This window comes from Nonomuraea sp. NPDC050451 (assembly GCF_044458585.1).
The window spans coordinates 338,942-393,807 of the sequence record NZ_JBITHZ010000005.1; the positions used below are offsets into that span (position 1 = coordinate 338,942).

General features: G+C 69.7%; 61 protein-coding genes and 2 pseudogenes (2 of these 63 running past the window's edge). 21 read left to right on the top strand and 42 right to left on the bottom strand.

Annotated elements, in window-relative coordinates; genetic code table 11:
* From ACIBI9_RS20070 to ACIBI9_RS20095, 6 genes and pseudogenes are all read right to left on the bottom strand, one after another.
* Positions 1–82 (bottom strand): annotated as a pseudogene (locus ACIBI9_RS20070) (hypothetical protein); its annotated part reaches 365 nt to the left of the window's first position; the annotation flags it as partial.
* Between the two features lie 362 nt (positions 83–444).
* Positions 445–1,671 (bottom strand): glycoside hydrolase family 30 beta sandwich domain-containing protein, encoded by a 1,227-nt coding sequence (locus ACIBI9_RS20075; RefSeq protein WP_397223636.1) that lies wholly within the window; start codon positions 1,669–1,671, stop codon positions 445–447.
* 572 nt (positions 1,672–2,243) lie between these two features.
* Positions 2,244–2,948: a GNAT family N-acetyltransferase gene (locus ACIBI9_RS20080; RefSeq protein ID WP_397223637.1), complete on the bottom strand. Its 705-nt coding sequence runs from the start codon at positions 2,946–2,948 to the stop codon at positions 2,244–2,246.
* A 198-nt stretch (positions 2,949–3,146) separates the two neighbouring features.
* Positions 3,147–3,929 (bottom strand): SDR family NAD(P)-dependent oxidoreductase, encoded by a 783-nt coding sequence (locus ACIBI9_RS20085; RefSeq protein ID WP_397223638.1) that lies wholly within the window; start codon positions 3,927–3,929, stop codon positions 3,147–3,149.
* Between the two features lie 297 nt (positions 3,930–4,226).
* Complete coding sequence (locus tag ACIBI9_RS20090) at positions 4,227–4,508, bottom strand: hypothetical protein (protein WP_397223639.1); 282 nt, start codon at positions 4,506–4,508, stop codon at positions 4,227–4,229.
* Positions 4,509–4,622: 114 nt separating this feature from the next.
* Positions 4,623–5,531, bottom strand: a complete 909-nt coding sequence (locus ACIBI9_RS20095) for a LysR family transcriptional regulator (protein ID WP_397223640.1) — start codon at positions 5,529–5,531, stop codon at positions 4,623–4,625.
* A 195-nt stretch (positions 5,532–5,726) separates the two neighbouring features.
* Between ACIBI9_RS20095 and ACIBI9_RS20100 the strand changes: the two genes are divergently transcribed.
* From ACIBI9_RS20100 to ACIBI9_RS20110, 3 genes are all read left to right on the top strand, one after another.
* Positions 5,727–6,749 carry an alcohol dehydrogenase catalytic domain-containing protein gene (locus ACIBI9_RS20100; RefSeq protein ID WP_397223641.1) on the top strand — a complete coding sequence of 341 codons (1,023 nt, stop codon included), beginning with the start codon at positions 5,727–5,729 and terminating at the stop codon, positions 6,747–6,749.
* Positions 6,750–6,851: 102 nt separating this feature from the next.
* Positions 6,852–7,955 (top strand): flavin monoamine oxidase family protein, encoded by a 1,104-nt coding sequence (locus ACIBI9_RS20105; RefSeq protein ID WP_397223642.1) that lies wholly within the window; start codon positions 6,852–6,854, stop codon positions 7,953–7,955.
* A gap of 4 nt (positions 7,956–7,959) precedes the next feature.
* Positions 7,960–8,493 carry a DinB family protein gene (locus ACIBI9_RS20110; RefSeq protein WP_397223643.1) on the top strand — a complete coding sequence of 178 codons (534 nt, stop codon included), beginning with the start codon at positions 7,960–7,962 and terminating at the stop codon, positions 8,491–8,493.
* A gap of 123 nt (positions 8,494–8,616) precedes the next feature.
* Here the strand turns inward: ACIBI9_RS20110 and ACIBI9_RS20115 are convergent, their stop codons facing one another.
* Positions 8,617–9,153: an aldo/keto reductase gene (locus ACIBI9_RS20115; protein WP_397223644.1), complete on the bottom strand. Its 537-nt coding sequence runs from the start codon at positions 9,151–9,153 to the stop codon at positions 8,617–8,619.
* 36 nt (positions 9,154–9,189) lie between these two features.
* On the opposite strand from ACIBI9_RS20115, the gene ACIBI9_RS20120 reads away from it, so the two are divergent.
* Positions 9,190–9,744: a TetR/AcrR family transcriptional regulator gene (locus tag ACIBI9_RS20120; RefSeq protein ID WP_397223645.1), complete on the top strand. Its 555-nt coding sequence runs from the start codon at positions 9,190–9,192 to the stop codon at positions 9,742–9,744.
* Positions 9,745–9,988: 244 nt separating this feature from the next.
* On the opposite strand, the gene ACIBI9_RS20125 is transcribed toward ACIBI9_RS20120, so the two are convergent.
* Entirely contained in the window at positions 9,989–11,812 is a 1,824-nt protein-coding gene (locus tag ACIBI9_RS20125) for an amidohydrolase (RefSeq protein WP_397223646.1), read from the bottom strand.
* A 534-nt stretch (positions 11,813–12,346) separates the two neighbouring features.
* Here ACIBI9_RS20125 and ACIBI9_RS20130 point away from each other — a divergent pair.
* A complete protein-coding gene (locus ACIBI9_RS20130; RefSeq protein WP_397223647.1) occupies positions 12,347–12,934 on the top strand; it encodes a MarR family winged helix-turn-helix transcriptional regulator in 588 nt (195 codons plus the stop codon).
* Between the two features lie 3 nt (positions 12,935–12,937).
* On the opposite strand, the gene ACIBI9_RS20135 is transcribed toward ACIBI9_RS20130, so the two are convergent.
* From ACIBI9_RS20135 to ACIBI9_RS20175, 9 genes are all read right to left on the bottom strand, one after another.
* The gene (locus tag ACIBI9_RS20135) at positions 12,938–13,651 is read right to left on the bottom strand and encodes a gamma-glutamyl-gamma-aminobutyrate hydrolase family protein (protein WP_397223648.1); all 714 of its coding nucleotides are present in this window, start codon (positions 13,649–13,651) and stop codon (positions 12,938–12,940) included.
* Complete coding sequence (locus ACIBI9_RS20140; protein ID WP_397223649.1) at positions 13,648–15,120, bottom strand: aldehyde dehydrogenase; 1,473 nt, start codon at positions 15,118–15,120, stop codon at positions 13,648–13,650. The genes ACIBI9_RS20135 and ACIBI9_RS20140 overlap by 4 nt, the downstream gene beginning before the upstream one ends.
* Positions 15,117–16,553: an APC family permease gene (locus ACIBI9_RS20145; RefSeq protein WP_397223650.1), complete on the bottom strand. Its 1,437-nt coding sequence runs from the start codon at positions 16,551–16,553 to the stop codon at positions 15,117–15,119. Before ACIBI9_RS20145 ends, ACIBI9_RS20140 begins: the two co-directional genes overlap by 4 nt.
* Before the next feature lie 94 nt (positions 16,554–16,647).
* A complete protein-coding gene (locus ACIBI9_RS20150) occupies positions 16,648–17,493 on the bottom strand; it encodes a fumarylacetoacetate hydrolase family protein (RefSeq protein ID WP_397223651.1) in 846 nt (281 codons plus the stop codon).
* Positions 17,486–18,397 carry a 3,4-dihydroxyphenylacetate 2,3-dioxygenase gene (locus tag ACIBI9_RS20155; RefSeq protein ID WP_397223652.1) on the bottom strand — a complete coding sequence of 304 codons (912 nt, stop codon included), beginning with the start codon at positions 18,395–18,397 and terminating at the stop codon, positions 17,486–17,488. Before ACIBI9_RS20155 ends, ACIBI9_RS20150 begins: the two co-directional genes overlap by 8 nt.
* The gene (locus ACIBI9_RS20160; protein WP_397223653.1) at positions 18,390–19,853 is read right to left on the bottom strand and encodes an aldehyde dehydrogenase; all 1,464 of its coding nucleotides are present in this window, start codon (positions 19,851–19,853) and stop codon (positions 18,390–18,392) included. The genes ACIBI9_RS20155 and ACIBI9_RS20160 overlap by 8 nt, the downstream gene beginning before the upstream one ends.
* On the bottom strand, positions 19,850–20,638 hold the full coding sequence (locus ACIBI9_RS20165) for an acetoacetate decarboxylase family protein (RefSeq protein ID WP_397223654.1): 789 nt from the start codon (positions 20,636–20,638) through the stop codon (positions 19,850–19,852). Before ACIBI9_RS20165 ends, ACIBI9_RS20160 begins: the two co-directional genes overlap by 4 nt.
* Before the next feature lie 9 nt (positions 20,639–20,647).
* Positions 20,648–21,856: an NAD(P)/FAD-dependent oxidoreductase gene (locus ACIBI9_RS20170; protein ID WP_397223655.1), complete on the bottom strand. Its 1,209-nt coding sequence runs from the start codon at positions 21,854–21,856 to the stop codon at positions 20,648–20,650.
* A gap of 1 nt (position 21,857) precedes the next feature.
* The gene (locus ACIBI9_RS20175) at positions 21,858–22,046 is read right to left on the bottom strand and encodes a ferredoxin (RefSeq protein WP_397223656.1); all 189 of its coding nucleotides are present in this window, start codon (positions 22,044–22,046) and stop codon (positions 21,858–21,860) included.
* Between the two features lie 178 nt (positions 22,047–22,224).
* Here ACIBI9_RS20175 and ACIBI9_RS20180 point away from each other — a divergent pair, with 178 nt between their 5' ends.
* Together ACIBI9_RS20180 and ACIBI9_RS20185 are read left to right on the top strand one after the other, a co-directional pair.
* The gene (locus ACIBI9_RS20180) at positions 22,225–23,583 is read left to right on the top strand and encodes a glutamine synthetase family protein (protein ID WP_397223657.1); all 1,359 of its coding nucleotides are present in this window, start codon (positions 22,225–22,227) and stop codon (positions 23,581–23,583) included.
* The gene (locus tag ACIBI9_RS20185) at positions 23,580–24,854 is read left to right on the top strand and encodes a cytochrome P450 (RefSeq protein ID WP_397223658.1); all 1,275 of its coding nucleotides are present in this window, start codon (positions 23,580–23,582) and stop codon (positions 24,852–24,854) included. The genes ACIBI9_RS20180 and ACIBI9_RS20185 overlap by 4 nt, the downstream gene beginning before the upstream one ends.
* Positions 24,855–25,300: 446 nt before the next feature.
* Here ACIBI9_RS20185 and ACIBI9_RS20190 read toward each other — a convergent pair whose 3' ends face one another.
* From ACIBI9_RS20190 to ACIBI9_RS20200, 3 genes are all read right to left on the bottom strand, one after another.
* Positions 25,301–25,681, bottom strand: coding sequence for a hypothetical protein (locus ACIBI9_RS20190; RefSeq protein WP_397223659.1), 381 nt, complete (start codon positions 25,679–25,681; stop codon positions 25,301–25,303).
* Between the two features lie 175 nt (positions 25,682–25,856).
* Positions 25,857–26,057, bottom strand: coding sequence for a hypothetical protein (locus tag ACIBI9_RS20195; protein WP_397223660.1), 201 nt, complete (start codon positions 26,055–26,057; stop codon positions 25,857–25,859).
* 68 nt (positions 26,058–26,125) lie between these two features.
* On the bottom strand, positions 26,126–26,755 hold the full coding sequence (locus tag ACIBI9_RS20200; protein ID WP_397223661.1) for a TetR/AcrR family transcriptional regulator: 630 nt from the start codon (positions 26,753–26,755) through the stop codon (positions 26,126–26,128).
* A 100-nt stretch (positions 26,756–26,855) separates the two neighbouring features.
* Here ACIBI9_RS20200 and ACIBI9_RS20205 point away from each other — a divergent pair, with 100 nt between their 5' ends.
* Positions 26,856–27,053: a ferredoxin gene (locus ACIBI9_RS20205; RefSeq protein ID WP_397223662.1), complete on the top strand. Its 198-nt coding sequence runs from the start codon at positions 26,856–26,858 to the stop codon at positions 27,051–27,053.
* Positions 27,054–27,076: 23 nt separating this feature from the next.
* Here the strand turns inward: ACIBI9_RS20205 and ACIBI9_RS20210 are convergent, their stop codons facing one another.
* Positions 27,077–27,406, bottom strand: a complete 330-nt coding sequence (locus ACIBI9_RS20210; protein WP_397223663.1) for a hypothetical protein — start codon at positions 27,404–27,406, stop codon at positions 27,077–27,079.
* Positions 27,407–27,548: 142 nt separating this feature from the next.
* Between ACIBI9_RS20210 and ACIBI9_RS20215 the strand changes: the two genes are divergently transcribed.
* The gene (locus tag ACIBI9_RS20215; RefSeq protein WP_397223664.1) at positions 27,549–27,677 is read left to right on the top strand and encodes a hypothetical protein; all 129 of its coding nucleotides are present in this window, start codon (positions 27,549–27,551) and stop codon (positions 27,675–27,677) included.
* Positions 27,664–28,869: a cytochrome P450 gene (locus ACIBI9_RS20220; RefSeq protein ID WP_397223665.1), complete on the top strand. Its 1,206-nt coding sequence runs from the start codon at positions 27,664–27,666 to the stop codon at positions 28,867–28,869. Before ACIBI9_RS20215 ends, ACIBI9_RS20220 begins: the two co-directional genes overlap by 14 nt.
* Before the next feature lie 128 nt (positions 28,870–28,997).
* On the opposite strand, the gene ACIBI9_RS20225 is transcribed toward ACIBI9_RS20220, so the two are convergent.
* The 4 genes from ACIBI9_RS20225 to ACIBI9_RS20240 form a co-directional block, all read right to left on the bottom strand.
* The gene (locus ACIBI9_RS20225; protein ID WP_397223666.1) at positions 28,998–29,669 is read right to left on the bottom strand and encodes an MFS transporter; all 672 of its coding nucleotides are present in this window, start codon (positions 29,667–29,669) and stop codon (positions 28,998–29,000) included.
* A gap of 47 nt (positions 29,670–29,716) precedes the next feature.
* Complete coding sequence (locus ACIBI9_RS20230; protein WP_397223667.1) at positions 29,717–29,920, bottom strand: hypothetical protein; 204 nt, start codon at positions 29,918–29,920, stop codon at positions 29,717–29,719.
* Positions 29,878–30,351, bottom strand: coding sequence for an MFS transporter (locus ACIBI9_RS20235; protein ID WP_397223668.1), 474 nt, complete (start codon positions 30,349–30,351; stop codon positions 29,878–29,880). Before ACIBI9_RS20235 ends, ACIBI9_RS20230 begins: the two co-directional genes overlap by 43 nt.
* 246 nt (positions 30,352–30,597) lie before the next feature.
* A complete protein-coding gene (locus ACIBI9_RS20240) occupies positions 30,598–30,885 on the bottom strand; it encodes a hypothetical protein (RefSeq protein WP_397223669.1) in 288 nt (95 codons plus the stop codon).
* A gap of 3 nt (positions 30,886–30,888) precedes the next feature.
* Here ACIBI9_RS20240 and ACIBI9_RS20245 point away from each other — a divergent pair, with 3 nt between their 5' ends.
* The 9 genes and pseudogenes from ACIBI9_RS20245 to ACIBI9_RS20285 all read left to right on the top strand — a co-directional run bounded on the left by ACIBI9_RS20245 (position 30,889) and on the right by ACIBI9_RS20285 (position 36,673).
* On the top strand, positions 30,889–31,749 hold the full coding sequence (locus ACIBI9_RS20245) for a sensor histidine kinase (protein WP_397223670.1): 861 nt from the start codon (positions 30,889–30,891) through the stop codon (positions 31,747–31,749).
* 244 nt (positions 31,750–31,993) lie between these two features.
* On the top strand, positions 31,994–32,170 hold the full coding sequence (locus ACIBI9_RS20250) for a hypothetical protein (RefSeq protein WP_397223671.1): 177 nt from the start codon (positions 31,994–31,996) through the stop codon (positions 32,168–32,170).
* A gap of 694 nt (positions 32,171–32,864) precedes the next feature.
* Positions 32,865–33,596 (top strand): SDR family NAD(P)-dependent oxidoreductase, encoded by a 732-nt coding sequence (locus ACIBI9_RS20255; protein ID WP_397223672.1) that lies wholly within the window; start codon positions 32,865–32,867, stop codon positions 33,594–33,596.
* Positions 33,597–33,877: 281 nt separating this feature from the next.
* A complete protein-coding gene (locus ACIBI9_RS20260; protein WP_397223673.1) occupies positions 33,878–34,003 on the top strand; it encodes a hypothetical protein in 126 nt (41 codons plus the stop codon).
* Positions 34,004–34,144: 141 nt separating this feature from the next.
* Positions 34,145–34,776: pseudogene (locus tag ACIBI9_RS20265) on the top strand (DUF6192 family protein).
* Between the two features lie 30 nt (positions 34,777–34,806).
* Positions 34,807–35,058, top strand: coding sequence for a hypothetical protein (locus tag ACIBI9_RS20270; protein WP_397223674.1), 252 nt, complete (start codon positions 34,807–34,809; stop codon positions 35,056–35,058).
* A 4-nt stretch (positions 35,059–35,062) separates the two neighbouring features.
* The gene (locus tag ACIBI9_RS20275; protein WP_397223675.1) at positions 35,063–35,257 is read left to right on the top strand and encodes a transposase; all 195 of its coding nucleotides are present in this window, start codon (positions 35,063–35,065) and stop codon (positions 35,255–35,257) included.
* A gap of 183 nt (positions 35,258–35,440) precedes the next feature.
* Entirely contained in the window at positions 35,441–36,187 is a 747-nt protein-coding gene (locus ACIBI9_RS20280; protein ID WP_397223676.1) for a class I SAM-dependent methyltransferase, read from the top strand.
* A 153-nt stretch (positions 36,188–36,340) separates the two neighbouring features.
* Positions 36,341–36,673 (top strand): DUF4265 domain-containing protein, encoded by a 333-nt coding sequence (locus ACIBI9_RS20285; protein ID WP_397223677.1) that lies wholly within the window; start codon positions 36,341–36,343, stop codon positions 36,671–36,673.
* Here ACIBI9_RS20285 and ACIBI9_RS20290 read toward each other — a convergent pair.
* The 8 genes from ACIBI9_RS20290 to ACIBI9_RS20325 form a co-directional block, all read right to left on the bottom strand.
* A complete protein-coding gene (locus ACIBI9_RS20290) occupies positions 36,668–36,883 on the bottom strand; it encodes a hypothetical protein (protein ID WP_397223678.1) in 216 nt (71 codons plus the stop codon). The two genes, ACIBI9_RS20285 and ACIBI9_RS20290, sit on opposite strands and share 6 nt — an antisense overlap.
* A gap of 238 nt (positions 36,884–37,121) precedes the next feature.
* Positions 37,122–37,289 (bottom strand): hypothetical protein, encoded by a 168-nt coding sequence (locus tag ACIBI9_RS20295; RefSeq protein WP_397223679.1) that lies wholly within the window; start codon positions 37,287–37,289, stop codon positions 37,122–37,124.
* Positions 37,290–37,421: 132 nt separating this feature from the next.
* Positions 37,422–38,675: an ROK family protein gene (locus ACIBI9_RS20300; protein WP_397223680.1), complete on the bottom strand. Its 1,254-nt coding sequence runs from the start codon at positions 38,673–38,675 to the stop codon at positions 37,422–37,424.
* Positions 38,672–39,586 (bottom strand): PmoA family protein, encoded by a 915-nt coding sequence (locus tag ACIBI9_RS20305; protein ID WP_397223681.1) that lies wholly within the window; start codon positions 39,584–39,586, stop codon positions 38,672–38,674. Before ACIBI9_RS20305 ends, ACIBI9_RS20300 begins: the two co-directional genes overlap by 4 nt.
* Positions 39,587–39,657: 71 nt before the next feature.
* Entirely contained in the window at positions 39,658–41,055 is a 1,398-nt protein-coding gene (locus ACIBI9_RS20310; protein ID WP_397223682.1) for a Gfo/Idh/MocA family protein, read from the bottom strand.
* Positions 41,052–41,915 carry a carbohydrate ABC transporter permease gene (locus ACIBI9_RS20315; RefSeq protein WP_397223683.1) on the bottom strand — a complete coding sequence of 288 codons (864 nt, stop codon included), beginning with the start codon at positions 41,913–41,915 and terminating at the stop codon, positions 41,052–41,054. Before ACIBI9_RS20315 ends, ACIBI9_RS20310 begins: the two co-directional genes overlap by 4 nt.
* Positions 41,905–42,825, bottom strand: a complete 921-nt coding sequence (locus tag ACIBI9_RS20320) for a carbohydrate ABC transporter permease (protein WP_397223684.1) — start codon at positions 42,823–42,825, stop codon at positions 41,905–41,907. The genes ACIBI9_RS20315 and ACIBI9_RS20320 overlap by 11 nt, the downstream gene beginning before the upstream one ends.
* An 11-nt stretch (positions 42,826–42,836) precedes the next feature.
* Complete coding sequence (locus ACIBI9_RS20325) at positions 42,837–44,120, bottom strand: ABC transporter substrate-binding protein (protein ID WP_397223685.1); 1,284 nt, start codon at positions 44,118–44,120, stop codon at positions 42,837–42,839.
* A gap of 218 nt (positions 44,121–44,338) precedes the next feature.
* On the opposite strand from ACIBI9_RS20325, the gene ACIBI9_RS20330 reads away from it, so the two are divergent.
* Positions 44,339–45,565, top strand: coding sequence for a polysaccharide lyase family 1 protein (locus ACIBI9_RS20330; protein WP_397223686.1), 1,227 nt, complete (start codon positions 44,339–44,341; stop codon positions 45,563–45,565).
* Between the two features lie 52 nt (positions 45,566–45,617).
* On the top strand, positions 45,618–46,616 hold the full coding sequence (locus tag ACIBI9_RS20335; protein WP_397223687.1) for a pectinesterase family protein: 999 nt from the start codon (positions 45,618–45,620) through the stop codon (positions 46,614–46,616).
* Positions 46,617–46,702: 86 nt separating this feature from the next.
* On the opposite strand, the gene ACIBI9_RS20340 is transcribed toward ACIBI9_RS20335, so the two are convergent.
* From ACIBI9_RS20340 to ACIBI9_RS20380, 9 genes are all read right to left on the bottom strand, one after another.
* Positions 46,703–47,929, bottom strand: coding sequence for a serine/threonine-protein kinase (locus tag ACIBI9_RS20340; protein WP_397223688.1), 1,227 nt, complete (start codon positions 47,927–47,929; stop codon positions 46,703–46,705).
* 330 nt (positions 47,930–48,259) lie between these two features.
* The gene (locus ACIBI9_RS20345) at positions 48,260–48,394 is read right to left on the bottom strand and encodes a hypothetical protein (RefSeq protein ID WP_397223689.1); all 135 of its coding nucleotides are present in this window, start codon (positions 48,392–48,394) and stop codon (positions 48,260–48,262) included.
* On the bottom strand, positions 48,391–48,666 hold the full coding sequence (locus ACIBI9_RS20350; RefSeq protein WP_397223690.1) for a hypothetical protein: 276 nt from the start codon (positions 48,664–48,666) through the stop codon (positions 48,391–48,393). Before ACIBI9_RS20350 ends, ACIBI9_RS20345 begins: the two co-directional genes overlap by 4 nt.
* A gap of 116 nt (positions 48,667–48,782) precedes the next feature.
* Complete coding sequence (locus tag ACIBI9_RS20355) at positions 48,783–49,778, bottom strand: hydroxyacid dehydrogenase (protein ID WP_397223691.1); 996 nt, start codon at positions 49,776–49,778, stop codon at positions 48,783–48,785.
* Positions 49,779–49,813: 35 nt separating this feature from the next.
* Positions 49,814–50,725 carry a carbohydrate ABC transporter permease gene (locus ACIBI9_RS20360; RefSeq protein WP_397223692.1) on the bottom strand — a complete coding sequence of 304 codons (912 nt, stop codon included), beginning with the start codon at positions 50,723–50,725 and terminating at the stop codon, positions 49,814–49,816.
* Positions 50,722–51,636: a carbohydrate ABC transporter permease gene (locus tag ACIBI9_RS20365; RefSeq protein ID WP_397223693.1), complete on the bottom strand. Its 915-nt coding sequence runs from the start codon at positions 51,634–51,636 to the stop codon at positions 50,722–50,724. Before ACIBI9_RS20365 ends, ACIBI9_RS20360 begins: the two co-directional genes overlap by 4 nt.
* 5 nt (positions 51,637–51,641) lie before the next feature.
* Complete coding sequence (locus ACIBI9_RS20370) at positions 51,642–52,985, bottom strand: ABC transporter substrate-binding protein (protein WP_397223694.1); 1,344 nt, start codon at positions 52,983–52,985, stop codon at positions 51,642–51,644.
* Positions 52,986–53,165: 180 nt separating this feature from the next.
* Complete coding sequence (locus ACIBI9_RS20375) at positions 53,166–54,245, bottom strand: LacI family DNA-binding transcriptional regulator (RefSeq protein ID WP_397223695.1); 1,080 nt, start codon at positions 54,243–54,245, stop codon at positions 53,166–53,168.
* Between the two features lie 33 nt (positions 54,246–54,278).
* Positions 54,279–54,866, bottom strand: partial view of a LacI family DNA-binding transcriptional regulator gene (locus ACIBI9_RS20380; RefSeq protein WP_397223696.1) — the 3' portion only. Its footprint extends 450 nt past the window's final position; only the last 588 of its 1,038 coding nucleotides appear in the window; its start codon lies beyond the right edge, outside the window; it ends in the stop codon at positions 54,279–54,281.

Sequence of the window (54,866 nt, forward strand, 5' to 3'; positions counted from 1 at the left end):
GTTCGGTGTGAAGGCGCGCCCCGGTGCGGGTGTGCGTCGCCGCAATGCCGTTCACGACGACCTCGTGGCTGGCAGGCAGCCGGAGTCGGTGGTTGGTCGCGTTGGTGGTGGCCTATCGCCAACTGCTGATCGGGGGCGTTGTGGGTCCGCTGCGGTGGCGCTGCTGCCGTTGCCAGTGGCAGCGCCGGGGGGCAGGCAGGTGGTCCTCCTCGGCGCTGTCACGTGCGGCGGGCAGGCAGCGACTGTCAGCCGATCCGCAGGAGTTGCTATTGCTGGTCGGTGCTGTTGTGGTCGGTCCGCTGGACGATGGAGCCGCCGTTGGCGGTGGAGAAGTTGCAGACGTCCACGACCGATACGCGCCGTCGTTCGTCGCCTGGTTGCACACGTCGAGCGCCTTGCCGCTGTTGCGATTGACCGCGGTGTCGATCCTGCCGGGAGCCCGGGTCAGCCAGTCACGAAGGTCATCACGCTTCGAGCGGGAAGCGTGACGGTGAAGGAACCGTTCGACACGCTGGTCGTGCCCTGGGGTGCAACGTTCCGGCTCGCGTCGGTCAGCCAGGACGAGACACTGGACGCGGTGCCGTTCCTCAGGGTGAACTGCTGGCTCACCGCAGCGGTCCCCTTGTTGATGGCGACAATGACAACCGTGGAGTTACCACCCCGATACGCCGATACGTAGACGTTCGACGCCGGGTTCGCCGTCGCCTCGATCCGCACATATCCCGGGCGGACGAACCTGGCGAAGTGTGCCATGTTCGCGCCGCGCTTGCTGATCCGGCCGTCCTCACGCATGGGGCCGTAGCTGCGCCGGATATACCACCAGATGTACGCCTGGAACTCCGCGTCCACCATGGCGCGGTGGATGTGCTCCCCCACATCGAGCGCCTGGGGCCACAGGTCCGCCGAATCGGAGCTGTTGGGGTAGTAGACCTCGGTCATCCAGAGCTCTTTGCCCGCGCCCTTTTGCTTGAAGAGGGGATAGGGGAAGTTCGCGAACGATGTGCCGTAGAGGTGAGCCCCGATGATGTCCACGTTGGCGAGCGCCGCGGGGTCGTTGAGGATCGGGTCCGACATGTTCTTCAGGTACTGGAAGGACTCGGGCGCGATGACCCTGGTGCCGATCGAGCCGGCGTTCTCCCGCAGGAACCGCACCATTTCGGTGGGAGTCCACCACGTCCAGTCATGCGCGTAATCGGGCTCGTTCTGCACCGATATGCCGTACAGATTCACCCCGTTGTTCCGCAGGTAGGTGTTGAAGTCGTTCAGGTGCTGGGCATAGGCGCCGTACATGTCGTACCTGAGGCGTCTGGCGTTGGTCTGACTGCCACGGACGAAGGTCTCGACCATGCGGGCGGGAGGATTCCACGGCGACGCGATGACGGTCGCCCCGAGCTCGGTCGCGCGCCTCGCCGTCGCCAGATCACGGCTCCAGTCCGCCTGGTTCTCGGGGACGGGGATCCTCAGCACGGAGAACCCCAGTCGACCCTCGCCGGTGCCGAACGCCGTGTCCCGCTGGGCAGCTGTCAGGTCGCCGATCCAGGCCGTGTGGGTCATGCCGCCGAAGCCTCGTATCGTCTGCCGCTGCGCCGACGGATCAATGACCGCTGCGGCAGCAGCCCGCGAGGCCCCCATGGCCGGCGTCGTGGCCGTGAGGACCGGCAGGGCGCCCATCGTCGCCAGAACGGTTCTCCGGCTCAGCGATCTCCGGTCGCTGCTGACGGGCTCATTCCGACCTTGCGTCATGTCTCCTCCTCTTGGCTGTTGGTGCTGAGTCCGCTCCGCACGTCCAGCGCGCCGGCCAGGAAGGGGGACCAGTTCAGAAGGGCTTGCCGGGTGAGCCGGAGCTGGTGTTGGAGTGCACGCCCTCGGGCAGGTGCCGAACGACGGTCCAGCGGAGCGCTAATTGTTCGCGCTAACATCTCCTGCAGGAACGTAACGCCCCTACTGCGGGCCGTCAAAGCCGATCTCGGTCACGCCCGCGAAGCAGTCGTAGCCTTTGGACTATGAGCTCCGCCCTCTTCGTGGAGCGATTACCCTTGAGCCGAGCTGCTCAGCATGTTGCAGCCATGGCACTCACCTCGTACAGAGCGCACCAGCACGGGTACTCCGGAGGCAGCAAGTTAACTCGCTGCGCGTCGCAATTTTCCCTGTCGCCGACGGGCAATTCTGTGAAACTTTCACTCGTACGGGCCAACTTGACGGCAGCCGACAGAAAAGTGCCTGGAGGCGAGTGCCTGAGGCTGTCACGGAGTTCGGAACCCGCGAAATGTCACGTGCTTCCGGACCTCGAAACCGAGCCGCTCGTAAAGTGCGATCGCGCCGATGTTCGCCTCGGCCACGTGCAGAAAGGGACGTTCGTTCCGAGACGCGATGCGCGCGACGAGAGCGCTGACCAGGCGGGCGGCGTGGCCTCGCCCGCGTGCCTCGGGGGCGGTGCAGACGGCGCTGATCTCGGTCCATCCCGGAGGGCGGAGCCGTTCGCCCGCCATCGCCACCAACGTGCCGTTGTCACGGATGCCGAGATAAGTGCCGAGTTCGTGGGTGCGCGGCCAGAACGGGCCCGGTTGGGCCCGCGCGACGAGGTCGAGCATCTCGGGCACGCTGTCCGCACCCAGTTCGACCACGCCAGTGTCGGTCTCGGCCTGAGGGCGGTCGGGTCGGCCGTTGCCCGTCCAGATCATCTGGCGGCCTTCGAGGACGAAGACCGGTTCCCAGTCCGACGGCGGGGTCGTCGGGCAGCTGAACATGTCGGCGAGTTCGCCTCGACCGAGGAGCCGAGCGAGGTCGGCCCACTCGGCCGAATCCGGGTCGGCAGATACGGCGGCGAAGGTCGCGACTCCCGGCAGATAGGTGGCAGTGCGGCCGAGCCGGCGGGCGAGATGTGCGTGAAGACCGCGAAGCGACTCACCCACCGGGTCGTCGAGTGCGACGGCATCACGGTTCACCATCGTGCTGCATCTCCCGTCTTGTGCATGGAGGTCGGTCGACCGGGACGATCCCACTCGACGCCGGCGCGGCTTCGAGGCCCTCCACGCTGATCCCCGAAGTGGCTGTGAGTGATCAGAGTAATGGTCGGTACAGGCTGGTCAGCCCTCGGACGGTGCTGCGGCGATCATCGTGGTCGACGCCCAGTTGGTGAGGGTTGGTCAGTTGCGTCCGGCCATGACGCCGCCGTCGACGTCCCAGACGGCGCCGGTGACCCAGTCGGTCTGGTTCGAGAGCAGGAATGCCACCGTGGCGGCGACGTCGTCCGGCGTTCCCGTACGGCCGAGGGGGTGGAAGGTGTTGAACCCGTCGAGTGCGGAGTCGACGTCCGCCTTGGGGATGAACTCCTCGTAGATGGGCGTGCGCACGACGGCGGGGGCGACCGCGTTGACGCGGATGCCGTGCGGGGCGAGTTCCATGGCCAGGTGCTGGGTGAGCGAGTGCAGTGCGGCCTTGGCCATGGAGTACGCCGACGACGGCGTCGCGGCGATGGCCTGGTGGGCCCACATGGACCCGATGTTGACGATGGAGCCCTTGATGCCACGGGCGATCATGTTGCCGGCGACGGTCTGGGTGAGGAAGAAGAAGGCCCGGTTGAGGGCCTGGTAGCGGTCGTAGTCCTCGTACGTGTGGTCCACGAAGGGCTTCGGGGCGAATACGCCGGCCGCGTTGACGAGGAGGGCGGCGTCGGCGTGCTCCTTGGTCAGGTCGGCGCGCAGCCGTTCCACGGCATCGACGTCGGCGAGGTCGGCGGCCAGCGCGGTGACGTCGCCGGAGCCGGCCAGAGCGGCGGCGGCTCTCGCGGCATTGGGGTGGGTCCGGCCGGTGACGACGACGCTGCCGCCGGCGTCCAGAACGTGACGGGCGATGGCCAGGCCCATACCACTGGTGCCGCCGATGATGACGGCCTTCTTGCCGGTGAGGTCGAGGGTGCGGCGCGACATGCTGTGCTCCTGGTGAGGCGGTATCCGCAAGACAGTCACGGATGCGGGTGGCGTGGGTGAGGACGGCTGCGGCTTCGGACGGAGGTCCAGACGGATGCCTTGGGCAGGGCGGGGAATGTGCCGCCCCAGGGCCATTCCAGGCCGGCCACCGTCAAGGCCGAAGGGTGGCCTGGCTGCTACGGACCCGCAGGCCGGCGCGCCCCGGCCGTATGCGGGGCGGCCCCGCTCAAGACGACGGCACATGTGGGCGACGGGCAGGGCCCGGCAAGCTCCAGGCTGAGCTGTGGCAGGCCAGGGTCAGGCGGTCTCGTAGATCCTGACCTCGGGGTCGGCGGACAGCAGCGGGGCCAGGCCGCCGACGACATCCTCGGTGAACAGGTCGCTGTCGAGGTAGGCCCGGGCCTGGTCGGCGGTGACGAAACCGTGCAGGACCTGGACGTCCTCGTCACGCACGAGCAACTCCTTCGAGACGGCACCCGGGATCGTGTCGAGGAACGGCTGCTTGTACTGCTCGTAAATTCCGGCCGCCGCAGCACGCTGAGATTCCTGAACGGTGAGAGTGATTTCCAAGTAAGCCATCACATAGATCCTTTCTTTCGCCCGCGGAAAAAGCGGGCCTCATGCGTCCACCGTAGGTTTTCCAGCAGCCGTGTGGTAGAGGATCTTCTGTGATGCAGCCATAAGCGAAGCTAATCACTCGCCGTGCCCGCTGTCCCGTCCCAACGACACGGCGGCTTCGGCGAGGGATTCCACGAACTCCTCCAGGTCGGCGGCCAGAGGATTCTGGCGGGCCCAGACCGCCTCGTAGGAGATCTCGACGGGGGTGCCGGCCCGCACCAGGGGGCGGCAACTGGCGTGCCGGCGGGTGATCTTGGAGCGGGGCAGGAGGGCGGCGCCCACCCCCATGCCGGCCCACTCGTCCAGCACGCGGTAGCTGGCCGCTTCGCCGGGATAGGTGCGCAGCGCCAGGTCGTTGCTCTGGAAGAGCTCGGTGGTGAACGTGGTCAGCCCGCAGGTGTCGGGGACGAGGATGTAGTCGGCTTCGGCGGCGGCGTCCAATTCCAGCGGGCCCTCGGCACCGCCGGCCGCGGCCGGGTCGACGACTACCACGGGTTCGCTGAGGATGATCCGGTGGCGGTAGGCCCGCATGGCCTCCACCGCGGGCACCAGCAGGACATCCAGCTCGCCCGCCTTCAGCGCTCCCCGCAGCAGGCCCAGATCGGCTTCCCGCAGCACCAGGTCACGTGGCCGGGTCAGGCCACGTGCGGCGTCAAAGGCGCAGGCCACCAGGTCGCCCCCGATCAGGGGCGAGACGCCCACGCGAATGCCGCCGGTGGCCGGGCGGACCAGTCGTCGCGCCTCGGCCACGATCGAGTCCAGCGTCGCGAGAGCGTGGTCGATCATGGGCAGGATGCGGGCGCCGTGGGCCGTGGGCTTCACACCGCGCGGCGAGCGCTCGAAGAGCTTGACGCCGAGTTCCTCCTCCAGTCGCGCCACCCCGTTCGACAGTGCGGGCTGAGTGACGCCGTAGTCCCGCGCCGCGGCGCTGAAGGACTTCGTCTGGGACACGGCCTGCGCATAGCGCAGCCCCTCGACGTTCATCCTGAGCTCCTCTCAGCTATTAGTTTACGATATGGCCCTATTCAACGGCGTCCTCTACCGCCCGCCTGTGCGCCGCGTTACGGTAAGGGACCTGCTCCGCCGAAATTCGCGGACATGCCGGGTATTCCTCTGGCGATTTCCGACAGGCCGGGGATACCGATCTTGGAATTGAACTGTTTCTCGGGAGTGATCGCCGTGTCCAGAGCCCACCGGGCAGCGCAGGTTATGGAGCCCGGCGGGCCCGTGCTCGTGGCGCCGGTGACGGCACGCGAGCCTGGACCCGGCGAGGTGCGTCTGGACGTCGTGGCGTCGGGGATCTGCGGAGCCGATGCCGGCATGGCCGCAAACCCCTCCCCGGCCAGCGGATTTCCCATCACGCCGGGCCACGAGGTGGCCGGCGTGGTCGCCGAGCTGGGCCAGGGCGTGCGCGGCTGGGAGATCGGCGAGCGGGCGGGGGTGGGCTGGTTCGGTGGCAGCTGCGGCTGGTGCGCGGCATGCCGGTCCGGCGATGTGGTCCACTGCCCGCGGCGCCAGATCCCCGGCCTGTCCTACTCCGGCGGCTGGGCGTCCACCATCACCGTCCCGGTCAACGCCCTCGTCCGAATCCCGGAGGGGCTCTCCATGGCGGAGGCCGCGCCCTTCGGATGCGCGGGAGTGACCACCTTCAACGCTCTGCGGCACAGCGGGGCCGAGCCGGGTGACCGGGTCGCCGTGCTGGGAATCGGCGGCCTGGGTCACCTTGCGGTGCAGTTCGCCGCGGCCATGGGCTTCGAGACGGTGGCCATCGCACGAGGCGGGGACAAGCGGCAGGCGGCCACGGAACTGGGCGCGCATCACTACATCGACTCCGCCGGCGAAGAAGCCGGGCAAGCACTGCGGGAGCTGGGCGGATGCCGGCTGATCCTGTCCACGGCCGCCAGCGGAAAGCCGCTCGCAGGACTCATCGACGGTCTGGTGCCGCACGGGTGTCTCACCGTCGTCGGGTTCGACGGCACGCCCCTGCAACTGCCGCTGGGCAAACTGGTCATGCACGCCCGCAGCGTCACCGGCCACGTGACGGGCAACCCGACCGACACCGAGCAGGCGATGCGTTTCGCCCTGGCCAGTGGCGTGCGGCCCCACGTGCAGACCGCGCCGCTGGAGCAGGCAGGCGAGGCCCTGAAGACCCAGCAGGCCGGGCAAGCCCGCTTTCGCATGGTTCTGACCCCAACCGCCTGACCCCCTACGCCCTGCCTCGGCGTCTGCCTGTCAGAAGCAGGCGGGTACCGGCTGCTGACCTGAGCCGGGCGGACCGGTACGAGACAAGAAAGGAAGCCGCGCATGCCGCATGCGGACGGACAGCCCGTGGTCGTGATCGGCGCGGGGCCCGCAGGACTGGCCGCGGCCACCGCCCTCACCGGCGCCGGGTTCGACGCCGTGTGCCTGGAGGCCCGCGGCCGCCCCGGAGGACGCCTCCTCAGCACGCCCGCCGGCGGGGATCTGGGGGCAACCTGGTTCTGGGACGGTGAGCAGCGGGTGCGAGCCCTAGTCACCCGGCTCGGCCTGGACACCTTCGCGCAGCACACCGCAGGCAGCGCCCTCTTCCAGGACGTCACCGGCGTCCATCGGCTGCCGGGCAATCCCATCGATGTCCCCGCACATCGGTATACGGCCGGTGCCGGCGCGCTGACCGACCGGATGGCCGCCACCCTGCCGCCGGGCACGCTGCGCCTGAACACCCCGGTGACGGCGATTCGCACCAGCGGCCGTGGGCTGTCCGTCCACACCTCCGACACCGTCCACCAGGCCGGCCATGTCGTTCTCGCCGTACCACCCGCCCTGGCCCTGGCACGCATCGACTTCGGCGAGGAACTGCCCGCCGACCTCCTCCGGCTCGCGAGCGCAACCCCGGTGTGGATGGGCGCTGTCGTCAAGGTGGTCGCCGTCTACGGCGACGCCTTCTGGCGGAGGGACGGCCTGGCCGGGGCCGCCTTCAGCCACACCGGCCCCTTGCAGGAAGTCCACGACATGTCCGGCCCCCAGGGCTCCCCCGCGGCGCTCTTCGGGTTCGCCCCTGCCCCCGCCACAGGGCCCGGCTTCCGTCAGGCCGTCATCGACCAGCTCACCGGTCTGTTCGGTCCGGCAGCAGCTCGTCCCGAGGCACTGCACGTCCAGGACTGGAGCACCGAACACTGGACCTCGCCGCCCGGCGTGCAACGGCTGACCGACTACAGCCTCTTCGGACACGCCCGGTATCAGCAGCCGTCCCTGAACGGGCGGCTTCACTGGGCGTCGACGGAGACCGCTGTCGGCTACGCCGGACATGTCGAAGGCGCGCTGGCCGGCGGCGAGCGTGCGGCCCGTGCAATCCTGAAGGCCCTCCCCCGCCTGGCCGCGAACGCTCCCGGCCGCGGGCAAAGCCCCGCTCCCCTCACACACAGGTGATCCCATGCACGAGGTAGCAGCACTGCTGCGCGAGTACGACCGAGCCCGCGCCTACACCGACGAACTGTGGAAGGACCTCACCCCGGACGAGGTGACCTGGCGGCCCAGCGAGAACTCCAGCGCCATCGGCTGGCACCTCGGCCACCAGGCCCACGTCGCCCACTTCATGATCCGTAACCTCACCGCGGCCGAGCCCAGCCCCGACCCGGAACTGGACGCACTCATGGACTCGGCGCAGCCGGAGAAGTTCCGCGGCGCGCTGCCCACCGTCAAACGACTCACCGCGTTCCGCGACACCGTCGCCGAACGCGTACACGCCCGGATGAACGACATCGCCGCCGGTCGCGTCGCCGCCCCGGCCCAGCTCACCGTCGTCGCCACCCACCTCCTGGTCGCACTGATCAACCACGAGTACCAGCACGACCAGTGGATCGGCGAAGTCCGCGCCGACGACCTCGGCCACGCCCTGCCCCCTGACCCGGACACCAGCCAGGTCTCCCGCCTGGACGGATACCTCGTCCTCAACCCTCTCGCCTGAGCCACCCGCTCTCGCGATCTGCCCCACCGACAACCGGCGAACACACGTGCGCGCCCGTTCGCCGGGCCCGGGTGTCGCACAGGACGCCGCGAAGCGCGCGGTCCACCCGTTCGGCTGACCACATCACAACCACGCGTGAACCCCTTCGGCCGTCGGAAGGTGACCGCGCGCCAGTTCCTCGTGCGCGATCTTCATCTGCCGCGCCGAGAAGTTGCTGACGCCGACCGAGCGGATCTTGCCCGCGTCGGCCAGTTGCGCCATGGCCCGCACCTGGGTCCGGATCGAGGACAGACTGCCGAAGCCGGCGTGGATCTGGTGCAGGTCGACGGGGAAGGGCGCCAGGTTCGTGATCCGGTCGCCGATGGTGCGCGCGGTCCGGGCGAACGGCGTCCACTTGGTGGAGACGGTGACGTCCCCTGGTGCCATCCCGGCACGGCTCAGCCCCGCGGCGAGGCTGCGTTCCGACCGGCCTGCCCCGTACGCCTCTGCGGTGTCGAACCAGGAGATACCACCGTCCAGGGCCGTCTTGATGATGGCGTCGACCTGTGACTGCGGCAGTGCCGGCCAGAACGTGCCGGCGCCTCCGCCGGAGAACTGCGAGCCGCCCAGGCCGATGGGCGTCGAGTCGTCATGAGAGCAATGTACACCACTACGAGACATTACTGTCTTGTCATGAGGCGTTAACATGGTCGGGTGGTGAAGTCGGACGCTGGGATGCAGCGGACTCGGTCGGCGATCCTCGACGCCGCCGCCCGGGTGCTGGGCCGACGGTCGGACGCGGCGATGGCGGAGATCGCGGACGAGGCCGGTGTGGGACGCGCGACGCTGTACCGGCATTTCCCGACACGCGAGTCGCTGCTGCGCGGTGTGGCCGAGGTCGGGATGGCCGAACTCGTGGAGGCCTTCGCGGCCGCGAACCTCGATGAGCTTCCGGCCGACCGGGCGATCACCAGGATCATCGCCGTGTTCCTGCGCAACGGCGTCAAGTACGCGGCCGTGATCGGCCAGGCCGACCAGTTCTGCGACGCTGCCGCCATCGAGCGCACGGGCAGGCCTATCCGCGAGGTCATCACTCGCGGCATCCACGAGAAGGTGCTTCGCGACGACCTGCGCGAAGACGCCGTGCTCGCCATGTTCTCCGCGATCGTGGAACGTGCTCTCTGGCTGACCGTCGGCGAGGTCATGACGCCCGAGGAAGCCACCGAGACTGCCGTGACGATCTTCCTCAACGGCGCACGGAAGCCCGGGTAGCCTTCGGGTTTCGTGATCATTGCCCGCAGGCAGTGGCGGCGGCCGATGCGCATCTCCATCCGCGCCGGCGGCGTCCCAGGCAGTTGGTGCACCTCGCGGCCCCGCGTGATGCCGAGCGCGTCGGAAGCGCCGATGGGGTCGCGGTTGGCGGCGAGGGGCCCACCACCACGCCGCGAGGTCGTCAAGCGAGTGGACGCCCTCACCTGACCGATCCGGCCCGCTTCGGCGGCTGAGCCGCGTTCCCCTATGAGTGTGCCACGCGGCAGCAGCAGTTCCCGCCCTCCAGGCAGGCGGTGCCGCGGGCGTGCCATCTCGAGGCGGCTCCGGTGTACGCGGCGGGGGCGGCGGACGCCTCGCGCCGGTACACCACCTCCCCTCCGAGCACGGTCGCGTCGATGGGCAGGTCGATCAGCTCGTGCGGGTCGACGCCCAGGACGTCGCCGCCGACCACGCAGATGTCGGCCGCCTTGCCGACCTCGAGCGTGCCCTTCCAGCGGTCCGCGTGATCCTGCCAGGCGGCCGTGCGCGTGTACGTCGCCAGCGCCTCGCGGACCGTGATGCGCTCCGCCTCGCCCGCCACGCCGCCGAAGCGCCCCTCGCGCAGCACCGCGCTCTGGACGCCCTGCAGCCAGGTCGGGAACGTCACCGGCGCGTCCGAGGCGCTGGTCACGTTGACGCCGAGGTCGAGCGCGGTGCGATAGGGCCACTGGTAATCGGTTCGGGCGGCGCCGAGGACGGGATCGAGCGTGCGGCCCAGCAGATACTTGATCGTCGCGTTCATGTTCACGCCGATGCCTCGCCGGGCCATCGTCCGCAACGTCGCCTCAGGGGTGAGGTCACCGTGGATGACGTAGTGGCGCGGATCCCCGCCACGCCGTCCCATCGCCTTCACGTATCCCGCGACGACCGCGTCGATGGTGGCGTCCCCGGTGGCGTGCGTACCGACCTGGAACCCCTTGGCGTGGGCGATGGCGATGAGTTCGTGCAGGTTAGCCACCTGCTCCCGCACAGTCGCGCCGGCGATGACCAGGCTGCCGTTGCTGCCGTCGAGGTAGGGCTCGTGCAACCAGGCGGTCTTGGCCGCGGTCGGGATGCCGTCGGCGAAGATCTTGACGCCCGCGACCCGCAGCCGGCGCGGGTCCACGTCCTGAAGCGGCCGGTAGGCGGCGAGCGTCTCGCCTAACAGCCGCGGCTCCACACCGGCCGAGAGCAGGGCCGTGAGACGGACGCCGAGGGCGCCTTCGCGGGCCTTCTTCTCGTACATCGCGAGCCTGTCGAGCCCGATCCCGGGCTCGGTGACACTGGTGATGCCCAGGCTGTGCAGGATGCCGATCGCGGTGTCGATGCCCCTCGAGATCTCCTCGTCGGTGAACGGCGGGATCAGCCGGCTCACCAGCCCCTGTGCGGTCTCACGGAGCACACCCGTGGGCTCGCCGTCCGCGTCCTTCTCGATGACGCCGCCGACGGGCGGCACCGTGTCCCGCGTGATCCCGGCCAGTCTCAGGACGACCGAATTGACCGCCATCGCGTGCCCCGAGAAATCGGTCAGGACCACCGGATGGTTCCCGGACACCGGGTCGAGGTCGGCCCGGCGCGGTGGACGGGGCAGGCGGTTGTCGTTCCAGCCTTGCCCCCGGATCCACGAGTCGGGGGTGGTGGCCGCCTGGGCGGCGCCGCGCACCACCTCGACGAGCTCCTCGACGGTCGCGGTGTCGACCTCGTAGGTGAAGGGCGGGAAGTCCAGGCCGAAGCCGCCGAGGTGCAGGTGGGAGTCGTTGATGCCGGGCAGCACCGTCCCTCCGCCCGCGTCGATCACCTCGGTACGCCTGCCGGCGAGCCGGAGCACCTCCCTGTCCCGCCCGAGCGCCTGCACGACGCCGTTCTTCACGGAGACCGCCTGGGCGATGCGGAAACGCTTGTCCAGGACGAGGACTCGCGCGTTGTGGATCACCAGGTCGGCGCCCCCTCGGGCGGCGTCCGCATGCGCCGCCCGGGCGGGCAGCAGCCCCGCGGCGGCGAGGGCGGCTCCTCCGTGCAGGAACTGCCGGCGGTCGAATCGGTGGTACATGTCCATCACCCTTTGGGGAGTTCGAGGCTCAGCGCCACTGGCAGGGTCGAGCTGTCGTGCGCGTCCATCGCGAGCCGGCCGCGTTCGTCCATCGGCTGGCCGTCCAGGCGCAGACGTTGCTGCCGTCCCGCGGCGCGGCGAGCCCTGCCGGGCGGCCGACGTGGTGTCGGTCCGCAGCGCCTCGCACAGGCCGATGCGCTCGTCCGGACGGCTCCGGCCGCCGCCACCCGCGTCCATTGCCGCCGACTGACTGCATTGCTTGCCATGCGGGACTCCTCACGAGCGGACGACCGAGGCAGCCGGGCTCGTTTCGCCCACGTCGTCCGCTATGGGATCCATAGAATGTTCGGGTCCAAACGATAAGTCAAGACTTGCGCCCAGCCGGTTGGCGGGATACCGTACGGGCCCAAACGATGCCCGGCCCGGCATCAGCCCGCCGTTCGCCGGTGCGGCGGTTTAAGCTCTCCACCGGGAACCCTGCACGTATACTTTGGATCCGAACGACTTTCGTTTTCATGGCGTAGGGAGGGCCGCGTGCCCGGGCAACGGTCGATCACCGAGGCGGAGAAGCTGGTCGAGGCGAAGCTCGGCGGCACGCCGATCCGCCACGAAAGCATGGCGGTGGTGGCCAACATCTACCGCGCCGCAGCGGCGGTCCGGCAGCATCTGGAGAACGCGGTCCTGAGGAGCAGCGACCTGACCTGGACCGCCTTCGTGGTGCTCTGGGTGATCTGGATCTGGGGCGAGTCGGAGAGCCGTCACGTGGCCGAGGAGGCCGGCATCTCCAAGGGCACGCTGACCGGGGTCATCCGCACGCTGGAGTCGCGTGGCCTGGTCAAGCGCGCCGAGCATCCCTCCGACGGCAGGCTGCTGCTGCTCAGCCTCACCGACGCGGGCGAGGAGCTCATGCGGCGCGTCTTCCCCGACTTCAACGCCGAGGAGAGCTTCGTCACCTCCCGGCTCGACGACGACGCCTGCCGGGCTCTGGCCAACGGGCTGCGCCAGGTCGTGCTGCAGGTGGAGGAGCAGGGCGAGGAACGCAGGATCGCGCTGCTCGACGGCGCCGAGCCGGCCCCCCGGCGCAGCGGACGCCGCCGTCAGCAGTCCGAGAAAGAGCGGTAGCGGTCAGGTTCGGGCCGCACGGACGAACGCGTCGAAGATCGACTGCTGCGCGCCCTCCTCGTGGGCGTTGTCCTCGGGATGCCACTGCACCGCGACGAGCCAGGAGGCCAGGGCAGGCGCTTCGAGCGCCTCGATCGTCCCGTCGGCGGCCTCGGCGGTGACGGTCAAACCTGCGCCGAGCCGGGCGACGCGCTGGTGGTGGTAGCAGGAAGCGCTCACCTTCTGCGCCCCCGTGATCTCTTCCAGAAGCGAGCCCGGCAGCAGGGCGACAGGGTGCACGACGTGACGGTGCTCCCGGTCGGAGCCGCCCATGTCCTGTTCCAGGGTGCCGCCGAGCGCGGTGTTGAGCACCTGCAGGCCACGGCAGACGGCCAGCAGCGGCTGCCCGGCGGCCAAGGCCTGGCGGGCCGTCTCCAGATCGAAGCCGTCCTGCTCGTCGTCCACGTCGTAGACGCTCTCGTGCGCGGTCCCGGCTCCGTACCGGTGCGGCGCGAGGTCACCGCCGCCCGGCAGCAGGACGCCGTCGAAGCGGGTCAGTCGGGCGGCGACCTCGGCCGGGTCGGCGACGCCACCGGGGGCGTGCGGGTGGAGCGTGACAGGCTCGCCGCCGGCCCTCCAGACGGCCTCGATCAGGGCGCGGGCGTTGACCTCGGCGGCGTGTCGCAGGGCGGAGGCCGAGGTGGAGAAACGGGCGGGAATCGCGATGAGCGGTCTCACAGCTGGATCCACGTGGTCTTGACTTCGGTGTACTTCTCCAGGGCGTGGGCTGATTTGTCCCTGCCGTTGCCCGACTGCTTCATGCCGCCGAACGGCACGGTCAGGTCGCCTTCCTCGTAGCAGTTCACCCAGACCGTGCCGGCCCGCAGGGCGCGGGCGACCTTGTGGGCGGTGGACAGGTCGGCGGTCCACAGGCCGGCGGCCAGGCCGTACTCGGTGGCGTTGGCCAGCGCGACCGCGTCGTCCAGGTCGTCGAAGGTGAGCACGGACAGCACGGGGCCGAAGATCTCCTCGCGGGCCAGCCGCATGCCGGGGGTGACCCGGTCGAACACGGTGGGCTCCAGGTAACTGCCGTTCGGCCTGCGCGTCCCGCCGGCGAGCAGGCGGGCTCCTTCCTCGACGCCGGAGGTGACGTGGTCGAGCACCCGTGCGAGGTGGGTCTCGCCGGCCAGCGGTCCCATCTCGGTGGCAGGATCGAGGGGGTCGCCGACCCGCAGTTCGCGGGCGCGGGCGACGATCGACTCGGTCACGCGTTCGGCGATGGAGGAGTGGACGAGCAGGCGGGAGGGTGCGGTGCACATCTCGCCCTGGTTGAAGAAGATGCCCCAGGCGGCGGTGGCGGCGGCCCGGTCGAGGTCGGGGGCGTCGGGCAGGATGATGTTCGGGGATTTCCCGCCGAGTTCCAGCCAGACGCGCTTGAGGTTGGAGTCGGCGGAGTAGCGCAGGAAGTGGCGGCCTACGGCGGTGGAGCCGGTGAAGGCCAGGACGTCCACGTCGGGGTGCAGGCCGAGAGCTCGTCCGGCGGTCGGGCCGTCGCCGGTGACCACGTTGAGGACGCCGGGCGGCAGTCCTGCCTCGGTCGCCAGCCGCGCCAGCGCGAGCGCCGACAGAGGCGACCGTTCCGAGGGTTTGAGCACGACCGTGCAGCCGGCCGCCAGGGCGGGGGCGACCTTCCACGAGGCGATGGTGAGCGGGAAGTTCCAGGGGACGACCGCGCCGACCACGCCGGTGGGCTCGCGGGTGACGAGCGCCAGGGCGTCGGGGGCGGTGTGCGGGGACTCGTCGGTGAGTTTGTCGGCGAGCTGGCCGTACCAGCGGAAGGTGGAGACGGCGGCGCGCAGCTCGATGTCGTAGGCGTCCTTGATGGGTTTGCCCATCTCCAGGCTGATGGTCAGCGCCAGGTCCGCGCGCCGCTCCTCGATCAGATCGGCGAGCCGGAGCAGTGCACGGCCGCGTTCGGCGGGCGCCAGACGCGGCCAGGGGCCCTGGTCGAAGGCGCGGCGGGCGGCGGCGACGGCGAGGTCCACCTCGGCCGGCCCGGCGTCGGCGACCTCCGCCAAGAGCCGCCCGTCCCGAGGGGAGACGGCCTTGAACGTCGCTCCCCCGCCAGGTTCGTCGGCGCCGTCGATGTGGTGGTGGGTGGGCAGGACCGCCCGCTCGGCGCGGGCGGCCCAATCCTCGTCGATCACTGCGTGACCTTTCTGGAGGCGAGCGCTCCGAGAAGCATGACGACGGGTACGGCGCACGCCAGCCACACCGCCGTGGCGAGCGAGCCGCCGATGAGCGTGGGGAAGTTGGCCAGGATGAGCCAGATGGCGGCCGCGATGCCGAGCGCGCCGAGGATGGGCGCGACCAGCGTGTTCCAGGTCCGGGTGTCCACCCGTTCGCGGCGGAAGAAGGCCACCACGGAGACCGAGGTGAGCAGGTACATGAGCATCATGGCCAGCACGGCCACGCCGCTGAACCAGGAGAACAGGGTGAGCACGGGGTCCAGCCCGCCGATCGCGAACGGCAGGATCAGGACCACGGCGATCGTGGTCTGCGCCCAGCCCGCCACGACCGGCGAGTGCCGCCGGTTGAGCGAGCCCAGCCTGCGCGGGAGCACGCCTTCCCTGCCGAGGGAGAACAGGTAGCGGTTGGCGGAGTTGTGGAAGGCGAGCACGCCCGCGAACAGGGAGGTGGCCAGCAGGATCGGCAGCACCTCGCCGGCCCAGCCGCCGAACAGCGCCACCACGGGCGCGAAGACGAACCCGGCCGAGTCACCCGCCTCCAGGGCCTTGCCGGCTTCCGCGACGACCTTGGAGGCGCCGTACGCGCTGATCAGCATCCACGAGGTGAGCACGAAGAAGATGCTGACCACGGCGACCGCCAGGTAGGTGGCCCGCGGGACGGTGCGCTTGGCGTCACGGGCCTCCTCGCCGTAGATGGCGGTGGCCTCGAAGCCGAACAGCGAGGCCACGGCGAACATCAGCGCCACCCCCGGCGCGCCCGCGAGAACCGCGCTCGGTGCGAACGTCTGGGCGACGCCGAGCCCTTCAGGACCGCCGCCCTTGACCAGGGTGACCAGGGCGAAGGCGAGCAGGATGCTGAACTCGGCGAGCACGAAGACCGCGAGCACCTTGGCGCCGATCTCGATGCCGGCCTGTCCGAGGACCTGCACGACGGCGATCGTCACGAGTGACCAGGCCCACCAGGGCAGGTCCAGGCCGAGGTCGCCCGCCAGGCCGGCGACGATGGAGCCGTACAGGCCGTACATGGCCGCCTGGATGGCGCAGTAGGCGAACAGCGCGACGGCGGCGCTGCCGGTCCCGGCTGTCCGGCCGAGCCCCTTGCCGATGTAGACGTAGAAGGCGCCGGCGTCGACGACGTGCCTGCCCATGGCGACGAAGCCGACCGAGAAGAGCAGGATGATCAGCCCCGCCACGAGGTAGGCGGCGGGGGCGGCGGCGCCGTTGCCGAGGGCCACCGCGATGGGGGCCGCGCCGGCGATGCCGGTCAGCGGGGCCTGTGCGGAGAGTACGAAGAAGACGATGCCGAGGACGCCGAGCGCGTTCGGCTTGAGCCGGCCCGCCGCGTGTGATTCCTGCGCCACTCCTGTGGCTGCTGTCGCTGATGTGTCCATGAAGTCACCTGCCGGTGCCGAAAGGGGGGATGTCGTTTGTAGCCAAACGAGTGCGCCTCATCATGAGGTGCGGGTCGTCCGTCTGGCAAGAGGGTCAGCGTCGCGGTGGGCGGATGCCGCGGAACTCCCAGTCGCCGCCGAGGGCGGTGGACAGGACCTCCTCCGACTCGGTGGGCTGGGCGCCGACGTCGGCGCGGATCGCGGTGGGGCCGGTGACGACGCGGTTCGACAGCCGTCCCAATCCCTCGACCTCGACCTCGACCAGGTCGCCCGGCTGGACGGGGCGGGAGTTGGCGGGCGTGCCGGACAGCAGCACGTCGCCGGGGTAGAGAGTGATGGTGCGGGCGATGTCGGCGACGAGGTAGTGCATGTCCCACGTCATCTCGTCGGTCGAGCCGTCCTGGACCACCGTGCCGTTGACGTACGTACGCAGTCGCTTGCCATGGAAGTCCCAGTCGGTGACCAGGCCGGGGCCGAGCGGGCACAGGGTGTCGGAGCCCTTGACGCGCAGCATGGAGCCGGCGTCGGTGTCGCGGAAGTCGTGCAGCCCGAAGTCGTTGGCGACGGTGTAGCCGGCGATGTACTCCCCCGCCTGCGCCGGGGAGACGTTACGGCAGGTCCGGCCGATGACGATGGCCACCTCGCCCTCGTAGTTGAGCCACTTGCAGCCCTCCGGGCGGACGATGTCGCCGCGGTGGGCGTTGAGCGAGGAGGTGGGCTTGTGGAAGTACGTCGGCGTGGCCGGCAGCTTGATCTGGAACTCCTCGACCCGGCTGCGGTGGTTCAGGTGCACCGCGATGATCTTCGAGGGCACGGCCGGCGGGAGATGCGCGGCGTCGTCGATCTTGACGCGGCGGCCGTCTCCGGCGACCAGTTCGTCCCCGTCGCGTACGGTCTCGACCAGGGCGCCGTTGAGGAGGATACGGCGGTACTCAGGCATGCGCGTTCTCCTGACGGGGTGCGGTCCAGCCGCCGGAGGGGCGGTCGAACCAGAGGTGGGCCTGGCCGGTGCCGATGGAGTTCTCGTACTCGCCGTACTGGCGGGCGGGAGCGGTGCACGCCTGCTCGCCCAGGGCGCCGGCCATCATGAGGTAGTGGTAGAAACGGGCCTCGGGCTTGTACGTCCAGAACGCCGGCATGGTGTCCAGGACCCGGTCGTGGCGGCCCTCCTTGAACCAGGCGATGCGCTCGTGGTCGGCCGCCCGCGCCTCAGGCGTGAAGATGTGGCGCGGATCGCTGGCCTCGTGGTCACGCAGCTCCCGCAGCGGCCAGAACGTGTGCGACAGCGCGCCGGAGGCGATGACCAGCACCCGGCGGCCCGGGGTGGCCGCGATGCCGTCGGCCAGAGCGCGGCCCAGGCGCAGGTGGTCCTCCATGTCGCCGGTCTGGCAGACGCCGATCGTCACCCACCGCTTGTCCGGCAGGCCCTCGCCGAGGAACTTCCACAGGTTGATGGTGGCGTAGTAGATCGGCAGGTACGCGTCGTCGATCGGGGTGATCCAGGTGCCGTGCTTGTCGGCGAAGGCGGCCACGTTGTGGGCCAGCTCCGGATCGCCGGGGAAGTCGTACGGCATCCGGCACATGCCACGGGGCAGCTCCTCGGAGGTGAACAACCCGGCGCGGCGCGGCTGCGCGGTGACCACGAACTCCACGGTCGTGGCCCAGTGTGAGTCCAGCACGACGACGGTGTCGTAGTCGAGGATCTCGAAGACGTCCCTGCGCAGCTCACGCAGGCCGGTGACGAGGGTGATCTCCTTGCCCTCGTTGAGCTCCAGCCGGTCCTGCTCAGGGAGCACGATGGTGGGGACGTGCGCGAGCAGGCCCGCCCCGACGATCTCACCCATGGTCCTGCCATCCCTTCGGGGCGGTCACGGTGTTCTTCAGGTCGCAGTAGAAGTCGAAGCTCCAGGTGCCGCCCTCGCGGCCGACGCCGGACTCGCGTGAACCGCCGAAGGGTGCCCGCAGGTCGCGGACGAAGAAGCAGTTCACCCAGACGGTCCCGGCGACGAGGCGGGCGGTGACGCGCTCGGCGCGGTCGCGTTCGCCGGTCGCGACGGTGGCGGCCAGGCCGAAGCGGGTGTCGTTGGCCAGCAGGATCGCCTCGTCCTCGGTGTCGAAGGTCTGCAGGGTCAGCACCGGGCCGAAGACCTCCTCCTGGACGATCTCGCTGTCCTGGGCCACGTCGGTGAGCAGCGTCGGCCGGTAGTAGAGGCCGTCCCCGCGCTCGCCGCCGATGACCGCGCGCGCCCCGGCGGCCAGCGCCCGCTGGACGAACCCGTCGATCTTGTCGAGCTGGCGGGGGTGGATGTTGGGGCCGAGGTCGGTGGCCTCGTCGCGCGGGTCGCCCTGGACCAGGGCCTGCGCCCTGGCGGTGAAGCGGCGGGTGAACTCCTCGGCGATCGAGGACTCCACCAGCAGGCGGGTGGCGGCCAGGCACACCTGGCCGGCGTTGTCGTACTGCTCGACGGCCAGGTCCACGGCCAGGTCGAGGTCGGCGTCGGCGAAGACCAGCAGTGGCGACTTGCCGCCCAGCTCGAAGCTGGCGGGGACGAGGTTGGCGGCGGCGGCCTGGGCGATGCGGCGGGCGGTGGGCACCGAGCCGGTGAAGCTGATGCGGCGTACGTCCGGGTGGGCCACGAGCGCGGCCCCGGCTTCGGCACCGTACCCCTGGACGACGTTGAGCACTCCGGCGGGCAGCCCGGCCTCGGCCGCGATGTCGGCCAGCAGCGAGGCGGTGAGCGGCGACCATTCGGCGGGCTTGAGCACCACCGTGTTGCCTGCGGCCAGCGCGGGGGCGACCTTCCAGGTGGCGAGCATCAGCGGCGCGTTCCACGGCGTGATCAGCACGCACGGCCCGGCCGGGTCCCAGGAGACGTGGTTGGTGTGGCCGCGGGTGTCGAAGTCGTCGTGGCCGAGGCCGTCCAGCCAGTCGGCGAAGAAGCGGAAGTTGTGGGCGACGCGCGGCATCACGCCGCGCCGGTGGGAGCGCAGCAGCGCGCCGTTGTCGGTGGTCTCGATGATCGCCAGGTCCTCCAGGCGTTTCTCGACGCCCTCGGCCACGGCCCGCAGCAGGGCGGCGCGCTCTTGCCGTGGCGTGGCGGCCCAGCCCGGGAAGGCCTCCCGGGCCGCGGCCACGGCGGCGTCGGCCTCGACCTGACCGCCGCGGGCGATCTCGGCCAGCACTCGGCCGTCGATCGGCGACTCGTCGGTGAAGGTCGTGGCGGAGGCGACGCGGGCGCCGCCGATCCAGTGCCGGGTGTCGACGGCGATGCCGGCGACGGTCGCGATGTGCGTGGTCATGCGCGTTCCTTTGCTTCGAGCAGCGTGCCGCCGTCCCAGACGACGCCGACCTGGCGGTAATAGGCGCCGATGGGCTCGCGGATCTCCAGCCGCGCCAGTTCTTCGGTGGGGGCCTCGAACAGCTCCAGGTCGGCCTCGCCGCGCCACGGCGTCCCGCCCTCGAACGCCGCCGCACCCGAGGCGATCAGCTCGTCGAGCGCGAGCCCGCCGTCCTTCTCGATCGAGGGCAGCCGGCGGTGGTGCGCCATCGGGTGGCCGTTGACGAAGCCGTTGCTCTCGGCGGGCTCGCGCAGCCTCACCACTGCTTGGGCGAGCCTGCGGTCGGCGGCGGCAAGCGTGGCGCCGAAGCGGGCGCCGGCCTCGATGCGCGGTGCCGGACCGTACGGGTGCGGGCGGGTGAGGTGGATGGAGCCGAGCTTCTTCGGATAGCCCTGGTGGATGCCGCGGGCGATGGCGAAGTCCTTGTCCACCCAGATGTAGACGCAGCGGGAGTACGTGCGGCCCTGGTAGGAGCAGCGCACGACCGCGAACGCCTCCTTGTACTGGGCGCGGACCGGGTCGAGCAGCTCCTCCCCGGATGCCGAGCAGGACTGCCAGTCGGCCCAGATGAGCGCGACCGCGCCGGGGTCCTCGGGGGCGAGCTCCAGCGGCTCGGGCAGCAATTCCCTGACTCGGGCCGGGTCCGTGCGGTACTCGATGGTGAGCAGGTCACCGGAGTAGTGCCACGGTGGCGGGGGGATCAAGGAGGACCGGCCGGTGGCCGTGTGCGGATACCAGAAGGTCATGCGATTCCTCTAGGCGATGAGAGCGGGCTGCTTGAGCAGAGCGGAGCGGTAGCGGGCGGCCGCGGCCGTGGCGGCGGGGCCGCCGAGGGCGACGACGCCGACCAGCCGTCCTGAGCGGTGGTAGCCGGCGACCAGGTCCCCGCCCGGCCCGCCCTCCAGGACGCGGGCGTCGTCCAGGCCGAGCGCCGGGGCGCCGAAGGACTGCAGGCGGAAGTCGTGCTGGTCGCTCCAGAAGGTGGGCAGGGGCGCGAACGGCTCGGGGTCCGGCTCGGCGCCGGCGAGGTGCGCGGCCAGGGTCTTCGCGGCGCGTTTGGCGGTGTCGGCGGGCATCGACCAGTGCTCGATCCGGCGGGGCACGCCGTCGTAGCGGGCGTTGGGAAAGCGGGCGACGTCGCCGACCGCCACGACGTGCGGCAGGCCGCCCGCGCGCAGCAGTTCGTCGGTGCGTACGCCGTCGGCGAGGTCCAGGCCGTTGCCGTCCAGCCATTCGGTGTTGGGGATGGACCCGACCGCCTCGACCACCACGTCGGCGTCCAGCCGCCGTCCGTCCCCCAGCATCACGCCGGTCACCCGGTCCCGGCCCTCGAAGGCGGTCACGGCGGTGCCGAGGGCGAAGCGTACGCCGCGTTCCTCGTGGCGGCGCAGCAGCTCGCGGGCCGGCAGCTCGCCGAGGGGGCGGAGCATGGGCAGCGGCTCGGGGTCGGCCACGGTCACCTCGGCCGCGCCGAGGGCGACGGCGGTGGCGGCGACCTCGCAGCCGATGAACCCGGCGCCGACCACGACGACGCGCGCGCCGGGGCGGGCCAGCTCCGCGCGCAGCGCGCGGGCGTCGTCCACGGTCCGCACGGCGTAGCGCCCCTTCGGCGGGCCCGGGCAGCGTAGCCGCCGGGGGCGCGCGCCGGTGGCGACGACCAGGCCGTCGAAGGACAGCTCGGTCCCGTCGGCCAGACCCACGAGCCGGCGGCGCAGGTCCGCGGAGGTCACAGAAGTGCCGAGGGTCCACTCGACGTCGGCGACGCCGGCGCGGGGCCGGAAGGCCAGCGACTCGAACGTCTCCTTGCCGGCCAGGACCTCCTTGGAGAGGGGCGGCCGGTTGTAGGGCATGTGCGGCTCGTCGCCGATCACGGTGATCGGCCCTGACCAGCCCGCCGCGCGCAGCTGCTCGGCCGCGCGCAGACCGCCCAGCGAGGCTCCGGCGACGACAACGCGAGGAGACACGTCAGTCCTCGATGGTGATGGCCTGCAGCGGGCAGACGTCCGCGGCGTCCTCGACGTCGGCGCGCAGCGACTCGTCCGGGTCGGCGACGTACGCCAGGTGCCCGGCCTCGTCCAGCTGGAAGACGTCGGGAGCGGCGAACACGCACTGCCCGTGGTCTTGGCACTTGTTCAGGTCGACGACGACCTTCATGAGCCGCACCTCCTAACTCGTTTGGGTCCAAACAACATAGGAAGAGGCCCGGGAGCAGGTCAAGAGGCATGGATGCACAAAATTAAGAGACTGACCTATTGCGGCACAGGCCGGCGAAACCTATCGTTTGGCTTCAAACGAAATGAAGCCCCGCCTCCGCCCATCCGAGGGGACATCCATGAACGATCACGACAACCCACCCAGCCACGAGCAGCTGGCCCGCCTGGCCGCTCGGGACGTCGACGTGGTCCGCGTGGTCTACCCCGACCTCATCGGCACCGACCGGGCCAGGGATGTCCTGGTCGATCACCTGGAGGGCGCGTGCGAGCACGGGCTCGCCTTCTGCCGCGCCGTCTACCACACCAGCCCGCAGGGCGACGTGGTGCCGGTGGCGGGCGGCCTCGACGCCGGACTGCCCGACATCGCGGTGCGGCCGGACCTCTCCACCCTCACGCCGCTGCCCTGGGAACCCGGCGTCGCCTGGTGCCTCGGCGAGGTGATCGATCCCGCGACCGGGGACGTGGTCCCCGAGTCGCCGCGTGATCTGCTCCGGAACGTACTCGACCGCTGCGCCGAGCACGGACTCGACCCTGTGGTCGGCCCCGAGCTGGAGTACTTCCTGTGCGAGCCGGACCCGGGCGCGCCGTCCGGCTGGCGGCGCTACGCGGAGGCCCCCGGCAACGTCTACACCGCCGGGCGGCGCGGCGACCCGGATCGCCACCTCCTGCGCACGCTGCGCCACCTGCGCGATCTGGGCATCGGGGTGAGCATGGGCAACCATGAGTTCAGCAGCGGCCAGTTCGAGATCAACCTCATCCACTCCGCCGCCCTGGACGCCGCCGACCGGACCTTCCTGTTCAAGTCGGCGATCAAGGAGCTGGCCCGCGTGGAGGGACGGCTGGCGACGTTCATGGCCAAGCCGTTCAACGACGAGGGCGGCTCCGGGTTCCACCTGCACCTGTCCTGCGTGAGCGGCGACGACGAGCGGAACTGCTTCGACGACCCGTCGGCGCCGTACGGGCTGTCCGCGACCGCCCGGCACGGCATCGCCGGCGTCCTGGCCCACGCCCCCGCCCTGGCAGCGCTGGCCAACCCGACGATCAACTCCTACAAGCGCTTCGGTCCCGACACGCTCGCCCCCTGGCTGATCGACTGGGGCCTGGACAACCGCAGCGCCATGGTGCGCGTCCCGCCCGAGCGCGGCGCCGGTGCCCGCTTCGAGCTGCGCCTGGGCGACGCCAGCGCCAACCCGCACCTGTTGCTGGCGGGCACCATCGCCGCCGCCCTGCTGGGCATCCGGGCCGGCCAGGAGCCTCCCCCTCCGCTGGAGGGCTACGGCTACGACACCTCCCGCGCCGCCGTCCTGCCGACGACGCTCGCCGACGCGCTCGACGCCTTCGAGGCCGACGCCGAGCTGACCGACCTGCTCGGCAAGGGCTTCGCCACCGCCTACCTGACCTACAAGCGCAACGAGATCGAACGCTTCCACCGGCACGTCACCGACTGGGAGTTCACCGAGTACGCCTACCACCTGTGAGGAACACCGTGATCCCCGACCCCCTCCCGCTGGACCAGGTGGACCTGGCCGACCCCGGCAACTTCACCGACGGGATCACCCCGTGGCGCATGTTCCACACCCTGCGCCACGAGGACCCCGTCCACTGGCAGCCGGAGCCCGCCCCGAACGCCGGGTTCTGGGCCGTCACCCGCCACGAGGACATCGCCCGCGTCGACCGCGACGCCGAGACCTTCACCTCCACCAAGTTCGTCAACCTGGAGGAGGTCGACGACGACCAGATCAAGATCCGCGCCTCCATCCTGGAACTGGACGGCGTACGCCACCGCGCCCTGCGCGGCCTGCTCCAGCGCCAGTTCGGCGCCTCCGTCATCGGCCGGTACACCGACTTCCTGCGCGGCCTGACCGCCACCACCCTCGACGCGGCGCTCGCCAAGGGCTCCTTCGACTTCGTCACCGAGGTCTCCGCCGACTTCCCCATCAACGTGCTGGCCCGCCTGCTCGACGTCCCCGACGGCGACACCAAGCAGCTCATCGAGTGGGGCAACCGCATCATCGGCAACACCGACCCCGACTACGCCGACGTGCTGCTGGGCAGCGAGGAGAGCGAGCAGTACAAGCACCTGCCCTTCCGCTCCCCCGCCTCCCTGGAGGTCTTCGCCTACGGCCGGGAGCTCGCCCGTCAGCGACGCGGCGGCACGGGCACCGACCTGGTCTCCAAGCTCGTCAACGAGACGCCGCGCGACGGCGTCCCCCTGTCGGAGCAGGACTTCGACAACTATTTCCTGCTGCTCGTGGTCGCCGGCAACGAGACCACCCGGCACGCCATCTCACACGCCATGCTCGCCCTCACCGAGCATCCCGACCAGCTCGACCTCCTGCGCCGCGACCCCTCTCTCATCCCCGGGGCGGTCGAGGAGTTCCTGCGCTGGGCCTCGCCGGTCTACCACTTCCGCCGCACCGCCACCCGGGACGTGGAGCTGGGCGGCAAGCGGATCAAGGAGGGCGACAAGGTCGTCATGTGGTACGCCTCCGGCAACCGCGACGAGAAGGTCTTCGCCGACCCGTACGCCTTCGACGTCACCCGTACGGACAACGACCACGTCACCTTCGGCAAGAGCAGCCCGCACCTGTGCCTGGGCAACCTCCTGGCCAGAACCGAGATCCGCATCATGTTCGAGGAGCTCATCCCCCGCATCGCCGACATCCGCGTCACCGGCGAGGTGCCGCGGGTGCGCTCCAACTTCGTGAACGGCATCAAGGAGCTTCCCGTCGAGGTCACGCTCGCCTGAACGCGAGCGGGTGAAAGGTCGGCAGCGCTACACCCATTCCTGCGTCGCCCACGATGGTCTCGGGATCGCCAAGGTGCCGGTGGTGAACAACAGCGCCCCGTCGCCGGCCCTGCGCATGGCAGGCAGGACCACCGCGACGACGGTGAGCGCGCCGATGATCAGTTGGTCATGGTCTCCAGCGCGGTGGTGGCAGCCGGCGCTGTGGTCCCAGGCGGGGCGGGGCTGTAGGACAGGACTCCGATCCGGCCGAAATCGGCGGCGGCCTCGATCGCGGCGGTCAGGCCACAGCGGACGGCGCGACAGGAACGCGAACACGCTCCCTGGCCGGGATCAGCTCCCGGCACACGACCGCGCTTCTGGTCCGGCCGGAGCCGTCCGACGGCCCATCATGGCCGGCAGGCGTGTTCGCTCCCGCTCGCCTGGCCGGGAGCGAACACGCGGCCAGGTCAGGGCTCGCGCGAGGCCACCCAGGGGCATGCCGCACCCTGGGGATAGCAGTACCAGTAGTACCAGTACGGGGTGTTGCTGTACCAGCAGCCTCCTGTGGGAGGATCCGTCTGATAGCCCGCCGCGCGTTTGGCCGCCAGAGCCACACCGCAGAAGAGGTTGCTGCTGTAAGTTTCAAAGCGCCACTCGGACGGAGCGGTCGGCTGCGCTGCCTGAGCGGTTCCAGGAGCGAGGGCGACGGCGGTTCCTAAGGCGGCGGCGAGGACGCCGGCTTGGATGAGCTTGCGCATGGACATCCCTTCGAGAACCCTGCAATCAGGGTGAACCTTGATGCCGCGCCCCGGCCGGAGGCTGAACACTTCGCCCGTCACGGTACTCAAGGGATCTCGCGTCCTTCTGTCTCCGCCCTGTCATTCCGTCATCGCCGATCTCCGGCTCACTCGACGGGCAGGTCCTCGAACGCTTCCTCGATGTCCTCCTCCAGCGATCGGTCCTGTCCGCAGCCGCCGCCGCTCGCCGAGGTCCATCACGACGCAACGCCATGATCTCCGCGTCCTACGACGCCTGACCGCGGACCAGCGACATCAGCCGGCCGAACACCCGCAGGTCACAGCCATCGTGGCTGCGTTCTGACGCGGTGCATGGTGATCGGGGCGCGGCGCCGTGCTCCTCCGGCCCGCCACCATCGATGGTGACCCGCTGACCAGTGCCCGCGACTGGGCCGTGCGCGGCCCGCGCGAACAGCAGCTTCGGCATGGCGGAAACTCCTCCTGCCATGCGGAATGCACCCGTCTGCTTTAGGTCAGGTCGGAGCCGTCCCGAGATCAGAGTGACCAGTCGCCCGTTCGTTGTTGCTTCAACAGGGTGACCGGCGAAGGCAGTGGGTTGGCCGCAGCGGGGGTCAGACCCTCGAACACGAGCGCCAGGTAGCGACGCCAGCCGTCGGTGCCGGGGTCCATGGTCCATAGCGTGCTGGTCAGCATGGCCATGATCCTGGGCAGGTCGTCGGCAGCGAGGTCGGCGCGGAGCAGGCCGGCGTCCTGTGCGCGTCGGGCGAGCAGGGTCAGCGACTCGTAGAACGGGGTGTAGACCTCTGCGGTCAGGGTGCCGGCGTTGCGTGCGGCGGCCAGGGTGTTCAGCTCGCGTGCCGCCAGGCCCATCGCGGCTTCGATCAGGCTGAGGAGCCCGTGCAGTGGGTCGTCGTCGGCGAGTGCCCGTTCGGCGGCAGGTGCGAGGTCCTCCCTGATGCTCTGGTCGAGGGCGGCCCGGACCAGGTCCGCCTTGTTGGGGAAATGGTTGTACAGCGTCCTGATGCGCACGTCGGCGCGGCGGGCGATCTCCTCGAGCGGCGCATCCGGGCCAAGGTCGGCGAAGGCCGCGCGGGCGGTGCGCAGGATGCGCTCGGCGTTGCGCGCCGCGTCAGCGCGCAAGCGGCGCTCGGTGTCGGTGACCATCACAACAGAGTAGCAATCTGCAGTCGAGTGCAACTTGTGCTAGCTTCGCCTCAAGGGAATTTGCAGTCACATGCAAGATCTTGTCGTGCGAGGAGATCCGATGAAGGTGACCGTCGAAACCGACAGGTGCGTTGCCGCAGGCCAGTGCGTGTTGCTCGCGCCGGAGGTCTTCGATCAGCGCGAGGAGGACGGCGTCGTGGTCCTCCTCGACGAGACGCCCGCACCGGAGCACCACGACGCCGTCCGCGAAGCGGCCATGGTGTGCCCGGCTGCGGCCATCCACCTGGCCGAGTCATGAACCGGGTGGTGATCGTCGGTGCGTCAGCGGGCGGTCCGGCCACGGTGGAGGCGCTGCGCAGGACGGGATGCCGGAGCCTGATCATGCTCGTCGGCGACGAGCCGGAGCTTCCCAACGACCGGCCGCCGCTGGCCGGGCAGCAGGAGGCGGGCCGGCCGGCCCTGCGGACGGCCGCCGTCATCGACGATCTCAGACTGGAGCTGCGCCTGGGCGTGTCCGCGACCGGCATCGTCGGCGCGGAAGTCGCCGCCACCGCCCGCGATCTCAGGGGTCGAGGTGACGCTGCCGGTCCTGTTGGCGCTCGCCGTCGTCGAGAAGGCCGGCCGGTTACTGACCCACCTCCACCACGGCACGGGGCGCCGCCATCACCGGCACCGGTGTCCGGATGGCCGACGAGGTACTCCTGGCCATCGGTTCCGTGCCCAACAGTGGCCTGACCGTCCTTGTGTGTGACAAGTGCTGCGCCGCCGCACCTGACGTGTCCGGGTCGGTGACGTGGCCCGCCGGCACAACCCCTTGTTCGACACGGACATGCGGGTCGAGCACTGCGCCAACGCCGCCGAGCACGACGAGGCGGTCGCCACGCCGCCCAACTCTCCAGGAGGATTTCATGACCACCCCTGACATCGAGCTTCCGGTCTTCCCAGGCGACCGGGACTCTCGCTGCCCCTTCGACCCCGCCCCCGAGTACACGCAGTGGCGTGCGACGGGCGGTTTGCGGCGGGTGAACTGGCAAGGCCACACGGTCTGGGCGGTGAGCCGGTACGAGGACATCAAGGCGGCGATGACCGACCCGCGGATCAGCGCGGAGGTCGCCGCGCAGCAGGGCAGCGCGGAACACCACGGCGACACCATGCCCAAGGTCTTTCCCCGGATGGACGACCCGGAGCACGCCGTGCTGCGGCGGATGCTGACCAAGGACTTCACGGTCAAGCGGGTCAACGCGCTGCGCCCGGAGATCGAGAAGATGGCGAACGAGTTCATCGACACGATGGTCGCCGGCGGCAGCACCGCGGACCTGGTCCAGGCCTACGCACTGCCGATCCCGTCGCTGGTGATCTCCCTGCTGCTCGGCGTCCCGTACTCCGACCACGGCTTCTTCCAGGAGATCACCGGTGTCCTGATGAGCCGGACCGCCACCGAGGAGGAGAAGCAGCAGGCCAACGGCAAGATCTTCGGCTACCTGTACGAGCTCGTGGCCCGCAAGGAAACCGAGCCCGACGATGCCCTGATCAGCCGCCTCATCCAGGAGTACCTCCCGACCGGGGAGTTGACCCGCGAGACGATCGCGATGAACAGCTTCATCCTGCTCAGCGCGGGCCACGAGACCACCGCCAACATGATCGGCCTCGGCACCCTGGCCCTGCTGGAGAACCCGGACACCCTGGCCCGCCTCCGCGACACCGACGACCCCAAGGTGATCGCGAGCGCGGTCGAAGAACTGCTGCGGTACCTGACGATCGTGCACAGCCTCGTCGCCCGGGTGGCCAAAGAGGACATCGAGATCGGCGGCACGCTCGTTCGCGCGGGCGAAGTGCTGATCATGAACCTCCCCGCCGCCAACCGCGACCCGGCCTTCCTCGACAACCCCGACACGCTCGACATCGACCGCAACTCCAGAGGCCACATGGCCTTCGGCTACGGCGTGCACCAGTGCCTCGGCCAGACACTCGCCCGCGCCGAACTGGAGATCGCGCTGCCCACGCTGCTGCGCCGCCTGCCCACCCTGCGGCTGGCCGTGCCGCTGGAGGAGATCCGGTTCCGAGGCGACATGAGCATCTACGGCGTCCACGAACTGCCGGTCACCTGGGAGTAGCCATAGCCGGCCTTCGATTCGACGGCCGGGTCGCCATCGTCACCGGCGCCGACGCCGGCGCGTGCACGGAAAGCTCACCGCACTCAGCTTCGCGATCGCGCCGTCCACGGTGTGCCAGCTCCAAGGCGTCAGTGTGTTGATTCGATGTCACGGCGCCTGCGAGTGGGGAGCAGGAGGGCGGCGACGAAGGCGACGACTAGCGTGCCCGCGCAGATCCAGAAGCTGATGGTGAACCCGGCCTCGGACGGGATGTGTTCGGTGGTGGCGCCGGCGGACAGGATCGCGGCGAGGACGGCGGTGCCGATGCTGCCGCCGATGGTGCGGGCGAGGGTGTTGATGCTGGTGGCCGCGCTGGTCTGGGATGACGGCACGGTGGCGAGGATCGCGTTGGTCATGGCGGCGGACGCCAGGCCGAGTCCGATCCCCATCAGGGAGACCGCGGTCAGCACCTGCCATGCCGCGCTGTGGGCGACGGCGAGCAGCACGTACGACGCCGTCGTCATGAGGATGCCCAGTACCAAGGGGGGTTTGGCCCCGAAGTGCCGGTCCAGCGCACCCGACAGCGGCGCGAACACGATCATCGCCACGGTCGCCGGTAGCAGGAACAGACCGGATTCGCTGACAGACCTGCCCAGGCCGTACCCGGTCGCGGCCGGCAGCTGGAGCAGGACCGGCACCAGCAGGACCGAGCCGAACGTGGCCACCCCGAAAGCGAGAGCGGCGATGTTGGTCGTCCACACGCCCCGGTTGGCGAGCATGCGCAGGTCCACCAGCGGCTCACGAACCCGCAGCTCCACCACGACCCATGCGATGAGGGCTGTCGCCGCGCCGCCGAACAGGCCCAGCGTCAGGCCACTGGCCAGCCCCAGCCGCCGCCCTTGCTGAGCGCCAGCAGCAGGCAGACCAGGCCCGCCGACAGCAGCAGCGTGCCGGGCACGTCGATGCGGCCGCGTACCGGGGATTCCGGGATGCCGGACACGACGCCCGCGGCGGCGAGCGCGATCGCCATCAGCGGGAACCAGAACAGCCAGTGCCAGTCCAGCTTGGCCACGATCGGCCCGGCCAGCACGGTGCCGAGACCTGCGCCGGCCCCGAGCAACGCGGACAAAAGGCCGACAGCGACTCCGACCCGCTCGCGCGGCAGCTCGTCCCGGACGATGCCGAACGCCAGCGGCCGCCCCCGACTCCTTGCAGGACCCGGCCGGTCACCAGGACGGCGAGGTTACCGGCGAGCGCGGCGACCAGGGTCCCGGCAGCGAGCGTGCCGAGGACGACGAGCAGCACCCGGCGCCGGCCGAACATGTCGCCGAGCCGCCCCGCGACCGGCGTGGCGACGGCGGCGGCCAGCAGGTAGGCGGTCACGACCCAGCTGATGTCCGCGGTCGAGGCGTTGAACTTCCCGCCGATGACGGGCAGGGCCGGGCCGACGAGCGCCTGCAGCATCGCGAACACCATCCCGGCCAGTGCCAGGGAGCCGAACACGAGCGTGGGCTTCGCGCGCCGGCGCCCCTCGACGGGAGCGTTTCGGGCGGCTCTGCGTGGTCGGTCGTGACGTTCATGAGAACACGTCCTCAGCTCGTTCGGTCATGCGGAGTTCTTCGCGGTGCCTCTGTTCGGACATGCAGGGTTGCCGGCTCACCAGACGAGCCGCCTGCCATGAGCGCACGAGCCGCTCCCGGCGGGCCAGGCGTGCGTGACCGGCCTGCCGGGAACGCCCTTCCTACTTCGTCACGGCTTGCGGCCGGCCGCGACGGTCCGCAGCAGTTGCGTGATCTCCTCGGTGGCACCGGCCGGGATCGTGTAGCCGGTCTCGTCGCGGATCTCCGTCAGGTGATCCCGGACATCCTCGATGGACAGCGACGGGTTGTAGTAGCCCTGGGTCCTGCCGGTGAAGAACCGGGCCACCTGGCCCCCGCCGGCGGTGTAGACCTCGCCGGTGATGACGTCAACCGGCTGGCCACCGCACTCGCCGACATCGAGCGACGCCGCGCCCGCCTGGTCTCGGAGATCGCCCACGAGATGCGCACCCCGATCACCATCCTCAACGGCCAGATCGAAGGCATGGCCGACGGCATCTTCACCCCCGAAGACGCCATGTTCGCCTCCCTCACCGACGATCTCACCCGGCTGCGCCGCCTCACCGACGACCTGTCCAACCTCTCCCGGGCCGAGGAGGGCGCGTCCAGCCTGCAACACTCGCTCACCGACGTGACGGCCCTGACGCGGACCACCGTCGAAAAGTTGCGTCCCCAGTTCGACGACGGCCAGGTCACGCTCGCCATGACCCCCGGCCCGCCGGTCAAAGCCCTGCTCGATTCCGGCCGCATCGCCCAGGTGCTGGTCAACCTCCTGGGCAACGCCCTGCGTGCCTGCGATCCCGGCGACCGGGTGTCGGTCACCGTGCGCACCGGCGACGGCCCGGCCCCGCACGTGGAGATCACCGTCCAGGACGACGGGCTCGGCATCGCCGCCCACGACCTCACCCGGATCTTCACCCGGTTCGAACGCGTCGAGCACCCTGGGCGCCCGGCCCCTGCGGGCGGCAGCGGCATCGGCCTGACCATCGCGCGCGGCATCACCCGCACCCACGGCGGCGACATTACAGCCAGTTCCGAGGGGCCATGGGGCGACCTTCACCGTCCGCCTGGCGCTGCCAAGCACCTAGCGATCTTGTGGCCGCGGGTTTCTTTAGGAGCAGCCGGAGTTGGTGGTGACCACCACGCCGAAGGGTGCCTCGACCGGTCGCATGGCGATTCGGCGGCGTGCATGGGCACGATGTCCTCGTCCCGGTTGAAGATCGCGTCGAGGGTGAAGGTAACCCCGACACCCTCGGCGATGGCCCGGCGAAGAAGTGCGGGCCGACGTCGCCCGACCGTGTAGCGCGTCAAAACTCGTACGCATGCGAGCCTGATGCGGCCGATGCGCGTTGTATGGGCGTCACGCGTCTTTCGCCCGGCGACGCCGTCAACGCCTTCGAGGAAGCGATCGTTCTGATCAAGAAGCTGTGCGGGGGCGGCTCGCCGGTCACGCACTACCCGGTGAACCAGATCGACCCCGCGCCCGTGGCCGCGCCACTCGTCTGCACCGGTCGAGCGGCCCGAAATCCCTGGTCGCGACCGGCCGCGTGGCAGACGGCCGGCTGCCTCCCCTCACCGCGGACTGGTTCAGCGAGCGGTACCGCACGTTCCGGGCGGTCATCGACGAGGCCGCGGCGTCCATCGGTCGCGATCCGAGCGAGATCCGCACGATCTACAACTTCCCCGGCCGCATTACCGACCGTCCGCTGGCCCGCCGCACGTGACCGTGACGGCCGCTGGGTCGGCGGGTCGATGACGCAGTGGGTAGAGGAGTTGACCGGGGCCGTGCTGGAGCACGGCGCATCCGGCTTCATGTTCATCGAACCGACGGCGTCATGCAGAACCTGACCGCTCTCGACCGTTGAGCTACAGAGATCGTCCCAGCCGTGCGCGAAGCCCTAGCCAAGGAGAGGCCGGGCGAGTGACCGGCTGAATGGGCGGGTCCCGGGGCCGTCCTGGTCACAGATAGCCCTGGGCAGCCGACGGCCGCCAGCACCATCTCGGCCAAGACGAGACTCCACGCGACCCTGGTGGCCGCGGCGTTCGCGGGCTCGTACGTCGTCGGCTACCCGCCCGACGGCGATCGCGGCCCGTGCGCTGGAGACACGGTGTTCGGCGAGTACGGCTCCGTGGCGGCGGTCCCGGTCGTCGATCTCGCCGCGGCCCATCCTGTTCGTCGTGGGAGAGCGGCTCGCTCGCGGTGCCTCTCCGAGGACGCCTTACGAGCTCGCGGCCGAGCCGAAGGAGTTCTACGCCGCCCTGAACACCGGCGACGTAGACCGTACGACAAGTCGGACCTGATCCCGTTCGACAGGCTGAAGACGTTCTTCACCAAGGGGTATGGCATGCCTGACGAGCGACTCCCTCTGGGACCTTGATGATCCCAGAGGCTTGCCACATAGAAGCGAGAGGACTGACATGGCGCTGATTCTGGTCACCGGAGCATCCGGCGGGCTCGGGTACAACACGGCGAACGCGTTGGCCGATGAGGGGCATGACGTGGTCGTTCACGTCCGCAACCGGGCCCGTCTCACCGACGCGGACGACACCGCCAGGTGGAAAGGCGTCGTCGTGGGGGATCTCGCCAAGCTGGACGAGATCCGCGGCGTTGCCCGGCAAGCTTCCAGGTTGGGCCGCTTCGACGCCATCATTCACAACGCCGGCACCATGCAATCTCCTGAAGCGGGGATCGTCAACACCGTCGCGCCCTACGTGCTGACGGCCCTGATGGACAAACCGGCCAGGCTCATCTACCTCAGCAGCTCCATGCACCGAAGCGGCTCCACCGACCTGCGACGGCTGACCGATGGCACCGCTTCCTACAGCGACAGCAAACTGTGGGTCACCACCCTCGCGCTCGCCATCGCGTCCCGGTGGGAAGGAACTTCCAGCCATGCGGTCGATCCCGGGTGGGTCCCCACCCGTATGGGCGGTCCCGGCGCACCGGATGACCTGACCGCAGGGCACCAGACACAGGTGCGGCTCGCCACCCACCCTGACGTGACCCCGAGCACCGGCGGCTACTGGTACCACCAGCAGGTGCAGACACCGCACCCGGCAGCGCAGGACGAAGAGTTCCAGGCTGACCTCATTCACGTCCTGGAGAGCCACACAGGCGTCCCGCTCGACGACCGCGACCCGCGGCAGTGAGAGTTCGAACGGTCCCGGCCGTGTGGCTTCGGGGGCTGGTGGCAGTCCTGTGCCCGGGGGTGCCGAGCCGCAGCGGGGAAGAATCTCCCTGATGGCGGCGAGGTCGGCCTCGGTGAGCGTGGCGCCGGCTAGCGATGTGTCATCGTGGCGGGCACAGCGCGGCATCATCGCGACGACATCCGCAGACCTTGTTTGCCAGGGATTGTCACTAGAGATGATCAATAGAACGCTTGGTGTTGGTGGTCCGCATCCCGCCGTTGTCCCGTACGTCGCGTGCGACCATGATCGGTCACGCCAGCCAAGAGCGGTACGAACAGATCATCACTCGCGGCCGGGAGCTGGTTGAACTCCAGACTCGTTCCCAGTTCGAGCTCGGTGACCTGGCGCTGGAAATCGAGCCGATGTAGCCGCACGGCGGCACGCACCCGGACCGGGGCGAGGCGCTGTTCGGCGTCTTGGAACCACTGCAGCTGTTCGCCGACGATCTTGCCATTTCGGTAAAGACGCTGGAGACTTACCGCTGGTCGGCCCAGCACCGCCGGCACGGGGTGCCGTACACCATTCACAAGACGCTGGCCTCGCTCCGTGACGATGAGGAGCGGTGGGAGCGCATCACTAAGCCGCCGCTGGACCAGCGCCCCAAGACGCACCGGTGGACCGACACGGCCGCCAAGTAGGCCGTCGACCAGACGTTCGCCGACACCTCCTCGGTGCAGCAGAAGGTGGAGCGCATCCACGACCTGGCCCGCGATGAGCAGGTCGCCGCCACCGTGGCGACCGATCTGCTGCGCCGTCCGGAGGTCGCCTTCAAGGCGATGACCGACGCCACCGCCCGGCATCTGGTCAACCGGGCGCAGGTCGACCAGGCCCGGCAGGCCGGCGAGGCGGTCCGGGAGCGCACCCCGGCACTGCCCCGGATCGAGCGCAGCCGCGATTTCATCGAGCTGGTCGGCGCATGCTCGGTGTTCGTGGCCGCGGTCGGCCGGGTGCTGCCGACGCTGCGCGGCACGCCTGCACCGCCGAGGAGAAGACCATCGTGGCACGCAACCTCGGCCTGGTACGCGCGATCGCCGACTGGCTGGAGACGGCCGTCGAGTCCGGCGACGTGAGCCTGGACGAGGGCCTGACCGCCCGGCAACTGGTCGCCGCCACCGAACTGAGCCTCTATCAAGTCCGCTAGGGCATCCTCTACCTCCGGGAGGTCTCGGCAATGGCCCACTTGACCCCGCTGATCTGGGCGCCGCGCGACGGCTACCGCTTCTCCTCCCAACCCGATGGCTGGATCGCCCACGAGCGCTCACGGGTGCGAACCGAGCTGACCCGGATCAGCCGGCTCCGGTCGGCGACGGTCGCACCGCACGCGGCCGCCCGGCCGGAGGAGGAGTGGGTCAACCTGGTGCTGGGCCGGCTCAACGTGGTGCAAGCGGGGCTGATCCTGCTCAACAAGGCCGGGCGAGCGTGAGCCGATGCGCCCGCGCCTTGATCCGTCCGACACCAGCGATGAGGAGTGGTCCCTGATCGAGCCTCTCTTGCCGGTGCCCGCCTGCCAGACGCGCGCGGGCGGGCGGCCGGAAAGGCACCACCGCCGCGACATCATCGACGCGATCAGGTACGTGACCGACAACGCCTGCAAATGGCACGTTATTGCGAATATGAGATAACGATCTTCGTGTCGGGCTGCCGCGCGATCCGATCGCCAGTGTCCCGTCCCAACTGAGCCGACACAGTCTCAGCTGATCTGACGCATTCGACAGTTTCTCAGTAGACTGGACGCAAGATCGCCGTAGGGGCCGTATGCCTGCGCAGCCCGTGACGGGTGGGCCAAAATGGCCCGTATGACGACTATGCCCGAGAACCATGTCAAGACCGCGCATTCGTCCGAATGCAACGCCTACGACATGATCGCCGAGGGGTACACGGCCGAGAACGAGACCAGCCTCCTGAACGCGTACTACGAGCGTCCCGCGATGCTGGAGCTCGCCGGGAACGTGACCGGCCGGCGCATCCTCGACGCCGGCTGCGGCTCAGGCCCCCTGTTCGCCGAACTGCGCGATCGAGGCGCCATCGTCACCGGCATCGACGCGAGCGCCGGGATGCTGCAGATGGCCCGACAGCGGCTGGGCACCGACGCAGACCTGCGGGTCGCCGACCTGGCCAGCCCACTGCCCTTCCCCGACGACACCTTCGACGACGTCATCGCGTCCCTGGTGCTGCACTACCTGGAAGACTGGGGACCGACACTGGCCGAGCTGCGACGCGTGCTGAGGCCTGGCGGCCGACTCCTCGTCTCGGTCGACCATCCTTTCTCCATCACCCTCTGGCAGCACATGGCCGGGAAAAAGCCCAAGTACTTCGAGACCCGCATCCGGATCGATGAATGGACCATGGGTGGGCAGACCGCCCAGATGCGCTTCTGGGACCGGCCGCTGCACGCGATGACCGAGGCCTTCACCGCGGCCGGCTTTCGCATCAGCGTCATCAGCGAACCGCCGTTTGTGCCGGAAGCCCGCGAACTGTTCCCCGAGGAGTTCCGCGAGATCACCAGCACGAGGTTCCTAAGCTTCCTGTTCTTCGTTCTAGAAGCCGGCTAACGGCGCCTCGCCACGATTGGCTGTGGTGACTCAGCGTTTCAGCGGGGGATCCCGCCGGCTTCAATTGAGACGGAACAGCCAGTGGGGTGGTTTGTGCCCATAGGGCATCCTGTTGCGGTGATAGAAAGCGCTCCGACCACACACGTGCGTGTGGTGTTCGAGCTTGAGCAGGATGACGATGGCTGGCCCCCAGCCGGTTCTGAGCGTCTGTGGGCTGTTTCCGTTGCTCCAGGTCGGGCGAGGCTGGACGACATCCCCTTTTTCGTCCGCGGAGTAGCTTGCGGCGATGTGGTGCGCATCGAAGCAGACGTCGAAGGCACCGTATGGGCGAAGGAGGTCGTGGAGTACTCCGGCAACTGCACGATCCGCGTGGTCCCAGACCGCAACGGCGACCTTGAAGGCGACCTGAACACCGTTCTCAATCTGTTCGCGCCGCTGGGCGTTGAGGGGGAATGTGTCGCTGGTCCTGCGCGACGGATTTCATGATCCGTCTCCCGGCAGGGTGGCTCGCAGATCGGTGAGCGAGATGAAGGCACTATCGGCGCCGAGTTGGTTGGGAGTGGGACCAGCAGGGGTGGGCACGTCGGCGAGGCGTTCAGCCAGTGCGGCGACGGCCGCGCGATCACCTTCAAGGGCTTCACGTTCATCGTCGGTGAGATCGAGTTGCTCCAGCATCTGCTCGATACCGTCCTTCACGGCGAGGAGTTGACCAGCATGGGACTGTTTGGGGACGTAGAAGGGGCAGCGAGCGCAGGCCAGCCGGTGAGGGCATTTGGCGAAGAAGTCGTAGCTGCAGTAGCCGTCGCCGAGGTCGTAGTACTTCCACGGTTGGTTGCCTTCGGCGGCGGCGCCTTGCGGATGCTGTCGCGATCTATGAGGACCTCGATGGTGCAAACGTCGCGGGCGAAGTAGTCGGCCTTCTTGTAGGCGGCGGTCAGGGTGCGCTGCAGGATCGCGGCGTAGTGGCGGGTGCTGGAGGGGTGTCGTGACCGAGCCACTGCTGCAGGTCGGCCAGCGTGAGGGGCTCGCGAGCGTTGAGGAGCTGGGTGACGATGGTGGCCCGGGCGCGGTGGCTGGTGAGCGCGCCGCGCGAGTCGCGCATGGGGATGCCGGCCTTGGCGCAGAGCGCCGGAATGATGTGGTCGTTCAGGTAGCCGCCGCCGACCAGCTGTCCACGGTGCGTGAACAGGTGCTGGCGGCGTTGCCGGGTCTTGTAACAGGCGCGGGCGACAGTTCAGCTCTGGCGGGCCAGCCAGGTGGTGGGGCGGCGGCGGATCTGGTCGATGGAGGTGAGCGCCGCGCCGATGACGGCCGCGTCGGGGCCGAGCAGGGTGGGGCGGACGGTGACCGGTGACCAGGAGGCGGTCAGCACCCTGCGGTCGATCTCGGCGCGCACCGAGTCGGTCAGCCACGACGACAGCAGCGCGAAACTGCCGCCGAGCAGGACAGTGTCGATGTCGAGGACGTTGACCGCACCGGACAGCGCGATGCCGAGCGCGCTCCCGGCCCGGTCGAGCGCGGCCAGCGCGGCGGGGTCGGCGGCCTCGGCGCGGGTGGTGATGAGGGAGTCGGGGTTGATCCTCTCGAAAATGTCACCGGCTGCTCCGGGGACGACACCGTTGGTTGCTCCTGGCAGCGCGCCGAGGATGGCGCCGGTGCTGGCGTAGGCTTCCAGGCAGCCGCGCGACCCGCAGGCGCACGCGGCGCCCTCCGGCTCGACGGTCACGTGCCCCAGCTCGCCGCTCCAGCCGCGTGCCCCGCGCATCAGGCTGCCGTCCAGCACGATCCCGGCGCCGATGCCGAGTCCTCCCGAGACGTACAGGAAACTCCCCACGGGGTCGTCCCCGGCATACAGCTCGCCCAGCGCGGCCAGGTTGGCCTCGTTGTCCACCATGCACGGCACGCCCAGGTCGGCCAGGAACGTTCCGGCGTCGACGTCGCGCCAGCCCAGCGCGGGCGCGATGCGCACCACCCCGCCGTCGACCGGTCCGGGCACCGCCAGCGTCGCGGTGACCACGGTCAGCTCCTTGACCGTGGCCGCCTCGATCGCCTCGCAGCCCATGCGGATCAGCGAGCCCAGCACCGCCCCGGCGTCACGTCCGGTGGGCGGCATGGGCGCGAACGTCAGGTGGCGCACCGTACCGGTGAGGTCCACGACGCAGGCGGCCAGCCCGTCGGCGCGGATGTCCAGGCCCAGCCCGGCGGGTCCCCTGTCGGACAGGGTCAGGCCCATCCGGGGACGGCCCGCGCGGCCGTTGTGAGTGACGCCCTTCTCCGTGATGAGCCGCCCGGCCAGCAGTTCCTCGGCGATGCGGGTGATCGTGGGCCGGGTCAGCCCGGTCGCGGTGGCCAGCTCCGTACGCGAGATCGGACTGCCCGCGTCGAGGATGCGCTGGAAGACGACCTTGAGGTTGAGATCGCGCAGATCCTCCTGCCGGACGGCGCCCTCGGGCGGCCGCGGCCCGCTCAGCCGGAAGGCGGCCGTCATATCACCGGCCGCGAGTGTAAGCCCGGTGTGCCGCCGGGCACCGGCCGATCCGCCCCGGGGAGCCCGTGGCCTGTCGCGCCGCGTTCGCTTTCCGCCACCAGTTTGGCCGCCGACTCGGCGTTCAGCACCCCGTCGGCGACCAGGGTCACCACGTGGCGGGCGATCTCCTCGCCCGGCTGCAGCACCAGGGGCTCGTCCCAGGCCGCGCTCGAGCACACGCCGAGGTAGTCGCGGGCCCGCACGAACCACCGGTCGCGGGCGGTGTCCGCGTCGCCGGGCACGAACACCATCGTCCAGTCGGCCCCCGCCACCGCCACCCATTCGGCGCTGCACCCGTGCACCGGCTCCGCCCCAGGACCCGCCGGGCTCAGCACCGTCGCGCCCGACACCGCCGGGCCGCGCCAGAAGAAACCGCCGTACCCGGCGCCCACCCGCCCCTTGGCGGCCGGGCTGCGCACCTCCAGCGGCCGGTCGGTGACATTGGCCAGCCTGCTGCGCACCGACAGCGCCCACACGCTGTCCGACACCGGCTCGCACCCGATCACGCGCCGCTCGCGCAGCAGCACCCGCTCGTCCGGACCGAGCCAGCGCAGGCTGTGCGCCAGCTCGCCGCCGCCGCGCCGCTCCCAGCGCTCGTGCCGCTGAGAGCCGTGATTGTCCAGCCAGGCAGGGCCGTGGCCGGCGACGAAGGTGCGCCCGCCCCAGAAGTTGACCCCGTCGATGTCGGGGTAGGCCACGCCGATGCCGAACTGGTGCGGGTGGGAGTCGGGGACGGCGTCGGTGACGGTACGGCCGGCGAGCGTGCGCACCGGATGCAGGAAGGGACGCGGCGAGCTGGAGGCGGGCGCCTCCGGCTGCCAGACGTAGGTGGCGACCTCACGCCCGTCGAGCCGCAACACTTCCGCAGGCATCTCGCCGCCTTCTCGTACTCGGGAGTTCCGAGCGTAACCCCCGAGTGGTGCCGCCACGAGTACGGCAGGCGTCATCGCGCGGACCTGCCCGGGATCGGCTCGAGCTCGTCCAGCCGTACGGCGCGGCCGGTGCGCAGCGACTCGTTGCCCGCCACGCCCACCAGCACGCTGGCCGCCCCTTCGGCGAACCCGGCCTGCCGCCGCAGCGGGTCATCGGAGGGTCCGCGGAAGACGTCGTGCAGGAGCATCGCGTCACCGCCGCCGTGGCCGCCCGCGCCGTCCGGGATGGGGATCTCCACGGCGGGCTCCCAGTGCCGCTGCAGCAACAGGCGTGAACCGCGGGTACGGTGCCCGCTGTCGGCGGGGCCGCTCCCGGAGCCCTGGGGTTCGGCACTCGGGTCGAGCACCGAGCCGGGCTCGCCCTCGCAACGGGCGGCCGAGCCGCGTGCCGTACCGGAATCCGGGTTGGCCGTGGCCGCGCCGATGGTCGCCGAGACGCCCGTCGGGGAGACGTGGGGCCGTGCCACCACGTCGAGCTCGATGCGCCCCGCCGTACCGTTGATCGCGACCCGGTAACCCTCCCACGGGCAGTGCGCGTGCAGGCTGTACGACATCGACGCCCCGCCTCGGTAGCCGACGACGACGTTGAGGTTGTCCTCGATGGTGATGCCGTCGGAGAAGACGTCGCGGTCGCGGATGTAGCCGTCGAGGTGTTCACCGGCGCGGTACAGCTCGCGGAGTTTCTCGTCGGAGGCCAGGTCCAGGGCGAACGGGTCGCCCGCGACCGGCCCCCGGTCCGGCCGCGGTCCCAGGCCACGCCGAGCGGCGTTGGCCGGGCCGTAGAAGCGCAGCCCGCCCCGGGCGAAGACGATCTCGGGCCGGTCGTCCAGCCACCAGTTGACCAGGTCGAAGTGGTGGGTGGCCTTGTGTACGAGCAGCCCGCCGGAGGCGGACTTGTCGCGGTGCCAGCGGCGGAAGTAGTCGGCGCCGTGCACGGTGTCCAGGCACCACTCGAAGGTGACCGAGGTGACGTCGCCGATCTCGCCGGTGGCGATCAGCTGCCTGATGAGACTGTTGCGTGGCGAATACCGGTAGTTGAAGGTGACCGTCAGCTCCGCCGTACCCTCGACCAGAGCCGAGCCGATCTGCCGCAGCCCCTCCACGTCGGTGGTCATGGGCTTCTCCACGACCACGTCCACGCCCGCGCGCAGCGCGCGGCTGACGTAGCCGGCGTGCGTGGAGTCGGGCGAGGTGACCACCACCACGTCCGACCCCTTCAGCACCCGGTCGTAGTCGTCAGGTGCGTAGTGCGGCAGCGGGGTGCCCACGACCCGGTCGTAGTAGGCCATGCGCACCTCGTTGGTGTCGCAGAAGGCCACCGGACGGCCGAGGTCGGCGTAGGGGCCGAGCAGGGCGTCCAGGTACATCCGGGCGCGTGAGCCGGTCCCGACGAAGGCGTAGCGTCTCATTTCAGTCCTGTGGTGGCGATGCCCTTGACCAGGTACTTCTGGCCGGCGATGAAGAAGCCGATGACCGGGGCGAGGGAGACGAACGACATGGCGAACATCTGCCCCCACTGCGACTGGCCCTCGGAGTCGATGAACTGCCGCAGCGCCAGCGGGACGGTGTACAGCTCCTGCTCGGTCAGATAGAGCAGCGGGCTGAAGAACTCGTTCCACGTCGAGATGAACGTGAAGATCGCCGTGGTCGCGAAGGCGGGCTTGCACAGCGGCAGGATCACGCTCCAGAAGATGCGGAACGTGCCCGCGCCGTCGATGCGGGCCGCCTCGTCCAGCTCCTTGGGCAGCGAGCGGATGAACTGCACCATCAGGAAGATGTAGAAGGCGCTGGTGGCCAGGAAGTTGGGGACGATCAGCGGGAAGTAGGTGTTGAGCCAGCCCATCTTGGCGAAGACGATGTACTGCGGGACCAGGAGCACGTGACCGGGGAGCATCATCGTGCCGAGCGTCAGCGCGAAGAAGAGCTTGCGGCCACGGAAGTTGAGCCGGGCGAAGGCGTAGGCGGCCAGCGAGCACGACAGCAGGTTGCCCAGGATGCTCAGCACGACGATGACGACCGAGTTGACCAGGTAGAGGTCGAAGGGGAACTGCAGGGCCGTCCAGCCCTCGGTGTAGTTGGAGAAGTCCCACTCGGCGGGCCAGAGCGAGAGGTCCTTGAAGACGATCTCGGTCGGCTTGAGCGAGCTGGACACCAGCCACAGCAACGGGTAGAGCATGACGATGCTCGCCAGGCAGAGCAGCAGGTGTTTGGTGAAACGCTTGCGGCGGGTGTTGCCGATGCGCTCGATGTAGCTCTCGTCAGTTGTCATAGTGCACCCACCGCTTGGCCAGGAGGAAGTTGAGCCCGGTGAACGCCGCGATGATGATCAGCAGCATCCAGGCCATCGCCGAGGCGTAGCCCATGTGGAACTGCTCGAACCCCTGCTTGTAGAGGTAGAGGTTGTAGAACATCGTGGAGTTCGCCGGCCCGCCCTTGCCGCCGCTGAAGATGAACCCCTGCGTGAAGGTCTGGAAGGAGGAGATCAGCGACTGGATCAGGTTGAAGAAGATGATCGGGCTGAGCAGCGGCAGCGTGATCTTGCGGAACTGCTGCCACCTGGTCGCACCGTCGATGGCGGCGGCCTCGTAGTACATCGCCGGGATCTGCTTCAGGCCGGCCAGGAAGATCACCATCGGGGAGCCGAACGTCCAGATGTGCAGGATGATCAGCGTGGTGAGGGCGTAGTCCGGGTCGGAGGTCCATCCGATCTTGTCGATGCCGAAGAAGCCGAGGAAGGCGTTGACGATGCCTTTGAGGCCGAAGATGTAGCGCCACAGCAGCACCAGCGCCACGCTCCCGCCCAGCAGCGAGGGCAGGTAGAAGATCGCCCGGTAGAGCGGCAGGCCACGCACGCCCCGGTTGAGGAGCATGGCGACACCCAGCGCCGCGGCCAGCGAGAGGGGCACCGAGACGAAGGTGTAGATCACCGTGACCTTGACCGACTGCCACCAGGTGTCGTCGGAGAACATCTCGGCGAAGTTCTCCAGGCCGATCCAGTTCGGGACGTTCAGCAGGTTGTAGTCGGTGAAGGCCAGGTAGAGCGAGGCGAAGAACGGGACGATCGTGAAGGCCATCCCGAGGAACCAGGGCAGGATGAACAGGTAGCCCGACCGGTCCTGAGGGGGTTTCGCCGCCTTGGGCGGCAAAACCGGCGCCCCGGACACGGCCGGGTCCTTCACAGGCGCGAGCGTCACTGCGACAGGGCCTTCGTCGCCGCCTCGATGACCTTCTTGGCGGCCTCGGCCGGGGTCAGCCGCCCGTGCTCGACCTCGGGGGCGACCGCGGTGAGCTCGTCCTGGATGCCGCTGGCGCCCTTGGGGTAGGGCGGGACGGAGACCAGTGTCTGCTTCTGCAGGCCGATCAGGTAGTCGGTGGCCACCTGGTCGTCCTTCTCCAGCGTCGGCTTGATCGCGTCGGCGACGACGGTGCTGGCGGGAACGCCGCGGGTGGTGCCCATGGCCTTGTTGGCCTCCACGTCGTTGATGAGGAAGTTGAGCAGCTGCAGCGCCTCCTTCGGATGCTTGGAGGAGGCTGCGATCGACCACAGCGCCGGGGTGCCGATGTTCGTGCCGCGGCGCTTGGCGGTGGCCTCGCCGGGGATGCCCAGCAGCACCAGGTTGCCGCCGGAGACCTTGTTGTAGCCGAGGAAGCCGTTGCTCGGGATGATCTGCGAGGCGATGGAGCCCTTGGCGATGTAGGACTGGTCGGGCGCGGAACCGATCGTCTCGACGAACCCCGCCGGCGGGAAGCCTCCCTCCTTGCGCATGTCCTCGAACATCTGGAACCACTTGGTCAGCGTGGCCTCGCTGACGCCGAACTTGCCGTCGGCGGTGAAGAGGTCCTCGCCCTGCTGGGAGACGTAGACGACCAGGTTGGCCAGGGTCGCCGGGTCCACCAGGGTGCCGTAGACCTTCTTGCCGCTCTTGTCGGTGAGCTCCTTGGCGAACTTGGCCAGGTCCTGCCAGGTCCAGGTGGCGCCGTCGGGGATGGTCACGCCGTACTGGTCGGTGATCGTCTTGTTGACGATGAAGCCGATCGCGTTGAGCCCCGAGGGGATGCCGTAGACGGCGTCGCCGACCTTGGTGAGGCTCGCCGCGGCCTGGCTGAGGTTGGCGGTGTCCACGATGCCGGGGTGGTCGTTGAGGTTGAGCAGCGACTTGCGGTCGGCGTACTCCCGCAGGCTGTCCATCCGCATCATCATCAGGTCCGGCGGATTGCCGGCGGCGAAGCGCGTGGCCAGCTTGTCCTTGTAGGGGCCGCTGTCCTGGTACTCGGTCTTGATGGTGATGCCGGGGTTGGCCTTCATGAACAGGTCGAGCGCCGCCTGGGTCTTCTGGGCGCGGAAAGCGTCGCCCCACCAGACCATGTTCAGCTGGATCTTGCCGGAGGCCGCCTCGCTGCCGCCGCCTCCGAAACCGCGTCCGCAGGCGGCCGCGGCCAGGCCGAGCCCGGTCAGACCGGCGGTGCGCAGCATGTCTCTTCTGGAAATCATGAGTTGTCTTGCCCTTCGCACGGGGGGTTGCCAGGAGGCTACGGTGGGGTTTCCGGTTACGTCAATCCGTGAAACAAACATTAAGGAAAGCCATTGACGGTAATTCCGGAGCCTTCCTACAGTGAGGGCACCTCGCCCCAGAGTCCCGGCCGTGCGAAGACCACCACGGCCGGCGCTCCCTCAGGAAAGCGAACCCCCCTGTGACCACTGCGCGTCATGCCGCCCTGGCGGCTGCCACCCTGACCCTGCTCGCCGCCACCGCGACCCCGGCTTCAGCCGCAGGCCACGTGGGCGGCGGCTACCACATCGTCAACGCCGAGACCGGCCGGTGCCTGGACATCAAGCTCCGGGAACGGCCCTGCCGCGGGCGCACCGCCGAGCTCCGCCTGGAGGCCGCGGCGGGCGGTCAGGTCCGCCTGGTCAACGGCGCCAACCGCGGCTCCGCCGACGTCACCCTGACCTACGCGGGCGACGGCAAGTACCAGATCGCCGACCGGCTCTGGACCTTCCGCCCGGTGGGCGGGCCCCGCCGCTGGTCCGACCGGGCCGACGGCTTCGCCGCGGGCACCACCGGGGGCCAGGGCGGCCAGGTCGTCACCGTGACCACCCAGGAGGAGCTGAACACCTACGTCACGGCCGCCGAGCCGTACATCATCAAGGTCGCCGGAGCGATCGAGATCAGCCCGAAGGGCACCGAGCTCAAGGTGGCCTCCAACAAGACCATCATCGGGGTCGGCACGGCAGGTGAGATCGTCGGCGGCGGCTTCTTCCTCGGCGCCACCACGAGCAACGTGATCATCCGGAACCTGACGATCCGCGACACCCTCATGCCCGAGGACGATCCGGATGACAAGGACTTCGACTACGACGCCATCCAGATCGATTCCGCGACGAAGGTCTGGATCGACCACAACCGGCTCGCCCGGATGAACGACGGCCTGCTCGACAGCCGCAAGGACGCCACCGACATCACGGTGTCGTGGAACCAGTTCCTGGAGAACAACAAGACCCTCGGCATCGGGTGGACGGCCAACCTCATCACGCGGATGACTCTTCACCACAACTGGTTCGCCCGCACCAACCAGCGCAACCCCAGCGGCGGCAACCTCCTCAACATGCACATGTACAGCAACTACCTGCAGGACATCAGGTCGTACGGCAACTGGGCGCGTGGCGAGACCAAGGCCGTGATCGAGCACAGCCTCTTCCACAACGTGGCCGATCCCTACTTCGTCGACCCGGCGGGCGAGCTGGTCCAGCGGGGCAACGTCGTCACCGGCACGAGCTCCTGGCGTGACGGCCTGATCAAGGAGCAGGGGGCCGCCTTCGACCCGGCGAGGTTCTACTCCTACACCGTCGACCCCGCCACCGCCCTTCCCGAGGTGCTGGCCGCCTTCTCCGGCCCGCAGGACTCGATCGGCAGGTGAGGCCAGGCGGCCCTACACCGTCTCGCTCGCGCAACAGAGGATGAGGACATTCATGAGAACACAGAACCTCAGCAGGGCAAGTCGCTGGATCATCCTTGCCGCCGCCGCGTTGGTGCTGCCGGCGGGCGTGGGGGTCGCGGCGACGTCACCGGCCACCGCCACGCAACGGCCGACGGTGGCCGCCGACGGCAGCGGGACGTACACCACCGTCCAGGCCGCCATCGACGCCGTGCCGAGCGGCAACACCGGCCCGGTCACCATCACCGTCGCCCCTGGCACCTACCGAGAGATCGTCACGGTGCCGTCGAACAAGCCGTACATCACGCTGCGCGGGCTTGGCGGCTCGCCCGGCAGCACCGTCATCGTGAACAACCGCTCCGCCGGAGAGTACGGCACAACGGGCAGCTCGACCATGTTCGTCTACGGCCATGACTTCACCGCCCGCAACCTGACCATCGCCAACGACTTCGACGAGAGCACTGCCACCAGCGGCGGGCAGGCGGTGGCGCTGTACACCCGGGCGGACCGCGCCGTCTATCGCGACATCCGCGTGCTCGGCGACCAGGACACCCTCTATGCCCGTGCCGGCCGTGCCTACTTCAGGAACTGCTACGTCGAAGGCACTGTCGACTTCATCTTCGGCGCGGCCAGCGCCGTCTTCGACCGCTGCGACATCTACCAGAAGCGGCTCACCGGCGGTCCGATCACCGCGGCGAGCACTCCGGCGGAGAGCAATTACGGCTTCTTGTTCTACCGGTCGGCCATCACCGGCGCCGCCGACGACGTCACCCAGCTCGGCCGGCCGTGGTACCCGGATGCGCAGGTGCTGTACCGGGAATCGTGGCTGTCGGCCACCATCGCCACCGCTCAACCGTGGATCGACATGTCCGCGAACTCCTGGACCGCCGCCCGGTTCTCCGAGTATCGCAACAGCGGACCCGGGGCCGGCGTCAATGGCAACCGTCCTCAGCTGAGCGACGCCGACGCGGAGAACCACACCCCTCAAAAGTACCTCGCCGGCTCGGACGGCTGGAACCCTTTTGACCTCTGATCCGCACGACGAAGGACCTCCGGCCATCATCGGCGGCTTCCACCCCGACCCGGGAATCTGGGCGCGGACCCTCCGCCCCGCGACCGTCATTTAGGGCCGTGCCTCTTTGTCTTGACCTTCTTCTCCTTGACCTTCTTGGCCGGTCCATCCGGGATGCCGGCCATGGAGGTGGAGGGGGGCGGTTCCGTACGAGCGTGCTGCGGTTCGCTCCTGGCGACCCGGCGCCGGGCCGAGACGAGGTTGGCGGGCAGCACGGTGTCCGGCTCGATCGTGGTGGGTGGCGGAGTGGCCTCCGTCCTGGGTGGCGAATGGTGCGTGCTCGGCTCGACCCGCCACCACGAGGTGGTCGCCATCACGCTGACGATCAGGGCCGCGATGACGGCCGTCTGCCGCCAGTGCTCGACAACCCACTGCCGGTACGGCGCCCGTTCCCCGAGCGGGCGGCCGACGGGCGAGCCGCTGATCCGCCCGCTGTCACCGTCAACGGTCGGAGGGTCCGAAGAGATCGGAATGACCGGTTGCTCACACAGGGTGGAGAGTTGTTCGTGCAGGCGAGCCGCGTCCGTACGCCGGGCCGGATCCTTGTCCAGCAGCCCGGCGATGATCGAGGCGAGCGGCCCTGCGTGCTCGAACGGCACCGGGTCCGAGGCCAGCACCGCGGACAGGGTGGCCAGCTCGCTACTGAACTCGAACGGGGCACGGCCCTCGATCGCCGCGTACAAGGTGGCGCCCAGCGACCACAGATCGGCCTGCGGCGTGGCGGGGCCACCGCGGGCGCGTTCGGGGGCGATGTAGGCGGGTGTGCCGACGACAACGCTCTCGCGGGTGAGGCGCGCCTGGTCATCCAGGGTGCTGGCCAGCCCGAAGTCGGTGAGGATGGCGTGCCCGTCGTCGGTGATGAGGATGTTGGCGGGCTTGATGTCGCGATGCACGATGCCGCCGGCGTGGGCGGCACGCAGGGCGTCCAGCACTTCGAGCCCGATTCGGGCGACCGCGGACGAGGGCAGCGGTCCCCGTTCGGTGATCACCTGGGCGAGGCTGGGGGCGGGGACGAGCTGCAGGACGATCCACGGCCGTTCGTCGGCGACCACAACGTCGTACACGGCCGCGATGCGCGGGTGGCTCAACCGCGCAGTCAGGCGAGCCTCGCGCAGGGTTCGCCTGAGCAGCGCCTCGCGCTCCGGCCCCGGACGGTGCGGGATGCGGATCTCCTTGACCGCCACCTGCCGATCCAGCAGCTCGTCATGAGCGCGCCAGACCCTGCCCATGGCGCCCCGGCCCAGCTCGGCCAACAGCCTGTACCGAGCCCCCAATAACCATCCTTCATAGCCTGCAACGGGCATGACGACATGCGTACCCGATCATCGTCCGTACATGCACGGCCACGAGCACATCGTCGTATCCAGCCATGTGGCCCCGGTTGGCACGCGAGGACACACCAGGGGTACGGACCTGCGGCCCCGGGACGTCCTGGACCTTCGCGGCCACGGGCAGCCTGCCCGTGGGCGGCCACCGTGAGACACCGCATGTGCGGGCACGTCCTTCATCGTGACGGGGATCGTGGTTTCCGCCGCAGCAGGGCGTTCCCTCCCCGCTCGATGACGATCTGCGGTGATTCGGTACGGGGTCGGCGCGGCGACCGGTCAGGTCGTGGCCAGGCAGGCGGACGGCAGCGGGAACCAGCGCAGCCGTTCGAAGTCGTCCGGCAGGCCGGGCGGGCGCAGGTCGATCTCGTCGGAGCGGGCCGCCAGGATGGCCCGCGCCTCCTCCAGGCTCATCGGCAGCTTCTCGGCCGCCTCGATAATCGACTGATCTGCAGCCCGGTCCCGGAGCTCGCAGTGTGGGTGTTGGCGTAGCGCGGCAGGACGTGGTCGCGGATGAAGTCCTCGATGAAGCCGAGCGACCGGCCCGAGGCGGTGTAGTCGGCGTAGATGATGCGGCGCGGTCCGTACGGGCCCTGCAGCACCTCGTCGTCGCCGATGACGCCGGCGCGGATGCGCTCCAGCAGCGGCGAGGTCGGCGGTTCGGAGGCGGATCGTCGTGTCTGCACGCGTCCAGGATCCCGCGCTCGCCGGCCCGGGCAACAGGCCACTGATCACCCCTGGCGGGCGGATCGGCGAGCTGCCGCCTTGGCGCGGACTCGAGCCGCGGCGGCGGACGTGTCGTTCACGCCGCGGTGTCGAGGTCCTGGTAGCGAATGCGGTGCAGCAGGGGGACGCCGGTCACCAGGCGTTCGAGCTCGTCGGCGACCGCCGCGCCCATCCGGGCCAGCTCGTTGCCCTGCGAGCCGGCGATGTGCGGCGTGAGGAAGACGTTGGGCAGCTCGAACAGCGCCGAGTGGGCGGGGAGCGGTTCGGGCGTGGTGACGTCGATGACGGCAGAGATGCGGCCGGTCTTGAGCTCGTCGATGAGGGCTTCGGTGTCGATCAGGGAGCCCTGCGCTGTGTTGATGAGGACGGCGCCGTCGGCCAGCAGGGCGAGCCGGTCGCGGTCCAGCAGGTGGTGGGTCTCGGGGGTCGCGGGGGCGTGCAGGCTGACGATGTCGCTGGTGGCCAGCAGCTCCTCGAGGCCCAGGCGGGGCACGGGGGCGGCGGTGGCGTACGGGTCGTACAGGCGGATCTCGAAGTCGTGTCGTGACAGGTGGGAGATGACCTGCCGGCCGATGCGGGAGGCTCCGACGATGCCGACGCGGCGGCCGTAGTTGCCGGAGTCCGGCACCACTTCGGCCACGGTGAACGTGCGGTCGCCGCGGTAGCGCTCGCGCAGCCGGAACGCGCCCTTGCCGGCCAGCAGGATCGCGCCGAGCGTGTACTCCGCCACCGGGACCGCGTTGGCCTGGGCCGCCGACGTGACCGCGATGTCCCTGTCCCAGACCGCCTTGGTCACGTGTGCCTTCACGCTGCCGGCCGCGTGCAGGACCGCCCTCAGCCTTGGGGCGGCGCGCAGGAAGGCGTCGTCCAGCGGCGGGCAGCCCCAGCCGGTGATGAGCACCTCCAGCTCCGGCAGCAGCGCGGCGGCGCGCGGGTCGTCCAGGCTCTCCGCGGCGAAGGCCGCGTCGACGTCGGCGTGCCGCTCGATCCGGTCGCGGACGGCGGCCGGGAAGAGCCGCGGAACGTACACCTGGCGCATGGCGAGCAGCGCCTTCGGGCGGCGATGGGTCACAGACGGGTCCCCGTGTTCAGCAGGTGTGGCGGTGGTCACTTGAGGCTGCCGAGCGTGATCCCCGAGCGCCAATAGCGCTGCAGGGAGATCATCAGGGCGACCATGGGGATCAGCGAGATGATCGAACCGACGACGACCAGGCCGGTGAGGTCGGTGGAGTTGTCCACCTTGACCTTCAGCCACGAGTACAGGCCGAGCATGACCGGCCACTTGTACTGGTCGCGCAGGTAGACCAGTGGGCCGAAGAAGGAGTTCCAGGACCCGACGAAGCCGAGCAGGAAGATCGTCGCGGCGCCGGTGGACATGAGCCTGGCGCCGATCAGGAAGAAGATGCGGTACTCCCCCGCGCCGTCGATGCGGGCGGCCTCGAGCAGTTCGAGCGGGATGGCGCCTTCGGCGTAGACCTTGGCAAGGTAGACGGAGAAGGCGCTGAAGAAGCTCGGCACGATGATCGCCCACGGCGTGTCGATCAGGCGCAGGTCCGTGTAGAGCAGGAAGGACGGGATCGTCAGCAGCGCGCCCGGCACCAGGAACGAGCCGATGATGGCGCCCATCATGACGCCGCGCCCGCGGAAGCGGTACATCGCCAGGCCGTAGCCGCACGCCACGCTGACCAGGGTCATGCCGGCGGTGCCGGCCAGGCCGTACAGGAGCGTGTTGCCCATCCAAGTCAGGAAGATCCCGTCCTGGTAGGTGAAGAGCCCCTGCAGGTTGTCCCAGAGCCGGAACTCGGCGAACCACAGCGCGTTGGTGGTGTACAGGTCGGACTGGCTCTTGGTGGCGGCGACGATCAGCCACCAGACGGGCGCCACGGAGTAGACGGTGAAGGCGACCAGGCCGGTGATGACCGCGACCTTGGTCCTGGCCTTGTGCGGCCGGGCGTGCCGTCCGGCCGGCGTGGCGGGGGCCGACGCAGCGGGACGCTTCGCGGTGGTGGCAGTCGTCATGAGGTGGGGGCCTTGTTGGTGAGGCGGTAGAAGACGGCCGAGGCCGCGCCGACCACGAGGGCCAGGATGACGGACAGGGCGGCGGCGTAGTTGAAGTCGCCCTGCGCGAAGGCCCAGTCGTAGATGGCCATGATCGGCGTGAAGTCGCGGGTGATGGTCTCGGGCGTCATCGAGCGGAAGAGCATGGGGTCGCTGAAGATCTGCAGGGTGCCGATGATGCTGAGCACGGTGGTCAGCACCAGCGAGCGGCGGATCATGGGCACCTTGATGGACCAGGCGATCCGCGGCTCGGAGGCGCCGTCCACGCGGGCGCTCTCGAAGATCTCGCGCGGCACCGACTGCAGGTCGGCATAGACGATGAGCATGTTGAAGCCGATGGCTCCCCAGGCCATGAGGTTGCCGATGGACACCCAGATCAGCTCGCCGCTGTAGAAGTCGGCGTCGATCCCGAGCAGGGCGAAGAACGGGGTCAGCGGACCGACGTCGGGGCTGTAGAGGTAGATCCAGATCAGGGTGGCCACGATGCCGGGGATCATGTACGGGATCAGCAGCGGCAGCCGGAAGCGCGCGGCCACTCGCCGTGAGGCGGCGTCCAGGAGCAGCGCCATGACGACGCTCACGATCTGGATGAGCGGGATGCTGATGGCCGCGAAGAGACCCACGCGGCCCATGCCCGCCCAGAACTTGGCGTCGGCCATGCCGCGCAGGAAGTTGTCCAGCCCGGCGAACTCGACCGTCTTCGGGCCGAAGCCGAGGCCCGAACTCTTCTCGGTGAACACGCTCTCCCGCAGCGCCAGCACGATCGGCACCACGCTGAACAGCCCGAACCCGAGGAAGAACGGGATGGTGAACGAGGCGCCCTGCAGCGCGGCGGTACGCCGCCACGCTTTGGGGCTCGCGGTGATGGCCATGACGTTCAGCCCCGCACGTTGATGTTCTTCGACTTCAGGTCGTCGACGGTGAACTTCTGCATGTGCTCGAGGGCCTGGCGGACGGTGATCTCCTTGGTGACGATCTTGGCCCACTGGTCCTGGAGCTCGGAGAAGACGCCCGTGAAGTTCGGGCCGACCACCCAGGGGTCCCGGCCGGACTGCGTCGCCTTGAGGATCACGCCCTTGGCCTCGCCCTTGCGCTCGCCGAACAACTTCTCCGGCACCACCGAGTCGATCCACGGAGACGGGTCGGGGACGGCGCCGGGCCAGGCGTACTGCTTGGTGTCCTGCTGGTAGGAGGCGTCGATGGCGTCCTTGCCGGTCGTCATCCACACGCCGGCCTCGACGGCCTCCTTGGTGTTCGGGCAGCCCTTGGGCACCAGCAGCGCGCCCCCGTGGGCCTGAGTCACGAACGCGGGGGCGTCGGCGAACTGGGGCAGGTCGATGGGCTGCCAGTCGCCCAGCGACTTCTTGTAGTTGAGCTCGTAGTTACCGAGCTGCCACGTCGAGGTCGGCAGGGAGACCATCTTGCCCGAGTCGAAGTAGCTGATCAGCGCGGGCCGGTCCTGGTAGGTCTGGTTGGCCACCAGGCCGCCGTCGACCAGCCGCTGCACGACGTCGGCGGCCTTGAGCGACTGCGGCGACAGGAAGTCCACCTTCCAGCTGTCGCCCTCGATCGCGTACCAGGACCCGCCGGCCTGCTGAACGAGGTTGATCAGGGTGGAGGGGTCCTCGCCGGCGAGGTTCATCACGTAGACGCCGTGCTTCTTGAACTCCTTCCCCGCGGCGATCACGTCGTCCCACGTCTTGGGCACCGCGACGCCGTGCTTGTCGTACACGGCCCGGTTGATCACCATGAACGCCGGCGCGAAGCCGGTCGGGATGCCGTAGAAGCGGTCGCCCGCCTTGGCGCCCGGGAAGGATGCCTCGTTGAACAGGCCCTTCGTGGTGTACGGCTGGAAGACCTCGGTGATGTCGGCCAGCAGTCCCTCACCGACCAGACCGGGCACCTCGCCGAAGGCCTTCACCAGGCAGGGCACATCCTGTCCCGCCGCGACGACGTTGCGCAGGTTGGCCGCGGTGCCGGGATTGTCGGCCTGCTTGACCACCTTGAGCTTGATGTGGTCGTGGGTGGCGTTGAACTTGGCCACCACCGGGTCGAGGAACTTGCTCTCGTCCCACGACCACCAGGTGACGGTGACCGGTCCGGTGCCCGCGCCCGCCGGGGCGGCGGATTCCTGGGCGGCGGGCTCCGGGGAGCCGCAGCCGGTCAGCACGACGGCCATGGTCAGTCCGGCGGCGAGGGCACTCGTTGGAATGCGGTTCACGGCACCGCTCCTTCGCAGAATTGGGGGCGGCTATAGAAAGCGTTGTCTACGGAGACCGTAGAACTCCCTTACCGTGAGGGCAAGATTTCAAGCGGATAAATTTCCCATTACGCCCGATGGCCCTGGTGACGGCTCCATGAAGAGCTGTAACGTGGCGGCGTCTCTCGCCGAGAACGCTGTCTACGCCAGGGACGGCCGGTCGGCGGACCGGCGGATGACGACGTGGGCGCCGAGCATCTGACGCTGCTCCGCCCTGCCCGCGGGCCGGTCCAGGGCGGCCCGCACGGCCGCGCGGCCCAGCTCCTCGTAGGGCACGCGGACGGTGGTCAGGCCGGGACGCAGATCGGTGGCCAGGGGGATGTCGTCGTAGCCGACGATGGAGACGTCCTCGGGGACGCCGAGGCCCGCGTCGAAGACGGCGGCCATCGCACCGCCGGCGATCACGTCGGTCTCGGCGAAGACCGCGGTGAAGTCGCGCTCCCCCCGCAACCGGGCGCTGACACGCTCGTAGCCCGACGCGCGGGTGAATCTTGTGCCGAGCTCCAGCAGGCTCTCGTCCACGGGGCAGCCGAGGTCGCCCATCGCCCGGCGGAAACCGGAGAGCCGGCCCGCGGTGGTGGTGAACTCGGGATCCCCGCCCACGTAAAGGATCCTGCGGTGGCCGCGGCCGACGAGGAAGCTGGTCAGCGCGTAGGCGCCGCCCTCGTTGTCGTACTCGACGACGGTTACCGGGATCCCGTCGCCCAGGGACGGGCGGCCGCACAGGACCAGCCGCGACCCGGCGGCGTCGAGCGAGCGCGCGATGTCGGCCATCCGAGCCCGGTAGGCGGCGTTGTCAGTGGCGCCGCCGATCAGGAACACCGCGGCGGCCCGCTGCTCGCGCATGAGCTGGATCGCGGCCAGCTCGCGGGCGGGATCTCCGTCGGTGGTGGCCACCAGGCAGATGTGCCCACGGCGCGCGGCCTCCTGCTCGACGCCGTGCACGGCCTCGGCGAAGGCCGCACCGCGCACGTCGTTGACGATGAAGCCGACCGTGCGGGCCGATCCGCCGCCCAGCACGCGGGCGTGGGTGTTGGTGATGTAGTTGAGCTCCTCGATCGCCCGTTGCACCCGCAACCGGGTGGCCTGGGCCACCGGGTAGTTGCCGGCCACCACGCGCGAGACCGTGGACAGCGAGACGCCGGCGAGCTCGGCCACATCCTTGATCGTGCTCTGGCGGCGGTCGGGATCGTCGGGCGCGTCGTTCTTTCGTCTGGCCACCCCACCAGTGTAGAGAACGTTGTCCGTCCGCGGTCACCACGATGCCGGCCGCGTCCTGTCTACCCCGCCGGTCGACTCGCGGGCGACGACGGAGAAGCGGCTGATGAACTCGCGGGCGACCTGCCTGTTCTTCCCCTTCTCCGCGATCCGCTTGGCCAGGAACCCGACGGCCGTGCTGGCCATGAGCGCGTGGTCGGGGTCGACGGACGACAGGGACGGCACGAGGTAGGCGCCCTCGGCGATGTTGTCGAAGCCGATCACCTTGACGTCCTGCGGGACGCGGATCCCGCAGTCGGCCAGGCCGCGCAGCGCCCCCATCGCGACCGTGTCGGTTACGCAGAACACGCCGTCGAACGCGATCCCGGAGCCGGCCAGCCGGCGCGCGGCGGCCGCTCCCGTCTCCATCGTGAGCGCGTCGATGGGGGCCACCAGCTCGGGGTCGAAGGGCAGACCCGCCTCTTCCAACGCCTCGCGGTAGCCGTCGTGGCGCAGGCTGGAGACGTCGACTTCGCCCCGCTGCGGCCCGTCGATGACCGCGATCCGGCGGCAGCCCTGCTCGATGAGGTGCGCTGTGGCGGCCCGCGCGCCCTCGACATTGGGCATGGCGACGTGGTCCACCGG

Coding starts and splice junctions, on each gene's coding strand:
- ACIBI9_RS20275 (WP_397223675.1), top strand. CDS start 35,063: ATGCGCCCGCGCCTTGATCCGTCCGACACCAGCGATGAGGAGTGGTCC.
- ACIBI9_RS20300 (WP_397223680.1), bottom strand. CDS start 38,675: ATGACGGCCGCCTTCCGGCTGAGCGGGCCGCGGCCGCCCGAGGGCGCC.
- ACIBI9_RS20345 (WP_397223689.1), bottom strand. CDS start 48,394: ATGAGCCTGGAGGAGGCGCGGGCCATCCTGGCGGCCCGCTCCGACGAG.
- ACIBI9_RS20205 (WP_397223662.1), top strand. CDS start 26,856: ATGAAGGTGACCGTCGAAACCGACAGGTGCGTTGCCGCAGGCCAGTGC.
- ACIBI9_RS20325 (WP_397223685.1), bottom strand. CDS start 44,120: ATGCTGCGCACCGCCGGTCTGACCGGGCTCGGCCTGGCCGCGGCCGCC.
- ACIBI9_RS20305 (WP_397223681.1), bottom strand. CDS start 39,586: ATGCCTGCGGAAGTGTTGCGGCTCGACGGGCGTGAGGTCGCCACCTAC.
- ACIBI9_RS20175 (WP_397223656.1), bottom strand. CDS start 22,046: ATGAAGGTCGTCGTCGACCTGAACAAGTGCCAAGACCACGGGCAGTGC.
- ACIBI9_RS20095 (WP_397223640.1), bottom strand. CDS start 5,531: ATGAACGTCGAGGGGCTGCGCTATGCGCAGGCCGTGTCCCAGACGAAG.
- ACIBI9_RS20195 (WP_397223660.1), bottom strand. CDS start 26,057: ATGCCGAAGCTGCTGTTCGCGCGGGCCGCGCACGGCCCAGTCGCGGGC.
- ACIBI9_RS20360 (WP_397223692.1), bottom strand. CDS start 50,725: ATGACGACTGCCACCACCGCGAAGCGTCCCGCTGCGTCGGCCCCCGCC.
- ACIBI9_RS20315 (WP_397223683.1), bottom strand. CDS start 41,915: ATGACAACTGACGAGAGCTACATCGAGCGCATCGGCAACACCCGCCGC.
- ACIBI9_RS20200 (WP_397223661.1), bottom strand. CDS start 26,755: ATGGTCACCGACACCGAGCGCCGCTTGCGCGCTGACGCGGCGCGCAAC.
- ACIBI9_RS20150 (WP_397223651.1), bottom strand. CDS start 17,493: ATGCCTGAGTACCGCCGTATCCTCCTCAACGGCGCCCTGGTCGAGACC.
- ACIBI9_RS20295 (WP_397223679.1), bottom strand. CDS start 37,289: ATGCGCGACTCGCGCGGCGCGCTCACCAGCCACCGCGCCCGGGCCACC.
- ACIBI9_RS20155 (WP_397223652.1), bottom strand. CDS start 18,397: ATGGGTGAGATCGTCGGGGCGGGCCTGCTCGCGCACGTCCCCACCATC.
- ACIBI9_RS20110 (WP_397223643.1), top strand. CDS start 7,960: ATGCACGAGGTAGCAGCACTGCTGCGCGAGTACGACCGAGCCCGCGCC.
- ACIBI9_RS20310 (WP_397223682.1), bottom strand. CDS start 41,055: ATGAGACGCTACGCCTTCGTCGGGACCGGCTCACGCGCCCGGATGTAC.
- ACIBI9_RS20080 (WP_397223637.1), bottom strand. CDS start 2,948: ATGGTGAACCGTGATGCCGTCGCACTCGACGACCCGGTGGGTGAGTCG.
- ACIBI9_RS20245 (WP_397223670.1), top strand. CDS start 30,889: ATGCGCACCCCGATCACCATCCTCAACGGCCAGATCGAAGGCATGGCC.
- ACIBI9_RS20085 (WP_397223638.1), bottom strand. CDS start 3,929: ATGTCGCGCCGCACCCTCGACCTCACCGGCAAGAAGGCCGTCATCATC.
- ACIBI9_RS20165 (WP_397223654.1), bottom strand. CDS start 20,638: ATGACCTTCTGGTATCCGCACACGGCCACCGGCCGGTCCTCCTTGATC.
- ACIBI9_RS20145 (WP_397223650.1), bottom strand. CDS start 16,553: ATGGACACATCAGCGACAGCAGCCACAGGAGTGGCGCAGGAATCACAC.
- ACIBI9_RS20220 (WP_397223665.1), top strand. CDS start 27,664: ATGACCACCCCTGACATCGAGCTTCCGGTCTTCCCAGGCGACCGGGAC.
- ACIBI9_RS20260 (WP_397223673.1), top strand. CDS start 33,878: ATGATCGGTCACGCCAGCCAAGAGCGGTACGAACAGATCATCACTCGC.
- ACIBI9_RS20180 (WP_397223657.1), top strand. CDS start 22,225: ATGAACGATCACGACAACCCACCCAGCCACGAGCAGCTGGCCCGCCTG.
- ACIBI9_RS20160 (WP_397223653.1), bottom strand. CDS start 19,853: ATGACCACGCACATCGCGACCGTCGCCGGCATCGCCGTCGACACCCGG.
- ACIBI9_RS20270 (WP_397223674.1), top strand. CDS start 34,807: ATGGCCCACTTGACCCCGCTGATCTGGGCGCCGCGCGACGGCTACCGC.
- ACIBI9_RS20115 (WP_397223644.1), bottom strand. CDS start 9,153: ATGTCTCGTAGTGGTGTACATTGCTCTCATGACGACTCGACGCCCATC.
- ACIBI9_RS20125 (WP_397223646.1), bottom strand. CDS start 11,812: ATGTACCACCGATTCGACCGCCGGCAGTTCCTGCACGGAGGAGCCGCC.
- ACIBI9_RS20090 (WP_397223639.1), bottom strand. CDS start 4,508: ATGGCTTACTTGGAAATCACTCTCACCGTTCAGGAATCTCAGCGTGCT.
- ACIBI9_RS20105 (WP_397223642.1), top strand. CDS start 6,852: ATGCCGCATGCGGACGGACAGCCCGTGGTCGTGATCGGCGCGGGGCCC.
- ACIBI9_RS20280 (WP_397223676.1), top strand. CDS start 35,441: ATGCCCGAGAACCATGTCAAGACCGCGCATTCGTCCGAATGCAACGCC.
- ACIBI9_RS20255 (WP_397223672.1), top strand. CDS start 32,865: ATGGCGCTGATTCTGGTCACCGGAGCATCCGGCGGGCTCGGGTACAAC.
- ACIBI9_RS20365 (WP_397223693.1), bottom strand. CDS start 51,636: ATGGCCATCACCGCGAGCCCCAAAGCGTGGCGGCGTACCGCCGCGCTG.
- ACIBI9_RS20335 (WP_397223687.1), top strand. CDS start 45,618: ATGAGAACACAGAACCTCAGCAGGGCAAGTCGCTGGATCATCCTTGCC.
- ACIBI9_RS20075 (WP_397223636.1), bottom strand. CDS start 1,671: ATGGGCGCCCTGCCGGTCCTCACGGCCACGACGCCGGCCATGGGGGCC.